53 protein-coding genes are annotated in these 56,585 nt (G+C 66.2%); 34 read left to right on the top strand and 19 right to left on the bottom strand.

Features of this window, described 5'->3' with window-relative positions:
• Window positions 1-76 precede the first annotated feature (76 nt).
• From MRBLST15_RS07015 to MRBLST15_RS06995, 5 genes are all read left to right on the top strand, one after another.
• A complete protein-coding gene (locus tag MRBLST15_RS07015) occupies window positions 77-526 on the top strand; it encodes a hypothetical protein (protein ID WP_367785561.1) in 450 nt (149 codons plus the stop codon).
• A 202-nt stretch (window positions 527-728) separates the two neighbouring features.
• Complete coding sequence (locus tag MRBLST15_RS07010) at window positions 729-1,295, top strand: TetR/AcrR family transcriptional regulator (protein ID WP_025879336.1); 567 nt, start codon at window positions 729-731, stop codon at window positions 1,293-1,295.
• On the top strand, window positions 1,295-2,968 hold the full coding sequence (locus tag MRBLST15_RS07005) for an MFS transporter (RefSeq protein WP_367785560.1): 1,674 nt from the start codon (window positions 1,295-1,297) through the stop codon (window positions 2,966-2,968). Before MRBLST15_RS07010 ends, MRBLST15_RS07005 begins: the two co-directional genes overlap by 1 nt.
• 10 nt (window positions 2,969-2,978) lie before the next feature.
• The gene (locus MRBLST15_RS07000; protein ID WP_205404816.1) at window positions 2,979-4,142 is read left to right on the top strand and encodes an HlyD family secretion protein; all 1,164 of its coding nucleotides are present in this window, start codon (window positions 2,979-2,981) and stop codon (window positions 4,140-4,142) included.
• A gap of 323 nt (window positions 4,143-4,465) precedes the next feature.
• On the top strand, window positions 4,466-5,131 hold the full coding sequence (locus MRBLST15_RS06995) for a hypothetical protein (protein WP_265953326.1): 666 nt from the start codon (window positions 4,466-4,468) through the stop codon (window positions 5,129-5,131).
• Window positions 5,132-5,216: 85 nt separating this feature from the next.
• Here the strand turns inward: MRBLST15_RS06995 and MRBLST15_RS06990 are convergent, their stop codons facing one another.
• The 7 genes from MRBLST15_RS06990 to creB all read right to left on the bottom strand — a co-directional run bounded on the left by MRBLST15_RS06990 (window position 5,217) and on the right by creB (window position 13,026).
• Window positions 5,217-5,702, bottom strand: a complete 486-nt coding sequence (locus tag MRBLST15_RS06990; protein ID WP_265953327.1) for a transcriptional repressor — start codon at window positions 5,700-5,702, stop codon at window positions 5,217-5,219.
• A gap of 34 nt (window positions 5,703-5,736) precedes the next feature.
• Window positions 5,737-7,140 (bottom strand): glutamate--tRNA ligase, encoded by a 1,404-nt coding sequence (gene gltX, locus MRBLST15_RS06985; RefSeq protein WP_265953328.1) that lies wholly within the window; start codon window positions 7,138-7,140, stop codon window positions 5,737-5,739.
• Between the two features lie 154 nt (window positions 7,141-7,294).
• Window positions 7,295-8,893: a M28 family metallopeptidase gene (locus MRBLST15_RS06980; protein ID WP_312705274.1), complete on the bottom strand. Its 1,599-nt coding sequence runs from the start codon at window positions 8,891-8,893 to the stop codon at window positions 7,295-7,297.
• 127 nt (window positions 8,894-9,020) lie between these two features.
• Window positions 9,021-9,431: a hypothetical protein gene (locus MRBLST15_RS06975; RefSeq protein WP_312705275.1), complete on the bottom strand. Its 411-nt coding sequence runs from the start codon at window positions 9,429-9,431 to the stop codon at window positions 9,021-9,023.
• A gap of 10 nt (window positions 9,432-9,441) precedes the next feature.
• Complete coding sequence (gene creD / locus MRBLST15_RS06970) at window positions 9,442-10,755, bottom strand: cell envelope integrity protein CreD (RefSeq protein WP_367785559.1); 1,314 nt, start codon at window positions 10,753-10,755, stop codon at window positions 9,442-9,444.
• Window positions 10,756-10,836: 81 nt separating this feature from the next.
• Window positions 10,837-12,297 (bottom strand): two-component system sensor histidine kinase CreC, encoded by a 1,461-nt coding sequence (creC, locus tag MRBLST15_RS06965; protein ID WP_312705277.1) that lies wholly within the window; start codon window positions 12,295-12,297, stop codon window positions 10,837-10,839.
• A 3-nt stretch (window positions 12,298-12,300) separates the two neighbouring features.
• Entirely contained in the window at window positions 12,301-13,026 is a 726-nt protein-coding gene (gene creB, locus MRBLST15_RS06960) for a two-component system response regulator CreB (protein ID WP_265953332.1), read from the bottom strand.
• A 35-nt stretch (window positions 13,027-13,061) separates the two neighbouring features.
• Here creB and MRBLST15_RS06955 point away from each other — a divergent pair, with 35 nt between their 5' ends.
• From MRBLST15_RS06955 to MRBLST15_RS06930, 6 genes are all read left to right on the top strand, one after another.
• A complete protein-coding gene (locus tag MRBLST15_RS06955; protein ID WP_265953333.1) occupies window positions 13,062-13,919 on the top strand; it encodes a 23S rRNA (adenine(2030)-N(6))-methyltransferase RlmJ in 858 nt (285 codons plus the stop codon).
• Between the two features lie 95 nt (window positions 13,920-14,014).
• Entirely contained in the window at window positions 14,015-14,560 is a 546-nt protein-coding gene (locus MRBLST15_RS06950; protein ID WP_025879325.1) for a GNAT family N-acetyltransferase, read from the top strand.
• A 126-nt stretch (window positions 14,561-14,686) separates the two neighbouring features.
• Complete coding sequence (gene mfd, locus MRBLST15_RS06945; RefSeq protein ID WP_312705278.1) at window positions 14,687-18,151, top strand: transcription-repair coupling factor; 3,465 nt, start codon at window positions 14,687-14,689, stop codon at window positions 18,149-18,151.
• An 82-nt stretch (window positions 18,152-18,233) separates the two neighbouring features.
• The gene (locus MRBLST15_RS06940) at window positions 18,234-18,749 is read left to right on the top strand and encodes a hypothetical protein (RefSeq protein WP_099821108.1); all 516 of its coding nucleotides are present in this window, start codon (window positions 18,234-18,236) and stop codon (window positions 18,747-18,749) included.
• A gap of 184 nt (window positions 18,750-18,933) precedes the next feature.
• The gene (locus MRBLST15_RS06935) at window positions 18,934-19,539 is read left to right on the top strand and encodes an HD-GYP domain-containing protein (protein ID WP_265951610.1); all 606 of its coding nucleotides are present in this window, start codon (window positions 18,934-18,936) and stop codon (window positions 19,537-19,539) included.
• Between the two features lie 101 nt (window positions 19,540-19,640).
• Window positions 19,641-20,201, top strand: a complete 561-nt coding sequence (locus tag MRBLST15_RS06930) for a hypothetical protein (RefSeq protein ID WP_265951611.1) — start codon at window positions 19,641-19,643, stop codon at window positions 20,199-20,201.
• Window positions 20,202-20,282: 81 nt separating this feature from the next.
• Here the strand turns inward: MRBLST15_RS06930 and MRBLST15_RS06925 are convergent, their stop codons facing one another.
• Together MRBLST15_RS06925 and gpmA are read right to left on the bottom strand one after the other, a co-directional pair.
• The gene (locus MRBLST15_RS06925) at window positions 20,283-22,373 is read right to left on the bottom strand and encodes a M13 family metallopeptidase (RefSeq protein ID WP_367785558.1); all 2,091 of its coding nucleotides are present in this window, start codon (window positions 22,371-22,373) and stop codon (window positions 20,283-20,285) included.
• A gap of 157 nt (window positions 22,374-22,530) precedes the next feature.
• On the bottom strand, window positions 22,531-23,280 hold the full coding sequence (gene gpmA, locus MRBLST15_RS06920) for a 2,3-diphosphoglycerate-dependent phosphoglycerate mutase (RefSeq protein ID WP_088100450.1): 750 nt from the start codon (window positions 23,278-23,280) through the stop codon (window positions 22,531-22,533).
• Between the two features lie 94 nt (window positions 23,281-23,374).
• On the opposite strand from gpmA, the gene nfi reads away from it, so the two are divergent.
• A complete protein-coding gene (nfi, locus tag MRBLST15_RS06915; protein WP_367785557.1) occupies window positions 23,375-24,049 on the top strand; it encodes a deoxyribonuclease V in 675 nt (224 codons plus the stop codon).
• 22 nt (window positions 24,050-24,071) lie between these two features.
• Here the strand turns inward: nfi and MRBLST15_RS06910 are convergent, their stop codons facing one another.
• Window positions 24,072-25,046, bottom strand: coding sequence for a cation diffusion facilitator family transporter (locus MRBLST15_RS06910; RefSeq protein ID WP_367785556.1), 975 nt, complete (start codon window positions 25,044-25,046; stop codon window positions 24,072-24,074).
• Window positions 25,047-25,264: 218 nt separating this feature from the next.
• On the opposite strand from MRBLST15_RS06910, the gene MRBLST15_RS06905 reads away from it, so the two are divergent.
• Window positions 25,265-26,191 carry a hypothetical protein gene (locus tag MRBLST15_RS06905; RefSeq protein ID WP_367785555.1) on the top strand — a complete coding sequence of 309 codons (927 nt, stop codon included), beginning with the start codon at window positions 25,265-25,267 and terminating at the stop codon, window positions 26,189-26,191.
• A gap of 46 nt (window positions 26,192-26,237) precedes the next feature.
• Here MRBLST15_RS06905 and MRBLST15_RS06900 read toward each other — a convergent pair whose 3' ends face one another.
• A complete protein-coding gene (locus tag MRBLST15_RS06900) occupies window positions 26,238-28,484 on the bottom strand; it encodes a TonB-dependent siderophore receptor (RefSeq protein WP_367785554.1) in 2,247 nt (748 codons plus the stop codon).
• A 287-nt stretch (window positions 28,485-28,771) separates the two neighbouring features.
• Here MRBLST15_RS06900 and MRBLST15_RS06895 point away from each other — a divergent pair, with 287 nt between their 5' ends.
• Window positions 28,772-30,187 (top strand): GGDEF domain-containing protein, encoded by a 1,416-nt coding sequence (locus MRBLST15_RS06895; protein WP_367785553.1) that lies wholly within the window; start codon window positions 28,772-28,774, stop codon window positions 30,185-30,187.
• Between the two features lie 40 nt (window positions 30,188-30,227).
• Here MRBLST15_RS06895 and MRBLST15_RS06890 read toward each other — a convergent pair whose 3' ends face one another.
• Window positions 30,228-31,409 carry an MFS transporter gene (locus MRBLST15_RS06890; protein ID WP_367785552.1) on the bottom strand — a complete coding sequence of 394 codons (1,182 nt, stop codon included), beginning with the start codon at window positions 31,407-31,409 and terminating at the stop codon, window positions 30,228-30,230.
• 78 nt (window positions 31,410-31,487) lie between these two features.
• On the opposite strand from MRBLST15_RS06890, the gene MRBLST15_RS06885 reads away from it, so the two are divergent.
• The 15 genes from MRBLST15_RS06885 (at window position 31,488) to map (ending at window position 44,000) form a co-directional block, all read left to right on the top strand.
• A complete protein-coding gene (locus MRBLST15_RS06885) occupies window positions 31,488-31,937 on the top strand; it encodes a winged helix-turn-helix transcriptional regulator (protein ID WP_265951618.1) in 450 nt (149 codons plus the stop codon).
• 65 nt (window positions 31,938-32,002) lie between these two features.
• Window positions 32,003-33,136 (top strand): metallophosphoesterase, encoded by a 1,134-nt coding sequence (locus MRBLST15_RS06880; protein WP_414716136.1) that lies wholly within the window; start codon window positions 32,003-32,005, stop codon window positions 33,134-33,136.
• Window positions 33,137-33,267: 131 nt separating this feature from the next.
• A complete protein-coding gene (locus tag MRBLST15_RS06875; protein ID WP_089239707.1) occupies window positions 33,268-33,939 on the top strand; it encodes a response regulator in 672 nt (223 codons plus the stop codon).
• A complete protein-coding gene (locus MRBLST15_RS06870; RefSeq protein WP_312705288.1) occupies window positions 33,936-35,315 on the top strand; it encodes a sensor histidine kinase in 1,380 nt (459 codons plus the stop codon). The genes MRBLST15_RS06875 and MRBLST15_RS06870 overlap by 4 nt, the downstream gene beginning before the upstream one ends.
• A gap of 79 nt (window positions 35,316-35,394) precedes the next feature.
• Window positions 35,395-36,231 carry an alpha/beta hydrolase gene (locus tag MRBLST15_RS06865; RefSeq protein WP_312705289.1) on the top strand — a complete coding sequence of 279 codons (837 nt, stop codon included), beginning with the start codon at window positions 35,395-35,397 and terminating at the stop codon, window positions 36,229-36,231.
• Between the two features lies 1 nt (window position 36,232).
• Window positions 36,233-36,592, top strand: a complete 360-nt coding sequence (locus MRBLST15_RS06860; protein ID WP_312705290.1) for an EamA family transporter — start codon at window positions 36,233-36,235, stop codon at window positions 36,590-36,592.
• A complete protein-coding gene (locus MRBLST15_RS06855; protein ID WP_265951622.1) occupies window positions 36,589-36,984 on the top strand; it encodes a DMT family transporter in 396 nt (131 codons plus the stop codon). The genes MRBLST15_RS06860 and MRBLST15_RS06855 overlap by 4 nt, the downstream gene beginning before the upstream one ends.
• The gene (locus MRBLST15_RS06850; protein WP_265951623.1) at window positions 36,981-38,183 is read left to right on the top strand and encodes a DegT/DnrJ/EryC1/StrS family aminotransferase; all 1,203 of its coding nucleotides are present in this window, start codon (window positions 36,981-36,983) and stop codon (window positions 38,181-38,183) included. Before MRBLST15_RS06855 ends, MRBLST15_RS06850 begins: the two co-directional genes overlap by 4 nt.
• 127 nt (window positions 38,184-38,310) lie before the next feature.
• Window positions 38,311-38,997 (top strand): MtnX-like HAD-IB family phosphatase, encoded by a 687-nt coding sequence (locus MRBLST15_RS06845; RefSeq protein WP_265951624.1) that lies wholly within the window; start codon window positions 38,311-38,313, stop codon window positions 38,995-38,997.
• A gap of 48 nt (window positions 38,998-39,045) precedes the next feature.
• Window positions 39,046-40,446 carry an aspartate aminotransferase family protein gene (locus tag MRBLST15_RS06840; protein WP_312705292.1) on the top strand — a complete coding sequence of 467 codons (1,401 nt, stop codon included), beginning with the start codon at window positions 39,046-39,048 and terminating at the stop codon, window positions 40,444-40,446.
• 32 nt (window positions 40,447-40,478) lie between these two features.
• Complete coding sequence (locus MRBLST15_RS06835; RefSeq protein ID WP_367785550.1) at window positions 40,479-41,543, top strand: GNAT family N-acetyltransferase; 1,065 nt, start codon at window positions 40,479-40,481, stop codon at window positions 41,541-41,543.
• A 3-nt stretch (window positions 41,544-41,546) separates the two neighbouring features.
• A complete protein-coding gene (locus MRBLST15_RS06830; protein ID WP_367785549.1) occupies window positions 41,547-42,431 on the top strand; it encodes an arginase family protein in 885 nt (294 codons plus the stop codon).
• A gap of 136 nt (window positions 42,432-42,567) precedes the next feature.
• Complete coding sequence (locus MRBLST15_RS06825; protein ID WP_367785548.1) at window positions 42,568-42,927, top strand: bleomycin resistance protein; 360 nt, start codon at window positions 42,568-42,570, stop codon at window positions 42,925-42,927.
• Window positions 42,928-42,994: 67 nt separating this feature from the next.
• Complete coding sequence (locus tag MRBLST15_RS06820) at window positions 42,995-43,207, top strand: ParD-like family protein (RefSeq protein WP_367785547.1); 213 nt, start codon at window positions 42,995-42,997, stop codon at window positions 43,205-43,207.
• A 10-nt stretch (window positions 43,208-43,217) separates the two neighbouring features.
• Complete coding sequence (map, locus tag MRBLST15_RS06815; RefSeq protein WP_367785546.1) at window positions 43,218-44,000, top strand: type I methionyl aminopeptidase; 783 nt, start codon at window positions 43,218-43,220, stop codon at window positions 43,998-44,000.
• Here the strand turns inward: map and MRBLST15_RS06810 are convergent.
• Window positions 43,997-44,611 (bottom strand): LysE/ArgO family amino acid transporter, encoded by a 615-nt coding sequence (locus tag MRBLST15_RS06810; RefSeq protein ID WP_367785545.1) that lies wholly within the window; start codon window positions 44,609-44,611, stop codon window positions 43,997-43,999. The two genes, map and MRBLST15_RS06810, sit on opposite strands and share 4 nt — an antisense overlap.
• 104 nt (window positions 44,612-44,715) lie before the next feature.
• Between MRBLST15_RS06810 and MRBLST15_RS06805 the strand changes: the two genes are divergently transcribed.
• From MRBLST15_RS06805 to MRBLST15_RS06785, 5 genes are all read left to right on the top strand, one after another.
• Window positions 44,716-45,609, top strand: a complete 894-nt coding sequence (locus tag MRBLST15_RS06805) for a LysR family transcriptional regulator ArgP (RefSeq protein ID WP_367785544.1) — start codon at window positions 44,716-44,718, stop codon at window positions 45,607-45,609.
• A 111-nt stretch (window positions 45,610-45,720) separates the two neighbouring features.
• A complete protein-coding gene (locus tag MRBLST15_RS06800) occupies window positions 45,721-47,097 on the top strand; it encodes a TolC family protein (RefSeq protein ID WP_367785543.1) in 1,377 nt (458 codons plus the stop codon).
• Window positions 47,090-48,103, top strand: a complete 1,014-nt coding sequence (locus tag MRBLST15_RS06795) for an HlyD family secretion protein (RefSeq protein WP_265951634.1) — start codon at window positions 47,090-47,092, stop codon at window positions 48,101-48,103. Before MRBLST15_RS06800 ends, MRBLST15_RS06795 begins: the two co-directional genes overlap by 8 nt.
• Window positions 48,088-49,275: an ABC transporter permease gene (locus tag MRBLST15_RS06790; RefSeq protein WP_367785542.1), complete on the top strand. Its 1,188-nt coding sequence runs from the start codon at window positions 48,088-48,090 to the stop codon at window positions 49,273-49,275. Before MRBLST15_RS06795 ends, MRBLST15_RS06790 begins: the two co-directional genes overlap by 16 nt.
• Window positions 49,272-50,402, top strand: coding sequence for an ABC transporter permease (locus MRBLST15_RS06785; protein WP_033830664.1), 1,131 nt, complete (start codon window positions 49,272-49,274; stop codon window positions 50,400-50,402). The genes MRBLST15_RS06790 and MRBLST15_RS06785 overlap by 4 nt, the downstream gene beginning before the upstream one ends.
• 13 nt (window positions 50,403-50,415) lie before the next feature.
• Here the strand turns inward: MRBLST15_RS06785 and MRBLST15_RS06780 are convergent, their stop codons facing one another.
• The 6 genes from MRBLST15_RS06780 to MRBLST15_RS06755 form a co-directional block, all read right to left on the bottom strand.
• A complete protein-coding gene (locus MRBLST15_RS06780) occupies window positions 50,416-51,705 on the bottom strand; it encodes a hypothetical protein (RefSeq protein WP_367785541.1) in 1,290 nt (429 codons plus the stop codon).
• Window positions 51,706-51,925: 220 nt separating this feature from the next.
• On the bottom strand, window positions 51,926-52,294 hold the full coding sequence (locus MRBLST15_RS06775; RefSeq protein ID WP_025873797.1) for a glycine zipper 2TM domain-containing protein: 369 nt from the start codon (window positions 52,292-52,294) through the stop codon (window positions 51,926-51,928).
• A 154-nt stretch (window positions 52,295-52,448) separates the two neighbouring features.
• Complete coding sequence (locus tag MRBLST15_RS06770; protein ID WP_367785540.1) at window positions 52,449-54,671, bottom strand: methyl-accepting chemotaxis protein; 2,223 nt, start codon at window positions 54,669-54,671, stop codon at window positions 52,449-52,451.
• Window positions 54,672-55,403: 732 nt separating this feature from the next.
• Window positions 55,404-55,616, bottom strand: a complete 213-nt coding sequence (locus tag MRBLST15_RS06765) for a hypothetical protein (RefSeq protein ID WP_367785539.1) — start codon at window positions 55,614-55,616, stop codon at window positions 55,404-55,406.
• Between the two features lie 124 nt (window positions 55,617-55,740).
• Entirely contained in the window at window positions 55,741-56,088 is a 348-nt protein-coding gene (locus tag MRBLST15_RS06760; RefSeq protein WP_312705302.1) for a hypothetical protein, read from the bottom strand.
• A gap of 10 nt (window positions 56,089-56,098) precedes the next feature.
• Window positions 56,099-56,338: a hypothetical protein gene (locus MRBLST15_RS06755; protein ID WP_312705303.1), complete on the bottom strand. Its 240-nt coding sequence runs from the start codon at window positions 56,336-56,338 to the stop codon at window positions 56,099-56,101.
• Window positions 56,339-56,585: the final 247 nt, after the last annotated feature.

Here is a 56,585-nt window from a genome sequence, read left to right as displayed (position 1 = left end):
GACGCATCACCATCTGCTACGCGGCTAGACTCAGCCCGGTGTCAATCCAATAGACAAACTGAGCGGAAACATTTGCATGGCCCTGAGTCTCGATGCCGAACTGGAAGAACGCTTCCTTGCAATCGCCAAACGCGGGAGAACCGCTTGGCTGGCCGGCGACATTGCGGAGGCAGAGCATCGCTTCCTTGAAAGCTGGGACATGATTCCTGAGCCGAAATCTGCTTATAACTACGGCCAGATTACATCGTATGGAATAGCTGTCTTCTATCGCGATACCGCTCAGTTTGAGAAGGCCAAAGCGTGGGCGATGGTCGCCAGACGCATCTATGGAGAGGGCGAAGGCGCGACCGAGTACATGGACGAACTCGCCGCCACCATCCAGTTCGAGTCCGGAGACCTGGATGGGGCCTACACACTATTTGAACCGCAGTACCGGAAGTACGGCCGTCGTGTCTTTGAGGGCCATAAGAAGGGGTTCATTGATTTCATCAAGAGCAGGAAAAAAACTGGAAAGGTGGATCAGTGAGCCGCTAGCCGGCTCCCATCCGCTCCAGATACTCATCCACGCATGGCGTGGATCTACTGCCCCCTCCGGGAGCCATGGGGTCCTGCATATCGATGCGACGCCATCACACATCCGTCACAAAGATGTGCGTACGACAACAAGCGGACAATCCCGTCGCCATTCGTCTCTCGCCATCCGGACATGTTTGTCCGAAAATGAAGCCATGACCACCCAACGTGCCGATGCTGCTGCCCGCCGAGCCCTCATCCTCGATGCCGCCGACCATGTGTTCGGCCAACATGGCGTGACCGCGCCGCTGGACCTGGTGGTCGAGCGTGCCGAAGTCGGCCGCGCCACCCTGTACCGCAATTTCCCCGACCGTACGGCGCTGATCCAGGCGCTGCTGCAGCGCACGGTCGACCGCATCCGCCGCCAGGTCGAGCAGCTTGGCGACCGCGACGATGCCCTGTTCGAGGTGTTCGAAGGCATGGCCCAGCGCATCGTCGATTCGCCCGCACTGGCCGACTACTGGCGCGCGGTGGATTCGGACGTGCCGGCCATGCGCACCGCGCGCGAGACCGTGCGCGACCTGCTGGAAGCGCCCATCGCCCGCGCCAAGGCCGCTGGCCTGTGCCGGCCGGACCTGGAGAAGACGGATATTTCACTGATCTCGGGCATGCTGGGTGCGGCCCTGCGCGGCAAGACCCGCGATGAGCGCGCCCAGCTGGCCGGGCGTGCCCTGCAGCTGCTGCGCGGGGGACTCCAGGGAGCAGCCAGCGGGGAACGCTGATGGTGCAGCCGTACCTCAAGCCGGTTCCGGATTGGGAGGAGCACGAGAAGCCGACCATGCCCGGTTCGGCGTCGATGCCGTGGCACCCGCCCTATCGGCGTGCAGCCTATGCGCTGGTGTCGCTGCTGGTGGCCATCACCGGCGGCCTTGGCAACGCGCTGGTAACGGCCAACCTGCCTTTCCTGCAGGGGCAACTGGCACTCACGCCCACCCAGGGCAGCTGGCTGGTCGCCGCCTACGCCATGGTCAACGTGACCGCCAACCTGCTGGCCTTCAAGTTCCGCCAGCAATACGGCATCCGCCTGTTTGCCGAGATCGGCCTGGGGCTGTACGCGGCGCTGGCCGTGCTGCACCTGTTCGTCGGCAGCTTCGAGACCACCATGTTGACCCGCGCCGCCAGCGGTTTCGCCGGCGCGGCATGTTCGACGCTGGGTACGCTGTACATGCTGCAGGCGCTGCCGCGGCGTTTCACCGGCAACCTGCTGGTGGTCGGCGTTGGCCTGTCGCAGCTGGCGGTGCCGATTGCCTGGATCGTCTCGCCCGGCCTGGTCGATACCGGGCAATGGCATCAGCTGTACTCGTTCGAAGCGGGGCTGGCGCTGTGCGCGTTTGCCGCCGTGGTGGTGCTGAAGCTGCCGCCAGGCGTGCAGGTGAAGGCGTTCGAGCCACTGGATTTCCTCACCTTCGCCCTGCTCGCGCCCGCCGTGGCCCTGCTGGTGGTGGTGCTGGCCCAGGGCTACACGCGCTGGTGGTTGAACACGCCGTGGCTGGGCTGGGCGCTGATCGCCTCCATCGTGCTGACCACCACCGCCCTGATCATCGAACACTACCGCCGCAACCCGCTGCTGCAGATCCGTTGGCTGTCGACGCTGCCGGTGATGCACTTCATCGTCGGCGCCTTCCTGATCCGCTTCCTGACCACCGAACAGTCCTACGGCGTGGTCAACTTGATGCGCACCCTGGGCATGGGACCGGACCAGATGCGGCCGCTGTTCGTGGTGATCCTGGCCGGCGTGGTGACCGGCATCGCCGGCGCGGCGATCACCTTCGGCCCGAAGCGGCTGATCGCGCAGCTGCTGATGGCGATCCTGCTGCTGGGCGCGGCCGCGTTCTTCGACCAGCACCGCACCAGCCTGGATCGACCACACGACTTCTACGTCAGCCAGTTCCTGGCCTCGGTGGGCGCCGGCATGTTCATGGGCCCGCTGATCATGCTCGGCATTTCCGCCGCGCTGAAACAGGGCGTGGACCACATGATCACCTTCCTGGTGACCTTGTCGATCACCCAGACGCTGGGCGGACTGGCCGGCTCGGCAGTGCTGGGAACGTTCCAGCTGCATCGCGAGCAGCTGTATTCCAGCGCCTTGACCAGCCAGCTCGATCCAGCCGACCCGGTGGTGGCGCAGCGCCTGCGCATACAGCAGCAGCTGTACGCAGCGCAGATCACCGACCCGGTGCTGCGCAGCGCACAGGGCAGCGCGCAGCTGGCGCAGACCACCCGCCGCGAAGCCAACGTGCGTGGCTTCAATGATGTGTTCACCCTGAGCGGCTGGCTGGCGATCGGTTTCCTGTGCTGGTTGCTGCTGCTGTCGCTGCGTACCGCCGTGCGCAAACAATGGCGCAAGCGCCATCCTTCCTCCCCCGCTGCGGCTGCGACCGCGGCACCGCGCTGAGTTCACTGCCATGCCTCCCGTCCCGCCCCGTCCAGACGACACCGACGCTGCAGAGAACGTCACCCCGCCACCGCCCACCGATGCGGCGCCTGCGGCGACGCCTGCCGCGCCCGCCGCCGCGCCGAAGTACCTCAAGCCGAGTTCGCGCAGCGTGGTGGTGATGGTGGTGGTGGCCCTGCTGGGCATCGCGCTGATCCTGCGCGCCTGGCACCTGTGGCCGTTCACCAGCAGCGTGATGGTGACCGACAACGCGTACGTGCGTGGTCAGATCACGGTGATGGCGCCACAGGTGAACGGCTACGTCACCGAGGTACTGGTGAAGGATTTCCAGCACGTGAAGCAGGGCGAGCCGCTGCTGCGCATCGACGACCGCATCTATGCGCAGCGTGTGGCGCAGGCACAGGCAACGCTGGACAGCGCGCGCGCGGCGCTGGCCAATTCGGACCAGTCGCAGGCGCAGAACCGCGCGCAGATCGCTTCGGCGCAGGCCACGCTGTCGGCGGGACAGGCTGAGCTGCAGCGCTCGCGCAATGAAGCCAAGCGCTACGAGGAACTGGCGGCGCAGCAGCTGGTATCGATCAACGACCGCGACAAGTTCCGCACCACCCAGGCCTCGGCACAGGCCAGCGTCCAGCAGTCACAGGCGCAGATCCGCATTGCCGAGGAGACCCTGGTCTCGACCCAGGTCTCGCGCAAGAGCCTGGAGGCGCAGGTGGAAAGTGCGCAGGCACAGCTGGAACTGGCGCGCATCGACCTGGCCAATACGGTGATCCATGCACCGCGCGATGGGCAGATCAGCGAGGCCAGCGTGCGCGTGGGCCAGTACGTGGCGGCCGGTTCGCAGCTGCTGTTCCTGGTGCCGGATGCATTGTGGGTGGTGGCCAACTACAAGGAAGGCCAGACCTGGAAGATGGCGATCGGGCAGCCGGCGTCGTTCTCGGTCGATGCGTTCCAGGGCCAGGTGCTGCGCGGGCGGGTGGAGGAGATCGCGCCGGCCACCGGCTCGGAGTTCAGCGTGCTGCGCCCGGACAATGCCAGCGGCAATTTCACCAAGGTGGTGCAGCGGTTGCCGGTGCGGATCTCGATCAACGGGGAACAGGAACTGGCGGCGCGGTTGCGGCCGGGCATGTCGGTGATCGTGCGGGTGGATACTGCGACGAAGCCGATGGACTAGGCGCTGGCCTGCTTGACTGCACGGCTTCGTCGAAGACAGCGAACGGCGGAGCCCCTCGTGGCTGATCGTTGCGGTTGGATTGCTGGGATTGGCCGGGTGGGTGAGGCAGGCGGGACACGCCGTGAACCCATCCCTGGGGGCTCGTAGGCGCCATCCATGGCGCCTGCGGTCCCGCCTACCCCACCCACCCGGCCACGGACAGGTTCCGTGCGCGTCAGCCACGTGAATCAAAGGATGAAAATCACAAGCAAAAGCGCGCGGCTCCGCTTTTTCCTAGTGTTGAGCCATGCTCGACTGCCTTGCTGCAGGAACAGACAACAACGATGAAATTCAACGCACTGGCCAAGAAGGCGGCCAAGGGTTCTGCGCCACTGGAGCATGGCGGTGCGGTCGAGGTGGAAGACCTGATATGCTTCGTGCTGGAGCATGGTGCCGAAGGTGCGGCCGAGATTGAACGTCTGTGCGCGCTGCATGGCTGGCGCGAGGAGTTCCAGTACAACGGCGATGGCACGCATTTCGCGCCGATGGCGCCGTGGGCAAAGGCCTGTGCTGCGTTCGGGTACGGCGGCGTGGCGGCGATGTTGCCGCTGCTGGATCAGCCGCGCATGGCGAACTACGCGATCGGGGTGCTGGAAGATGTTCGCAGCGAGGCTTCGGTTGCCGCCCTGCTGGCGTTCTGCGGACAGGCGGATTTCAGCCAGGACGAACCCACATCAGCGCCGTGGCGGGCGTTGGCTGCGTTGAACGTACTGCTGTCGTTCGACAAGGGTGTGGCGGTGCCTACGGATATCCAACAGACGTTGCTGCAGCGCGTGCAGCGCGCGTGGGGCCAAGCACCGACGGCGCAACGCCAGTGCCAGGCACTGTATGCCGTGCGCGGCGCACGCGTGGCCGAAGCGTTGGACTGGGTGCAGTCACTGGTGCTGGAGGATGCGGAGTTGATCGCCGCACGCAAGACCGTGCTGAAGCATCTCCGCAAGCAGCCGTGAAATGGGGTCAGATCCCTTTGCCACTGGCAAAGGGATCTGACCCCAATCGCGAGGATGCCGGCCAGCGGCCGGCACTATCCTTCCGTCAGCCGGCGCAGCGGGCGCAGAGCCCGTGCACTTCCAGCGTCTGTGCCTGCGGCTGGAACCCCAGTTCCTTGGCCCGCTTCTCCAGCTGGGTCACGATCTCGCGGTCTTCCAGTTCCACCGCGCTGTGGCAGCTGTTGCAGATCAGGAACGGCACCGAATGGGCCGCACTGCTGGGATGGTGGCAGGCGACGAAGGCATTGACCGATTCCAGCTTGTGCACGAAGCCATTGGCCATGAGGAAGTCGAGGGCGCGGTATACGGTGGGCGGGGCGTCGGCGCCCACACCCTTGCCGTTGCGCACCCACTCCAGCAGCTCGTAGGCCTTGACCGGCTTGCCGGCCTCGGCGATCAGCCTGAGCACGTTGGCGCGGATCGGGGTCAGGCGCAGCCCGCGCTCACGCGAGACACGCTCGACCACCGCCACGAAATCCGAAGCGTCGTGGACATGGTGGTGCGGGGCCGTACAGGCGGTTTTGGCGGACATGCGCGTTCTCCAGTTCGGGCGTGGGCCGGTGGGCTCAGGCCGTTGCTACCTTGGTGATGGCCACATCGATGCGTTTCAAGGCCTGCTCGCGGCCAGCCAGGTACACGGTATGGGAAATGTCAGGGCTGACCTGGGTGCCGGTGATGGCCACGCGCAGCGGCTGGGCGACCTTGCCCATGCCCATTTCCAGCGCCGCAGCTGCATCGTGCAGGGCCACGCCAACAGCCTCGGCGGTCCACTCCGGCAGGGCTGCCAGCAGCTCGCGGGCCTTGCCCAGCGGCAGTTCCGCACCGGCCTTGAAGTGCTTGACCACGGCCGCTTCATCGTACTCGTTCAGCGGCTGGTACCAGACCACGGCCTTCTCGGCCATTTCCTTCAGGGTCTGCACGCGCTCGCGCAGGGCGATCACCACGTCCACCGGCGCCGGGCCTGCGGCCACGTCCAGGCCCAGCTTCTGCAGCTGGTAGACCAGGTGCGGCGCGATCGCGGCCGGTTCCTCGGTTTTCAGGAAGTGCTGGTTGACCCAGCCCAGCTTGGCCATGTCCAGGCGCGAGGCCTTGGAATTGCAGTCCTTCACATCGAACAGGTCGATCAGCTCCTGGCGGCTGAACAGTTCCTGGTCGCCGTGTGACCAGCCCAGCCGGGCCAGGTAGCTCAGCAGCGCGTCGGGCAGGTAGCCGGCGTCCTTGTACTGCATCACGTCGGCCGCGCCGGTGCGCTTGGACAGCTTGGCGCCCTGCTCGTCCAGGATCATCGGCATGTGGCCGAACTTCGGCACCGGTGCGCCGATGCCTTCGTACAGGTTGATCTGGCGCGGGGTGTTGTTGATGTGGTCGTCGCCACGGATGACTTCGGAAATCTTCATGTCCCAGTCGTCCACCACCACCGCGAAGTTGTAGGTGGGGTAGCCGTCCGGACGGAAGATGACCATGTCATCCAGTTCGCTGTTGGCGATCTCGATGCGGCCCTTGATCAGGTCATCGAACACCACCGTGCCTTCAAGCGGGTTCTTGAAGCGGATGACGCGGTTCGGGTCGTCCCGGTACGGCAGGCCCTGCTCGCGCGCGGCGCCGTTGTAGCGCGGCTTTTCCTGCCTGGCCATCGCGGCCTCGCGCATGGCATCCAGCTCTTCACGGGTTTCATAGGCGTAGTACGCCTTGCCGTCGGCGATCAGCTGCTCGGCCACTTCCTTGTACCGGGCGACGCGCTCGGTCTGGTAGAACGGACCTTCGTCGTAGTCCAGGCCCAGCCACTCCATCGCCTCCAGGATGGCGTCGATCGCGCCCTGGGTGCTGCGTTCACGGTCGGTGTCCTCGATGCGCAGCACGAACTCGCCGCCACGATGGCGGGCCTCCAGCCAGCAGTACAGCGCGGTGCGGGCGCCACCGATATGCAGGTAGCCGGTGGGACTGGGGGCGAAGCGGGTGCGGCAGGTCATGGAGGGCTCGAGGAACGGGTATCCCCCGATTTTACCAGCCCTCCGCCCCCTGCGGAAAAAGGGAACGGAGGGGACTAAGTCGCGATTGCCCTGCTGCTGCGGGGACGCTCGGGCGACGGAGGGGAAGTACGACCCGCCCCCCTCCGTCCCCTTTTCAGGGTTGCGGCTCGGGCTTGCGCGGGAAGGGCTGCTCGCGCATGGCGGCGTGATAGGCGAAGGAGGCGACGATGGCAGCGGCCTGCTTCAGGTCTTCCGGTTCCGCGTGATCCCAGGTGTCCAGGTGGCTGTGGTGGACGTTGCTGAAATAGTCCAGCTTGTCCTGGATGAACTGGAAGCCCGGCAGGCCGATGCGGTCGAAGCTGATGTGGTCGGTGCTGCCGGTGTTGCGGGTAGCGACGGTGGTTGCACCCACGTCATGGAACGGGGCGAGCCACGCTTCGAAGATAGGCATGGCCGCCAGGTTTTCCTGTGCGTAGATGCCACGGAAGCGACCCGAGCCGTTGTCCATGTTGAAGTAGACCTGGAACTTGCCGTAGTCGCGGGTCTTCTGCAGGGCACCGGTCGGTTCGCGCAGCGAGGCCGGCAGCGCCTTCTGCGCCGGGTCGGTCGGTTCGGGGAATCGACCGAAGTGCCTGGCCACGTATGCCTGCGAGCCGATCAGCCCCTGTTCCTCGCCACTCCACAGCGCAACCCGGATGGTGCGCTTGGGCTTGGCGCCGCTGGCCTTGAGGATGCGCATGGCCTCCATCATCACCGCCACGCCGGCCGCGTTGTCGGCCGCACCGGTGCCGCTGTGCCAGGAATCCAGGTGCGCACCGATCATCACCACTTCGTCGGGCCTGCTGCTGCCGCGGATCTCGGCCAGCGTGTTGTAGCCGGGTTGGTCCGCTTCATCGGTGAAGCGAGCGGCCACATCCACGCGCAGGCGCACGCTCTGCTTGGCTTCCAGCGCGCGTACCAGCGGATTGAAGTGCTCGGCGATCATCGCCAGTTCGGGGATGCCGACCGATTCGCCGGCTTTGCGCGAGCCGCCACCGGCCACGCGGATGATGCCGTTGTCCCAGCTGCTGATGCTGATCGCGGCCAGCGCGCCTTCTTCGACGAAGAACGCGTTGACCTTGGCCGCCAGCGCCTGCTTTTCCTGGTATTCCTTGACCCGCTTGGCGCGGTCGGCGGCCACGTCCTTGTCCTTGGGCAGGGTGAACTCCTGCAGGCCTTCCAGCGAGGTGGCGTCGTGCCGGTGCGAATCGGCGTCGGTGCCACGCTTGTATTCGCGTGCTTCGCCCAGCAGCAGGATCTTGCCACGCAGCTTGCCGCGATACTTCTCGATGTCCTCGGGCTTCTTGATGTCCACCTGCAGCAACTCGCCCTCGACCGGGCCGTGGGTGCCCGGCGTCCACGCCTTGGGCAGGGCATGCAGTGGCTGCACACGATCCCCCAGCATTTCCACGCTTGCCGACGTGAATTCCCAGCCACGGCCGAATTCGTCGAACGCTTCGTCGTGGACATTGTCCAGCTTCCATTCGCTGAACTTGCCACGGGTCCACGCATTGGCGCGGCCCATCGCCGGCGAGTTGGTCAGGCGCGGCCCGATGCGTTCGGTGAGATAGCTGAAGGTGTCCATCACCTGCGATTTGTGGAATGCCTGCTGGCGGATCTTGCCGACCATGTCCAGGTCCACCGGCTCGCGCTGCTGCGCCACCGCATTGCCACCCATCGCCAGCGCTACTGCCAGCACGCCCCACTTCAGCACATCGCACCCCTGCCCTTCGGCTCGATCATCAACCGGTCGAGTCTAGCCAGCCTGGGCGCCTGGCCCCCGTCCCATCGGTCATGGGCATCTGGTAGATCCACGCCATGCGTGGATGGGCCTTCCACTGTCACCCCTTCCACCCCAGCCACAGTTGCGCGCGCTCCGGCAACAACAGCAGCCAGTGCCGCTGGTCGATGCTGCTGCAGCCGAACACGGCGGCGTGCTCCGGCCAGTCCGCAGGCAGCCCGTCGATGCCGATCTCCGACAATGCCGCCGCCCCGGTCTTCCATGGCCGGTAACGGGGCACCTTGCCGGCGAGCGCGCCGCGTCCATGCCGCGCCTCCCGCAACCAGTCCAGCCCACGCCGCTGCAATCCCTCGCAGGTGATGGCGGCCAGCTGGAAGCGGACCAGGCCGGGCGCGATCCGTGCCCCCGGCAAGGCTGCCAGTACCCCATGCGCCTGCAGCAGCGCATCCACTTCCAGCAGGGCGGGAATGCCCTGCCGTGCCCGTTGCTGCAATCCTTGGCGCCAACCCATGACGTGCTCCTTACTTCTGCTCGGCCAGGGCGTACCAGTCGACCCGGCGGGTCACCCACATCGCCAGCGCCAGGATCACGAACAGCAGCAGCGAGCCCATCAGCAGTGCATTGTTTTCCGACACCAGCAGCCCATACAGCGCGCCGTACAGCACCGTCAGCATCGCGGCGAAGCCCAGGCCCCGCTTCCAGTGACCCAACACGTTGGCCAGGTACACCGCCTGCAGGCTGATACAGGCCAGGGCGGAGACCAGGTAGGCCTGCCAGAAGGCAATGTGCTCGGACAGGCTGATCAGCAGCAGGAAGAAGATCGCCAGCGCCAGGCCGACCATCAGGTACTGCAGCGGGTGGATGCGCAGCGACTTGATCAGTTCGAACAGGATGAAACCAACGAACGTCAGCACCACGAACAGCACGCCGTACTTGGAAGCGCGGTCGGCCTGGGTATAGGTATCGACCGGATCCACCAGCGAGACCTGCACCGCCTGCGCGTCCAGGTCATCGCCCTCGCGCAGTCGCTGCTGTGCATCCGATGCCAGCGAGGACACGGCCCAACGTGCATCGAAGCCCTGCGCATCCACACGCCGCTCGTTGGGCAGGAACGCACCGGCAAACGAGGGATGCGGCCAGCTGGAACGCAGCGCGATCTGGTTGTCATCGCCTACCGGCACCACCGACAGGGAGCGGCTGCCATCGAGCTGCAGCTCCAGTTCCACGCTGCTGGCCGCCAAGGTGCCTCCGGTGGGGGCGATGCCGGTGATCGGTGCATGCAGCCCACGGCCCAGTGCGGATGCGCCGGCCACGCCCGGCAGCAGCTTGACCTGCTGTCCATCAACGCGCAGGTTCGGTGTACCGACCAGGCCGCGCGCATCGGACACGCCCAGCGCGATATAGGCTTTGCCATAGGTCGTGCCATCGTGCTCCGGGTAGTCCTCCTCGCTGAAGGTCGCCTTGAGCTGGCCATTCCAGCTGTACACCGGCACCTTGAACAGGCCGACCGAGCGCTGGCTCGGCAGCAGCTCGCCACTGATCTGCAGGGTGGCCGGCGGCTGCAGCCAGTAACCCTGCGTGGTCTGCAGCTCGGTCTTCTTGTTGCCCTGCGCATCGACCACGTCCACCAGTTCGCGCTTGGACCAGGGCACCACGCGCACCGGCCCGACCACGCGCTGGGTACCGGCACGGCTTTCGGCCACCCGCGAATAGGCCTCTTCGCGATAGGCGCTGCGTTCGGTGATGACGCCGCGGATCAGGAACAGCGGGATCAGCAGCAGCAGGATCAGGCCGCCGACAATGGCGAACCGCAGCAGCATCTTCAGGGATTTCATCGTCCGTCCTCGTTGGAGAGGACTGCAGGATGGACGCCTGCGGTGAGCAGGGTTTGTGGCGAATTTGAAGCGAGTGTGAAGTCAGCGCCGCGGGCGCTGCCCGGGTATCGCCAGCGGCAGCCACAGGCTGGCGACGGTGCCGCCTTCTTCGCGCGGCCGCAGGCTGGCGCGGCCGTCGTGCAGGCGCGCCACTTCCTGCACGAAGGGCAGGCCGAGGCCGGAACTGCGGCGGCCGGTGCCGGGTCGGGCCAGCGAATAGAAGCGTTCAAACACGCGCTCGCGTGCGTAATCGGGAATGCCCGCACCCCGGTCGGCAACCTGCAGGCGTATGCCCTGCCCGTCCGGCTGTGCATCCAGCCGCACCTGTGCCCCGGGCGGCGAGAACGCAATGGCGTTGTCGATCAGGTTGTGCAGCGCTTGCCGCAGCAGATAACCATCGCCCTGCACACGCAGATCAGGGACTTCGTCGATAAGCAGCTCGACACCGGCGGCCTGCGCGCGTACCTGCGCTGCCGTCGCGGCTTCCCGCAGCAGCGCGGGCAAGGCAATCGGATCACGGGTCTGCAACCAGCCGTGCTGCTCGACCTCGGCCAGCGCCAGCAGCTTGTCGATGGTTTCGGTCAGCCGTTCCTGCTGGTCGACGATGCTGCGCGCGAAATGCGCGCGGTCGGCGTCGGCCATCGGTTCCTGCAGCAGCTCGGCCGCACCGCGGATCGCCGCCAACGGGCTTTTCATCTCGTGGGTCAGCGATTGCACGTACTGCTCGACGTACGCTTTGCCTTCCAGCTTGCGCCGCATCGTCTCCAGTGCCTGGCCAAGCTCGCCGATCTCGTCGTTGCGCCGCTTCGGCGGTGGCACCGGCTCACCGGCACTGACCGCCCGCGCATAGCGGCTGAGCTGGCCCAGGCCGTTGGTCAGCCACATCGTCACCAGCACGCCCACCAGCGCTGAGAGCCCAATCAGCCACGCGCCGCGTTCGATGATGGCGCGCTGGCTGGCGGCGATGAACGGATCGATGCTGCGGTTGGGCTGGGCCAGGCTGAGCACGCCGATCAGGGTGCTGCCATCGACCGGGTCATACACCGGCGCGGCCACGTGCATCACCGTGTTGCTGTCATCGCCCGGCGTTTCCGGGCTGGAGCGCGCGCCGTACTCGCCGCGCAGGGTGCGATAGACATCGTTCCAGCGCGAATTGTCGCGCCCCACGTCGCGGCCCAGCGAATCGTAGATCACGATGCCCTTGGCGTCGGTGATCGTCACCCGGTAGTCCAGCGCGCGCTTGGGGAAGCGCCAGACCATCGCCTTCAGGTCGCGCTGCCGGGCCTTTGCCAGGTTGCGGGTGAAACTGCCGTTGCGGATGGTGCCGGCCTTGACGTCGGCGGCGGCCATCTCGGCCAGCACATTCGCCGCATCCACCAGGGTCGATTCCATCGCCTGGCGCACGCCCGGCTTCACTTCGTTGACGAACACGCGCATCACGAAGAACGCGGCGATGCCCACGATCAGGAAGAAGCCCAGGAACAGTTTCAGGACCAGGCGCACGCGTCAGACCTCCAGGGCGTAGCCGAGGCCGCGGTGGGTGCGGATCGGTTCACCGCTGGCACCGGCCGCCCGCAGCTTGGCGCGCAGCGTCTTGACGTGGGTGTCGACGGTGCGGTCAGCGCTGTCGGCGGCGCTGTCCCAGCCACGGTCCATCAACTGGGCGCGGCTGAGGATCGCGCCGGGGCGCTGCAGCAGCGCTTCCAGCAACGCATATTCATAACGGGTCAGATCCAGCGCGTTTCCCTGGAAGCGGATGCGGCGGCCTTCGCGGTCGATGGCGAAGGCACCGTGTTCCTGCCAGCCGGTCTCGGCGCCCGGGGCGGCCGGAACGGGCGTGGCACGCCGCAGCCGGGCACGCACCCGCGCCACCAGCTCGCGCGGCGAGAACGGCTTGGCCATGTAGTCGTCGGCCCCCAACTCCAGGCCCAGCACGCGGTCGAGTTCGTCGTTGCGGGCGGTCAGGAAGATCACCGGCACCTGCGCCACCGGCCCCGGCAGGGCGCGCAGCCGGCGACAGACCTCGAAACCACTGAGGTCCGGCAGGCCGACATCCAGCACCACCAGGTCGATATCGCCGTCCTGCAGCTGCTGCAGCGCCAGCCCGCCCAGCAGGCAATGGCTGGCGGCATAGCCTTCGCTGCGCAGCGCATAGAGCACGGTTTCGGCGATGGCCGCTTCGTCTTCGACCACCAGGACGTGGGTAACAGGCGCTGTCATGGCGCGCAGCATAGCCGCTGCGGCCCTTGCCCCGTACACTGCCGCCCATGAACTATCGCCACGCCTTCCACGCCGGCAACCATGCCGATGTCCTCAAGCACATCGTGCAGCTGGCCCTGATCGACAGCTTCAAGCGCAAGGACAGCCCATTCTTCGTGCTCGACACCCACGGCGGTGCCGGCCGCTACCTGCTGGCCAGCGAAGAAAGCCGCAAGACCCTTGAGGCCGAATCCGGGGTCATGCGGCTGATGGCCCAGCCCAAGCTGCCGGAGGTGGTCGAGCGCTACCTCAAGGCGGTGCAGGCCGACAATCCGGTCGGCGCGATGATCGCCTACCCCGGCTCGCCGCTGCTCAGCGCGCAGGCCATGCGCCCGCAGGACCGCATGGCGGTGTGCGAGCTGCAGGAGGACGAAGCCGCGTCGCTGAAGACCCTGTTCGCCCATGACAGCCGCGTCGGCGTACATCCCGGTGACGGCTACGCGCTGCTGCGCTCGCTGCTGCCGCCCAAGGCCAACGGCGCCAAGATCGGCCGCGGCCTGGTCCTGATCGACCCGCCCTACGAGGCCCAGGACGCCGAGTACCAGGCCATCCTGGCCGCGCTGGCCGAGACCCTGGCGCGCTGGCCGCAGGCCACCTGTGCGGTCTGGTTCCCGATCAAGCAGCGCCGCACCATCCTGCATTTCCTGCGCAAGGCCGCCGCACTGCCGGTGAAGTCGGCCGTGACCATCGAGTTCCTGGTGCGCCCGGACGACTCGCCGCTGCGCCTCAACGGCAGTGGCATGCTGGTGCTCAATGCGCCCTGGCAGTTCGACCGCGTGGTCGGCCCGGCCCTGCCGGCGCTGCGCCAGCATCTGGGCGAACCCGGTGCCAGCACCCGCCTGGACTGGCTGAAGACGGCCGAATAAGGGCCTTCACGAGGCTGTACGACCGTGAGCCTTTCGTTCACGGAATGCAGCCCCGGTGATGACACAATCGATGGACCACCAAGGAATCACCCGGTATGGCCACTCGCAACCGCATGCCGCCCTGGCATGAGATCTTCAAGGCTCCCAGCGGCCACGAGCTGCTGATCCGCCCCATCCGCCCGGAAGATGGCGCGCCGCTGCAGGCCGCCTTCAGCCTGTTCGGGCCGGAAGAAATCCGTGACCGTTTCCTGCAGTCGGTAACCGAACTGTCGCCGGAAACCACCCAGCGCCTGACCCACCCCAATCCGAAGACCGAGATCACCCTGGTCGCCGCCGAGTCGCTGCCGGCCGGTGAGGCCGTGGTCGGCGCGGTGGCCCGTGCCTCGATCATCCCCGGTACCCGCGAAGCCGAGTACGCGATCCTGATCAGCCGGTTCCTGATCGGCCAAGGCCTGGGCCGCCAGCTGATGCGCAAGCTGGTGAAATGGGGCCGCGGCAAGTACCTGGACCGCCTGTACGGCGATGTCGCCGCCGAGAACGAGCCGATGAAGCAGCTGGCTGCCTCGCTGGGCTTCAAACCGGTGCCGCACCCGAACGGGGCCGAGGGCCTGGTGCGGATGGTGCTGGAACTGGACAACTGACGGCAGCGCCGGGCCCTGCCCGGCGATGTTGATCCGACCGCTGCGCTCGCCGGGCATGGCCCGGCGCTACCCCGGTCACGTAACGATCATGGGCCCGGCGGGGGCTTCTGCTAAAATCCGCAGTTCATGTCGCGTACTCCCTACCCCGCCCCGCCGCTGCCCCGTGCCGGCCAGCTCCGCGCCTGGTGGCGCGCCCCCGCATCGCCCACTGCCCTGGCCTGGTATCTGGCCCAGGCAGCGCGCACGCATGACGCCCCGGTACTGGTGGTGGCCCGTGACAACCACGGTGCCAACCAGCTCGAGGCGGATCTGCATACCCTGCTGGGAGGCGACCCGAGCCTGCCGGTGGTGGCGTTCCCGGACTGGGAAACGCTGCCCTACGATCGCTTCAGCCCGCACCCGGACATCATTTCGCAGCGCCTGTCGGCCCTGCACCGCCTGCCTACGCTGAAGCGTGGCTTGGTGGTGGTGCCGGTGCAGACCCTGCTGCAGCAGCTGGCCCCCCGCAGCTATGTCATCGGCGGCAGCTTCAATCTTGAAGTTGGCCAGCGCCTGGACCTGGAAGCGGAGAAGCGTCGCCTCGAAAGCGCCGGTTACCGCAACGTGCCGCAGGTGATGGACCCGGGTGACTTCGCCGTGCGCGGCGGCCTGCTTGACGTCTACCCGATGGGCGCCGACGAGCCGCTGCGGGTGGAACTGCTGGACGATGACATCGATTCGATCCGTGCGTTCGATCCGGAAAGCCAACGCTCGCTGGACAAGGTCGAGGCGGTGCACATGCTGCCCGGCCGCGAAGTGCCGATGGACGACGCCAGCATCGCCCGGGTGCTGGCCACCCTGCGCGAGCGCTTCGACGTCGATACCCGCCGCAGTTCGCTGTACCAGGACCTGAAATCGGGCCTGGCCCCGGCCGGCATCGAGTACTACCTGCCGCTGTTCTTCGAGCGCACCGCCACCCTGTTCGACTATCTGCCTGCCGGCAGCCTGCCGGTGGTCTGCGTCGGCGCCGCTGAAGCGGCAGAGACCTTCTGGACGCAGACCGGCGAGCGCTACGAGCAACGCCGCCATGATGTTGAACGGCCGCTGCTGCCACCGTCGGCGCTGTACCTGTCGCCGGACCTGCTGCGCGAGCGTCTGAACGACGCACCGCGCATCGAGGTATGGGCTGCCGATCACGCGCGCATTGCCGAGGCGCATGCGCTGGGCGACCAGCCGTTGCCGCCGCTGCCGGTGGCCGCGCGCGAAGCACCGGCCGGTGACGCACTGAAATCCTTCCTTGGCCATTACCCCGGCCGGGTGCTGATTGCCGCCGATTCACCCGGCCGCCGCGAGGCCCTGCTGGAAGTGCTGCAGGCCGCCGAGCTGAAGCCGCCGGTGGTGGCCGACCTGCTGTCCTTCCTGGCCAGCGACGAGCGCTTCGCCATTGCCGTGGCGCCGCTGGAAGACGGTTTCGCATTGGACACACCGCACATCGCGGTGCTGACCGAACGCCAGCTGTTCCCCGAGCGCGCGGGCAGCACGCGCCGTACGCGCCGCGCCGGACGTGAGCCGGAAGCGATCATCCGCGATCTCGGCGAGCTGACCGAAGGCGCACCGATCGTGCACGAGGACCATGGTGTCGGCCGCTATCGCGGACTGATCGCGATGGACGTCGGTGGCATGCCCGGCGAGTTCCTGGAGATCGAATACGCCAAGGGCGACCGGCTGTACGTGCCGGTCGCGCAGCTGCACCTGATCAGCCGCTATTCCGGCGCCTCGGCCGAGACCGCACCGCTGCATTCGCTGGGTGGCGAGCAGTGGAGCAAGGCCAAGCGCAAGGCCGCCGAGAAGGTGCGCGATGTGGCCGCCGAACTGCTGGAAATCCAGGCCCGCCGCCAGGCGCGTGCCGGACTGGCACTGCAGGTGGACCGCGCGATGTACGAGCCGTTCGCCGCCGGTTTCCCGTTCGAGGAAACCCCGGACCAGCTGGCCGCCATCGACGCCACCCTGCGTGACCTGGCCAGCAGCCAGCCGATGGACCGCGTGGTCTGTGGCGATGTGGGCTTCGGCAAGACCGAAGTCGCAGTGCGTGCCGCATTCGCCGCGGCCAGCGCTGGCAAGCAGGTAGCGGTGCTGGTGCCGACCACGCTGCTGGCCGAACAGCATTACCGCAATTTCCGCGACCGCTTCGCCGACTATCCGATGAAGGTCGAAGTACTGTCGCGCTTCAAGAGCACCAAGGAGATCAAGGCCGAGCTGGAGAAGGTCGCCGCCGGCACCATCGACGTCATCGTCGGCACCCATCGCCTGCTGCAGCCGGACGTGAAGTTCAAGGATCTGGGCATGGTCGTCGTCGACGAGGAGCAGCGCTTCGGCGTGCGCCAGAAGGAGGCGCTGAAGGCACTGCGTGCCAACGTCCACCTGCTGACCCTGACCGCCACGCCGATCCCGCGCACGCTGAACATGGCCATGGCCGGCCTGCGCGATCTGTCGATCATCGCCACCCCGCCGCCGAACCGGCTGGCGGTGCAGACCTTCATCACCCAGTGGGACAACGCGCTGCTGCGCGAAGCCTTCCAGCGCGAGCTGGCACGCGGTGGCCAGCTGTATTTCCTGCACAACGACGTGGAAAGCATCGGCCGCATGCAGCGCGAGCTGTCCGAGCTGGTGCCCGAAGCGCGCATCGGCATCGCCCATGGGCAGATGCCCGAGCGCGAACTGGAAAAGGTGATGCTGGACTTCCAGAAGCAGCGCTTCAACGTGCTGCTGTCGACCACGATCATCGAATCGGGCATCGACATCCCCAACGCCAACACCATCATCATCAACCGTGCCGACCGCTTCGGCCTGGCCCAGCTGCACCAGCTGCGTGGCCGCGTGGGTCGTTCGCACCACCGCGCCTATGCCTACCTGGTTGTACCCGACCGTCGTTCGATCACGCCCGACGCGGAAAAACGCCTGGAAGCGATCGCCTCGATGGACGAACTGGGCGCCGGCTTCACCCTGGCCACGCACGATCTGGAAATCCGCGGTGCCGGTGAACTGCTCGGCGAAGACCAGAGCGGGCAGATGGCCGAAGTGGGCTTCAGCCTGTACACCGAGCTGCTGGAACGCGCCGTGCGCAGCATCAAGCAGGGCCATCTGCCCGACATCGATGCCGGTGAAGAAGCGCGTGGCGCCGAGGTCGAGCTGCATGTGCCGGCGCTGATTCCGGACGACTACCTGCCGGACGTGCACACCCGCCTGACGCTGTACAAGCGCATTTCCAGCGCCCGCGACAGCGATGCGCTGCGCGAGCTGCAGGTGGAGATGATCGACCGCTTCGGCCTGCTGCCGGATGCAGCCAAGAACCTGTTCGCCATCGCCGAGCTGAAGCTTCAGGCCAGCACGCTGGGCATCCGCAAGCTGGACCTGGGCGAGAACGGTGGTCGCATCGTGTTCGAATCCAAGCCGAACATCGACCCGATGGCGGTGATCCAGCTGATCCAGAAGCAACCGAACCTCTATGCCATGGACGGTCCGGACAAACTGCGCGTCAAGCATCCGCTGCCGCTGCCCGAAGACCGCTTCAATGCCGCACGCGCGCTGCTGTTGACCCTGGCCCTGCGCTGATCGATCTCCAAGTTACCGGTCCGCCGCGGGCGGCAGACCGGTACCCTTTCCGTTTACCGCGCCCGCGACAAGGAGTGTTGCCGTGAATCGTTTCGCCCCCCTTCTGCTCGCCACCAGCCTGGGCCTGCTGGCAGCCTGCCACAGCGGCATGAGCAACCGTGATTACCTGCTTGAGAATGTCGCCAGCTGGAATGGCACGGTCAGCATGGTCGAGCAATGGACCAACGGCCCGAACGGCGAGTCCTTCCATGCGTCGCTGCAGGATGGCAAGAGCATGCAGCAGCATCGCTTCGGCCTGAAGAACGCGCACAAGGAAATCGCCGACCGGCTGGTCTTCGTCCAGCAGTTCACCCATGGCAAGGACGCCGATGCACTGCACCAGAACCTGCTCGATTCCCTGAAGAGCACCGAACAGATGTTCGCGGTGATGGAACAGCTGGCGGCCCTGCCCGATGGCTACAGCGAAGAACAGGTCACCCCGCTGCTGCAGACGCTGGATGAGGCCGTGAGCAAAATGGACGAAGACATGCAGACCCTGAGCGACGCGCAGGACGCCTTCGCCAAAGCCCATCGCATCCACCTGCAGACCACCGGCTGATCCACGCCGCCCCGGTTGCCGATGCGGCCGGGGCGACGATACGCTGCACGACTGAACGCATGGCCCCACGCGATACCGTCGATGCGCCCCGTGCAACACCGATGCGGGTACCCTATGCGCCGCCCTGGCCCGCTCTCGCGGGCCTTTCCGTTTCCTGCGTGGCTTCGCCGCGCCGCCAGTTCCGATGCCCCTGCCCAGACCTCCCGACCTCCTGCACGCGCAGGCCTGCCTGATCGACGCCCTGTCGATGTCGCTGCAGATGCGTGATGCCTATACCCGCCACCACTGCGACCGCGTGGGCCTCCTTGCACAGCACCTCGCCCTGCACTGCGACCTGGATGAGGAGGCCTGTACGCAGGTCGGCCTGGCCGCGCGCTTCCACGATATCGGCAAGATCGGCATTCCCGACGACGTACTGCTGAGCCCGCGCCGGCACAACGATGAAGAGCGCGCGATCATGCGCGAACATCCGGTACGTGGCGAACACATCTTCCTGGCTACCGGTCGCAGCGATGCGGCGCCGGTCGCGCGCCTGATCCGCGCCCACCATGAAGCGTTCGACGGCAGCGGCTATCCCGATGGCCTGCAGGGCGAGAACATCCCGCTGGGCGCACGCATCGTCACCATCGTCGATGCTTACGATGCGATGACCAGTGCACGCCCCTATCGCGCAGCGATGGAGCATGAGACGGTGCTGCGGATACTCGATGAGCAGGCCGGTGGCACGATCGACCCCTACGTACTGCAACGTTTCCACGGCATGCTCAAGCACGAGCCGGCGCTGGCCTGAGCATTCACCGGCTGGGCTGCGCCTCGCTTGCGCAGCCGCGGCAATCCTCGCAAGCTGATCGTCGGCCAAAGACGGTCGCCTGCTTACGAGGAGTACCACCCATGAAAGGAAACACCCGCACCGCCGCACCGCTGGGACTGTTGCTGATGGCCCTGGCGCCGTTCGCACAGGCCCAGCAGGAGGGCAACGCCTCCGCTGCCACCTGCCTCTCGCGCAGCGAGGTCACCGCCGGCACCTCACCCGCCGCGCTGATGAACGCCCTGCCCCGCTGCGTGCAGGATGGGCGCATGCAGGACGCCATCGATCTCTACAACATCGCTGGCGTATTCGCCCATTTCGATCGCCAGCGGGTCGCTGACGAAACCGGACACAGTGCCTACAACGCGCTGAAGGCGATGGCGGGTTCGGCGATGGGCGAGGAGAATCTCGGCCGCTTCGACAGCGCCTTGAAGGCGCAGCTGTCCCCCGACAAGGCACCCGCCTATGTCGCTGGCATCTGCAGCTTCAGCAAGCGCGTGGGGCCGCCCTCGTACACCCCCACCTACATGCTGGCCCATGGCATGTCCAACTTCACCGGCACGGGGGGCGGGCTGGTGCCGGGCTTCGAGCCGGCCAGCGCATGGCAGGCGACGCTGTCGCAGTACCTGAAGTGCCCGGGCTGAGCCGTTGCCACTTGTAGGCGAACCCAATGAAAAGGCCCGGCTTGCGCCGGGCCTTCTGCTTCACGCAGTGCGGGCGATCGGTTACCAGATCACCACGCGCTTGTCGTCGGCACGCACCATCGCATCGCCAGCCTTGCACTGGAACGCAGCAGCATAGGACGGCATGTTCGACGGCGCACCGTTGGCACGGAAGTTCGCCGGTGCGTGCGGATCGGTGTTCAGGCGCACGCGCAGCTCACCGTCGGTGAAGTTGCGACGCCACACGGTGGCCCAGTTCATGAAGAAGCGCTGGTCCTGGCTGTGGCCGTCGACTTCGACGTTCGCCTTCGGGTTCTCCTTCAGCGCCATCTGCAATGCATCGTAGGCAACGGTCAGGCCACCCAGATCACCGATGTTCTCGCCCAGCGTCAGCTTGCCCTTCACGAACACGCCCGGCACCGACTCGTAGCCGTCGAACTGCGCGACCAGCTGATCGGTGCGTTCGGTGAAGGCCTTGCGGTCGCTGTCGGTCCACCAGTTGTCGAAGTTGCCGTTGGCGGCGAACTGGCTGCCCGAGTCATCGTAGCCGTGCATCATCTCGTGGCCGATGACCGCACCGATGCCGCCATAGTTCAGCGCCGGATCGGCCTTGGCGTCGAAGAACGGCGCCTGCAGGATCGCCGCCGGGAACACGATCTCGTTCTTGGTGGCGTTGTAGTAGGCGTTGACGGTCTGCGGGGTCATGCCCCACTCGGTCTTGTCCACCGGCTTGCCGACCTTGTCCAGCGTGTAACGGTAGTTGAACGCGCGCGCGGCCTGCATGTTGCCCAGGTAGCTGTCACCGTTGGTCTGCAGGCCCGTCCACTCGCGCCACTTGTCCGGGTAACCGATCTTCGGGGTGAAGCTGGCCCACTTCTCCAGCGCCTTCTTCCTGGTTTCTTCGCCCATCCACGGCAGCTGCTCCAGGCGCGCCTTCAGCGCCACCGACAGGTTCTGCACCAGGTGCTGCATGGCCTCCTTGGATTCGGCCGGGAACACCGCATCGACATACAGCTGGCCGAGCGCTTCGCCCATGCCGCCGTTGACCGACTCCAGCACGCGCTTCCAGCGCGGCTGCATTTCCTGCTGGCCGCGCAGGGTCTTGCCATAGAACTCGAAGTTGGCCTTCTCGAACTGGCTGCTCAGGTACGGCGAGGCATCGTCGATGGTGTGGAAGCGCAGGTACGACTGCCAGGTGGCGGCCGGCACGTCGGCCAGCATCTTGTCCATCTCGCTGAAGAAGCCCGGCTGGGCCAGCGAGAACTTCTGCGCGGCCGGTACCTTCAAGGTGTCAAACAGCGCGGTCCAGCTGAAGTTCGGGGTCAGCTTGTCCGCGTCGGCGGCGCTGAGCGGGTTGTAGCGCTTGGCCGGGTCACGCATCTCGATGCGCGACATCGAGGCCTTTGCCAGGCGGGTCTCGAACGCCATCACCGCCTTGGCCTGTTCGGCGGCCTGCGCCGCGTCGACGCCGGACAGGGTCAGCACCTGCGCGATATAGGCCACATAGGCGTCGCGGATCTTGGCCTGCGATTCGTCGAAGTAGTAGCCCTTCTCCGGCAGGCCGAGGCCGCCCTGGCCGACGTAGGCGATGACGTTGGCCGAATCCTTGTAGTCGGCGTTGGCGAACAGCGAGAACAGTACGCCCTGGCCCTGCGCCTGGCTGTCGCGCAGGTACTGGGTGATGGCGGCGGTATCGTTCAGCGCAGTGATCTTGTCCAGCGTCGGCTGCAGCGGCGCCAGGCCGGCGGCCTCGATCTTCGCTTCGTCGTTGCCGGTCTTCCAGATGTCGCCGATCTTGGCTTCCACCGAGCCGGCCTTGGCCTGGCTGGCGGCGGCCTGCTGCACCAGCGCGTGCTGCACTTCCAGCGAGCGCTCACGCAGGATCTCGAAGCTGCCCCAGGTGGTCTGGTCGCCCGGCACCGGGTTGGCCTTCAGCCACTTGCTGTTGACGAAGCCGTTGAGGTCCGCGCACGCAGCGATGGACGGATCCAGATCGGCGCTGTTGAGCGAGATCAGCGCGGTCTTGATCTGCGACTGGTCGAACGCCGGCTTGGCGGCGTCGGCAGCGGGCGCGGTCTCGTTCTTGCCACAGGCGGCGAGCGAGGCGGCGATGGCGATGGTCAGGCCCAGCGGGACCAGATTGCGGACGTTCATGGCGAGTCTCCAACGGCGAATCGCCCAGCGTAGCCGCTGCGGCGATGGCGGGGACCGGCCAAAGGTCACAGGGGGAACGCCCGTGGTCGCAATCGGGTAGGTGCGGACCGTTGGTCCGCACACACCCGGCAGAGGAATACCCACCAACGGTGGGTATTTACCGCGCCTTGCCCTGGTTGGCCACGGCTTCAGCGGCCTTGCGCGCCGCCTCCGGGTCACCCAGGTAGCGGAACGACTTCACGGTGAGGTCGTCATTCAACTCGAACAGCAGCGGGATGCCGGTCGGAATGTTCAGCTCGAGAATTTCCTCGCGCGAGACGTTGTTGAGGTACTTGTACAGCGCGCGCAGCGAGTTGCCATGGGCGGTGACCAGCACCGTCTTGCCGTCCTTCAGCTGCGGCGCGATGGCGTCGTGCCAGTACGGCAGCACGCGGTCCAGGGTGGTGGCCAGCGATTCGGTACCCGGCAGCGCGTTGCGGTCCAGGCCGGCGTAGCGACGGTCATGGATCGGGTGGCCCGGATCTTCCAGGTCCATCGCCGGCGGCGGGATGTCGTACGAACGGCGCCACACCTTGACTTGGTCTTCGCCGTGCTTGGCGGCGGTCTCGGCCTTGTCCAGGCCCTGCAGGCCACCGTAGTGGCGCTCGTTGAGGCGCCAGGACTTGCTCACCGGCAGCCAATCCTGATCAAGCTCGGCCAGCGCACCCTGCAGGGTGTGGATGGCGCGCTTGAGCACCGAGGTGTGGGCGACGTCGAACTGCAGGCCTTCCTCGCGCATCAGGCGGCCCGCGGCAGCGGCTTCACGGCGCCCCTGTTCGGTCAGGTCGACGTCGACCCAGCCGGTGAAGCGGTTGTCCAGGTTCCACTGGCTCTGGCCATGGCGCAACAGTACGAGTTTACGGGTCACTGCAGGGTCTCCAACGCGAGGAAAGGCAGGGGGCCATTGTAGCCCCGGCGCCCGCTCACCGCGCCGTGGCGGTGCGGATGTCATCCTGTGGCCGATGAATACCGTGATCGACCCCGGGCGCTGGGAAGGCAGCGTCAACGGCGCGCGCGAGCAGCAGAAGCAGCTGGCCTCCCGCGTGCAGCGCCAGGACCGCCTGCCCGCCACCGTGCGCTGGCTGGCCGGGCTGGATGTCGGCTTCGAGGAAGACGGCACGATCACCCGCGCGGCGGCGGTGCTGCTCGATGCGGACACCCTGCAGCCGGTGGCGCAGGAAATCGCCCGTATCCCTACTGTGATGCCCTACATCCCGGGCCTGCTCAGCTTCCGCGAACTGCCGGCGCTGCTGGCGGCGTTGGCACTGTTGCCGCGCACGCCGGACCTGGTGTTCGTCGATGGCCACGGCATCAGCCATCCGCGCCGCCTGGGCATTGCCGCACACCTGGGCGTGGTGACCGACCTGCCAAGCATCGGCGTGGCCAAATCGAAGCTGGTCGGCCGCTTCGTCGAGCCGGGCGCCGACGCTGGCGCGCATACGCCGTTGATGGATGGCAGCGAGCAGCTCGGCTGGGTGCTGCGCAGCAAGCTGCGCTGCAAGCCGCTGTTCGTCGCCGGCGGGCATCGGGTCAGTGCCGATACCGCGCTGGCCTGGGTGCAGCGCACGCTGCGCGGCTATCGCCTGCCCGAGCCGACCCGGTTGGCGGATCGGCTGGCCTCGCGGCGCGACAAATAGCGGTGCAGCTGGGCAATACCGCTCAGCGATGCACGTGACCGCGATGGCCCTGCGCATCGGTCGCTGCATGATCGTGCCCGGTGTGATCGTCATCCTTCGCTGCTGACGGCTGGCCACAGGCTTCGCCGCAGTGGTCGGCTTCGATCTGCAGGGTCACGTGCTCGATGCCGAAATCATCATGCAGGCGACCACCGAGTTCGCGACGAAGGCGGTCGGCATCGTCGCCTTCGCGCATCACGATGTGCGCGGTCAGTGCCGGCGTGCTGGACGCCAGCGCCCACACGTGCAGGTCATGCACGTCCAGCACTGCGTCGTGGTCGGACAGACGGTCGCGCACCTTGGCCACGTCCATGCCCTTGGGCACACCTTCCAGCAATACGTTGATGGCTTCGCGCATCAGCACATAGGTGCGTGGCAGCACCCATAGACCGATCAGCACGGCCAGGATCGGGTCGATCGGCTTCCAGCCGGTCCATTGGATCAGCAGCGCACCAGCAATCACCGCCACCGAGCCAAGCATGTCGGCCCACACTTCCAGGTAGGCCCCCTTCACGTTGAGGCTCTCGCCGCTGCCAGCCTGCAGCAGGCGCATGGAGATCATGTTGATCACCAGACCGACCGCAGCGATCACCAGCATGCCGGTGGAGGCGATCTCCTGCGGCTGGCGGAAGCGACCGATGGCTTCCCACAGGATGTAGCCGGCGACCACGAACAGCATGGCGCCATTGATCATCGCGCCGAGTGCTTCAAGCCGCGCATAGCCATAGGTGCGGCGTGCATCCGGCGGACGCCGGCTCAGCCGCACGGCCACCAGCGCGATCATCAGCGCCAGGGTGTCGGTGGCCATGTGCGCGGCATCGGACAGCAGCGCCAGGCTGTTGGTCCAGAACGCACCCACCACCTCCACCACGAGGAAGGTGGAGGTCAGGCCGAGCGCCCACCACAAGGGCTTCTCGTGGCGGATCTCGGATGGCAGGTGATCGTGGTCGTGACCCATGGCAACAGCTCCTTTGCGATGGAGGCAGGCTACGCCGACGGGCGTTGGGAAACTATCACGGTGTTTATAACATTGCGGAGTCCGCGAGGCAGGTTGCTGCAGCTTGCGCCCATGCCAGGCCACACTATGATGACCGCATCCCCCTGGACGGGGACGGGCAGACGGGTCGCCTCGGCTCTGTTGCCCCAATGGACATACCAACACAAGGAATCCGGAGCATGTGGACCACCAAAACACCTTGGATCGCCGTCGCCGCAGCCTGCGCACTTGGCATTGTCGCAAACGCCTCGGCCAAGACCTGCCAGCAGAATTTCCGTTCGGTAGGCGACCCCCGCAATGGGCAGTTCTTCACCTCCGAGGTCACCCTACCCGGGCTGAAGCCCCGAAGTGCGCTGGGCCAGCTGCGCAAGACGGCACTTGATGAGGGCAACAACTTCGTCAGTGGTGACGTCATAACCGAGACCGAAGGACAGATGTATGTCCTGCAGACCGACACGAAGATGCCCCTGGTCAGCATCATCACCGCCTCCAATGGAGGCACCGTGGTGGTCGGCACCAAGCTGTCACGCGGGCAGACCGCCAAGGAAGAGGACGCTCGCAGCGCACTGTGTGGTTGGCTGGACAAGCTCAAGACCGGCCCGGAGGGCGAAGCGATCGCCGAAGCCGTGCGTGTCTCCAGCGGTTTCGACAAGCCGATCCAGGCCACCGCGGTCGGCATGTCCACCGAAATGGGCAAGGACTCCAAACGGCTGCAGCGGGAGATCAACACCGCACCGCTCAGAGCGCTGTTTTCCGGCACCGGCACCGCACCGGACACCGAGGCGATGTACCAGCCATTACTCGTCAAGTATTTCGGTCGTCGCTTTGTCATCGATGGCCAGGTCTACACAGCCCAGCCCAACCGCTTCAGCAAAACCATTGAAGTGGGCTATCTGGTGACCAAGATGAAGGGCATCGGTGGCATCGGTGGGCGCCAGTCGAACGGCGACAACAACGCCAACTTCACCGTGCACTGCGCACTGGCCGCGGATCAGATGGCGCTGGGCGCCACCCTGCGCGAGAATGACTGGGTGAAGCTGGAAGGTGTAGTCGACAAGATGGATACCGGCGGCGTCCACCTGCGCGATTGCCGGCAGGTGAAGTGAACCACCAGGCCGCGCCGGGGATCGCCCGGCGCAGCCCCGCATCGGATCAGAACCCGAAACGCAGGCTCGCCCAGTACGCGCGGCCGGGTTCGTTGTACGTCGCCGCACCGGCATCGCTGCTGTTGGCCTCGCGGAACAGGCGCTTGTCGGCCAGGTTGTTGACGCCGAAGCCCACGCTGACCGTATCGGTCACCTTGTAGCGCGCGCTCACGCCCCAGACGTTGTACGCGCCGCGGGTCTGCAGCACGGTGGACGCATCGCAGTTGGCCGTGCAGCGCGGATCGTTGTTGATGTTGGCCGTAGCCGGTTCCTGCTTGCCGTAGAAGGTGCCGGTCAGCAGCAGCGACAGCTGCTCGGTAGCCTGCCAGTCCAGCATGGTGTTGACGGTGTACTTGGGAATCACCGACAACGGCTGGCCGGTGCTCTTGTTTTCGTTCTCCACCATGTAGGTGAAGTTGTTGCTCCACTTCAGGCGGTCGCCCTGCTCGCCCAGCAGCGGAATCACCAGGTTGCCCTCGAGCCCCTGCACGATGGCCTTGGGTGCATTCTCCCAGCGGAAGATGCGGCCCTTGCTGTCGGCCGTCAGGCCGATCTGGGTGTACCCGGCCTGGATCTTGTCCTTGTAGTCGTTGTGGAAGTAGGTCAGCGAGGCCTGCCAGCCGCTCTGCGGTGCCCACTCCACGCCCAGTTCCTTGTTCAGGCTGGTCTCTGCCTTGAGATCCGCATTGCCCTGCATGTAGCAGCCGGCGCCCAGGCTCGGCAATGCGTTCGGGCAGCCGTTGCCACGGGTGTAATACAGATAGTCCGGGTTGGACTGATACAGGTTCGGCGCCTTGAACGCACGCGCGATGCCGCCCTTCACCACCCAGTCGCTGTTGAGCCGGAACTGTGCGTTGAGGCTCGGGCTGGTGTTGTTGCCGAACTGGCTGTGATGGTCGAAGCGCAGGCCCGGGGTCACGATCCAGCGTTCACCCAGGTAGATGTTGTCTTCCACGTAGACGGCAGTGGTCTGCGCATCGGACTTGCCGCGTGCGCGATCGGCCGAAAGGCCCGGAATGCCGCCACCGCTGCTGCTGGACTGGCTCATCGAGTAGGGATCGGTCAGGCGGCTGTCGAGGTATTCGAAGCCCAGCGTCCACACGTTCCCGGCACCGCCGAGAGTGGTCGGGAAGCTGACCTCGCCGTCCAGCTGATAGTTGCGCAGGCGCGAGGTCGACCAGTCGGCACCATTGAAGCTGCCTTCCGGGCCACCGGCCAGGCCTTCGTTGATGCGCGAGTTGTTGACCCCTTCCACCGCTGCCGTCAGCCGCGAGCTGACATCTCCCCAGCGTCCGCGATGGGTGATCGCGCCGGTGGTGCGGTACATGCGATTGGTCTCGGCCTGCTGCTCGGCCAGCGCAGCCAGGTCGACGCCGGTGGAGGTTCCGGTGGTGCTGACCGCACGGTCGCCGGCATAGATGTTGCCCTGGCGGCTGGTGCCGGCCTCGAATTCGACGACCTGGTTGGCGGTCACGTCCCAACGCAGCAGTGCGTTGACATCGCGGTTCTTGACGCCTTCGCGGCCCGCCGGCGGTACCGCGTTGGCAGCGGTGGCGAAGTTGCGGTTGAGATCCAGCGAATCGGCATCGGTCTTGTTGAGGTTGCCGTACAGCCGGAACGACAGCGTGTCGGTCATCGGCCCGCTCAGCTGCAGGCCGACGCGCTCGCTGCCACCTTCGGCACTGTGTTCGGGCACCAGCCCGTACAGGTCAACCGCGCCGGTCAGGTCGCCGGTCGGGCGCTTGGTGATGATGTTGACCACGCCACCGGAGGCACCCGAGCCATAGCGCGCCGCCGCCGGGCCGCGCAGCACTTCGATGCGTTCGATCATTTCCGCCGGTACCCAGTTGGTGTCGCCGCGCGTGTTGCGTTCGCCACTGCGACCCATGCGCACCGCGTCGCGTGCACCCACACGCTTGCCGTCGATCAGGATCAGGGTATTTTCCGGCCCCATGCCGCGCAGATCGATCTGCCGGTTGTTGCCGTACTGGCCCGACGCGCTGTTGCCGGTCAGATTGACGCCGGGCATCGTCCGCAGCAGCTCGGCGATGTCGTTGACCGGCGGCCGCTTGGCGATGTCTTCAGCGGTGATGGTGGAGGTGCCCAGTGCCTGCCGCGCGATCTGCGAGGCGGTGACATGCACGGTATCGATATCGGTGGCATCGGTTTCCGCGTGCGCGGTAACCGTACCGGCAGCCAGCAGCGCGGCGACGGCGAGCGCCAGCGGGCGCGGTGAAAGAGTGGTTGCAGGCATGTTCTGGACCTTCTGGCAGGGCAACGAAAGCCTCTGGCATAGGGCACGAGGCGGCGACGGGGGAGGTGGAACGATCACTGCGGGATGCCCGCAGGTCGGTTCCTGCCGTCATTTTTTCACAAATGCGAGTGATTCTCAAATGCGTCAACGCATTGCGGCATCGGCCGGCATGTGCTCTGCCCGGGTTTTTCGGCCTGCATGGCGCTTAAACTGGCTGGCTTACCTGCCATCAACCGTCGACAGCTGCGGCCGATACCGTGGTCTGTTGTGCGCCGCTAGAGATCGACGTGGATACACCCCAACTGGACGAAGCCAGCCAACCGCTGGCCCAGGCCTGGCAGCACTGTCTGCTGCAGGCCGGCCCCGCTGCCGCCGCGCTGCTGCATGCCGTGGCCGCTGATGCACCGCCGACGCTGGCGCAGCGCTTCTACGAAGTGTTGCTGCAGGACACGCGTGCGCGCCGCTTCCTGTCGCATGAACAGGTCAAGCAGCGCCTGCAACCGGCGATGCAGCGTTGGCTGGCCCAGCTGCTGACCACCGATGCGGATGGAATTGCCGCTACGGTCGCCGCGCAGCGCGTAATCGGCGATGTGCATGCGCGGGTCGGCATTCCGGTTGACCTGGTGACTCGCGGAGCACGCGTGCTCAAGCACGAACTGTTCGTGCGCCTGCGCGCCGACGCCCATGACAACGACACCGCCTTCGCCGCCATCGATTGCCTGAGCGCGATCATGGACATCGCCATGGAGGGCATGACCCTGGCCTATACGCATGCACGTGAGCGCTCGTCGCGCACCGATGCAGCGTACCGGCTGTTCTCGCTGGTGCAGAACGTCAGCACCGAGCGCGAGCGCCAGCGCGCCCTGCTGCTGGATTGGGAAAACAACCTGCTGTACACCCTCGCCGGCCATGCAGCAGGTGCCGACAACGCGAGTCTGGCGACGTCGGAGTTCGGCCTGTGGTTCACCCACAAGGGCATTCCCAGCTTCGGCGAAAGCAGCGAGACACAGCAGGTCGGCGGGTTGATGGCGCGCATCGACAGCAGCCTGCGGCGCGCGACGGATGACGATCCAGCACGACGTCTGGTCGTCCTGCCGGCAATCCGCGAAGACCTGGCCACCATCCGCAACCTGATGACGCTGCTGTTCGAACGCATTGGCGAGCTGGATGCGGGCAGCGATGCGTTGACCAACCTGCTCAACCGGCGCTTCCTTCCGACCGTGCTGCGCCGTGAGATCGAATTGTCCACGCGCAACCACACGCCATTCTCGCTGTTGTTGCTGGACCTTGATCATTTCAAGGCGATCAACGATGGCCACGGTCACGACGCGGGCGACCGCGCCCTGCAGCACGTTGCCGCCCTGCTCGGCCAGCAGACCCGTGGCAGCGACTACCTGTTCCGCTACGGCGGCGAGGAGTTCGTGGTGGTGCTGGTGGCGGCAAGCGAATCGCAGGCGGAGGTGATTGCCGAAGGCCTGCGCCGGCAGATCGCACAATCGCCGATTACCCTGCCCAATGGACAGACGCTGGGGCTGACCGCCAGCATCGGTGTAGCCGGACACGATGGACATCCCGATTACGAACGGCTGATGGCGCGCGCCGACGCAGCGATGTACGCCGCCAAGCGACAGGGCCGCAACCGCGTGGTGGTGGCCGACGCTGCCTTGCCCGAGGCACCAGGGCGGCGCGCGCTGCAACGTTGAGCCAGCAGCGCGCGCGGCAGGGCGTCGAGCAGCTTCGACGCTACAGGGCGGCGTTGCGCGGAATACGCCACGTCGCCCACCACGCCAAGCCCAGCAGGGCGATTCCCGCTCCCAGCGCGCACACCGCCGGCCACCCGTAGCGCGCCTGCATCCAGGTGCCTGCGGCAGCGCCCATACCGCTGCCCACCGCATAGAACAGCATGTACAGCGCCACCAGGCGCCCATGCTGCTCGGCCGGAGCACGCAGCAGCAGGGCCTGGTTGGACACATGCAACGCCTGCCCGCCCAGGTCCAGCACTATTACGCCCAGCAGCAACAGCGCCAGCGAGTGCGGCAGGCCCAGCAGTGGCACCCAGGCGACCAGCATCAGCAGCAGCGCGCCCAGGCTCACCCGATGGGCAAAGCCACGATCCATCCAGTGCCCGACCCGCGCCGCCAGCAGCGCGCCGATGATGCCAGCCAGGCCCAGCGCGCCGATGCCCGCCGTGGACCAGCTAAAGGGCGGCGCCGACAACGGCAGCGGCACCGCGGCCCAGAACACATTGAGACCGGCAAACAACAGCAGTGCCAAGGGCCCACGTTCGCGCAGCGCACGATCCTGCTGAAGCATCTGGACCATGGAGCGCAGCAGCTCGCGCCAGGCCGGCGACATCGCAGGCGCCGGCACGTGCGGCAGACGCCGCCACAGCAGCAGTGCCAGCGCCGCCATCAGCACTGCCGACAGCAGGTACACCGCGCGCCATCCCGCTACGGCGGCGACCGCGCCGGACACCACGCGCGCCGACAGCAGGCCGATGAACACGCCGCCCTGGACCATGCCAACCACCCGCCCGCGCTGCTCCGGTGCAGCCAGGTTGGCGGCGTAGGCGATCAGTCCTTGGGTGAGCGCCGTACCGAGCAGCCCCGCCAGCAGCATGCCCGACAGCAACCATGCGGTGCTGCGGGCGGCGGCCAGCCATAGCAGTGCCACCACCAGTGCCAGCAATTGCACCCGCAGCAGTCGGCGACGGTCGCCACGATCAGCCAAGGGCAGCAGCCCGAGCAGGGCCAGCACGCTGCCGGCCTGGGTGGCAGCCAGCAGTGCACCGGCCACCGCGGCATCCAGGGCGAAATCGTGGGCCAGGCGCTCCAGCAGCGGCTGCGCGAAGTAGACATTGGCCACGCTGGCACCGGCAGCAATGGCGAGCAGGCCCAACAGCGGGCGGGACAGCGAAGGCATCATCAGCGTGGTTGCAATTTGAAACTGCGTGCACGGTAGCGCCACTGGTTTTAAACTGCAACCACAACCGAGGACTTCCCCATGCACGCCAACAGCCCCTGCCCCGTGGCCCGCAGCGCCGATCTGCTTGGCGACCGCTGGGCGTTGCTGATCATCCGCGACGCCTTCGATGGCGTCAGCCGCTTCGGCGATTTCCAGCGCAGCCTGGGCGCGGCGCGCAACATCCTCAGCGACCGCCTGCGGCGACTGGTCGAGGCGGGACTGCTGGTGCAGCAGCCTGCCGCCGATGGCAGCGCGTACCAGGACTACGTGCTCACCGCGGCCGGCCAGGACCTGTTCCCGCTGCTGGTCGCCCTGCGCCAATGGGGAGAACGGCATCGCTTCGCTGCAGGCGAGGCACACTCGCAGCTGATCGAATCCAGCAGCCGCCGGCCGCTGCCCTATATGCGGCCCCACGGACGCGACGGCCGGCCCCTGCACGCCGCCGATACCCGCGTACGCAAGCTCAAGGAACCAGGCGACCGGGCCTGATCCGCCCGTTCACGCACACCGGCGACCTTTGGGGACGGTTAGCATCGGTTGTCCTCCGTCGCTGAATGCCACCGATGCCGAACTACGCCCGAACCCTGTCGATCCTGCTGCCGCTGGCCTTGCTGCACGCTGCACCACTGGCCTTTGCCCGCGACGTGGCGGCACCCGCAGAACACGTGGACAGCGATGGTCCTTACCTGTTCCGTGAAGGTGCGCAGCTGAAAGCACAGTGGATCTGCCAGGACCAGGTGGAAACCCATACCGTGCACGCCGGCAGCGAGGGCACGGACGTTGCCGCGCACTGCGGCTACCCGCATGCAGTGCATGTGCTGCCGCCGAATGCGCCGTCGGTATCCGTGCTGCCGGCGGTGCCGCGTATCGTCGCCGTGTCCGACATCCACGGCCAGTACGACCTGCTGGTGCGCCTGCTGCGCGCCAACCGGGTGATCGACGCGCAGGACCGCTGGGCCCTGGGCACGGACACGCTGGTGATCGCGGGCGACGTGTTCGATCGTGGCCCGCGGGTGACCGAAGCGTTCTGGCTGCTGTACGGCCTGCAGCAGCAGGCGGCAGCGGCCGGTGGCGCGGTGCATTTCGTGCTCGGCAACCACGAGACCATGGTGCTCTATGACGACCTGCGCTACGTCAACCCGAAATACCTGCGCAGCGCGCAGTTGCTCGGCCGCAGCTACCCGCAGCTGTATGCTGCCGACTCGGTGATCGGCCAGTGGCTGCGTACGCGCCCGGTGCTGCTGCAGATCGGCGATACCCTGTTCCTGCACGGCGGCATCTCGCCCGATGCCGTGCAGATGGCATTGGACCCGGCCCACACCAACGCCGCCTACCAGGCCTCGCTGGGCATCCCCAAGGCCGAGGTGAAGGCAGACCCCGCCACTGCACCGCTGTATGACGGCAAGACCAGCCCGATCTGGTACCGCGGCTACTTCGACGGACGACTGGACACCCAGGGCGTGCAGGCCGTGCTCGACCGCCTCCAGCTCAAGCGCATCGTGGTCGGCCACACCTCCATGCCACATGTCAGCAGCTTCCACGACGGCCGCGTGATCGCCATCGACAGCAGCATCAAGAATGGCGAGAACGGCGAGCTGCTGTTCATCGAGGGCGGCAAGCTCACTCGGGGCCTGCTGGACGGTTCGCGGGTGCCACTGGCCAAGGGCGAGCCCGGCCTGCAGGACTGAACGAAGGGCCAGCGCCGGGCCGGTCCAGGTCCCCCACGGCCGCCACCTGCACCCGGTTTGCCGCTACCCTCGGCAGCCGAGAGGCCCGCCCTGTCCAGCGGGCGGCCCATCCGCCCCCAGGAGCCCCGCGCATGCGCGTTCTCATCGCAGAAGACGACCCCGACATCGCCTCCGGCCTGTGCGCCTCGATGCGCCGGCAGGGCCACGTGGTCGACCACGTGGACAACGGCGCGCATGCCGATGCCGCTCTGAATTCCACCCAATACGCACTGCTGGTGCTGGATCTTGGCCTGCCCCAGCTGGATGGCCGTGACGTACTGCAGCGGTTGCGCCAGCGTGGTGATGGCCTGGCCGTGCTGGTGGTGACTGCACGTGATGGCCTGGCCGAGCGCGTGCGCGTGCTCGACCTGGGAGCCGACGACTACCTGGTCAAACCGTTTGCACTGGATGAATTCGAAGCACGCGTGCGCGCGCAGCTGCGCCGGGTCACCAGCAACGGCAACCCCGACCTGCGCATCGGCCGGCTGCGCCTGGACCTGACCGGGCACCGAGTGTGGATAGACGAGCAGACGCTGGAGCTGACGGCGCGCGAATTCGGCCTGCTGTCCGCCCTGGCGGTGCGTGCCGAGCGCATCGTCTCCCGTGCGCAGCTGGTGGAGGCCCTGTGCGACTGGGGCCAGGACCTGACCGACAACGGCCTGGACATCGCCCTGCATCGCCTGCGCCGCAAGCTGCAGCCGGGCGGCATGGGCATCCGCACCGTACGCGGGCTGGGCTACATGCTGGAAGACGCCAGCCCGTGATCAGCGGACCGCCCAGCCTGCGCCGGCGCCTGCTCGCCTTCCTGGCGCTGCCGATGCTGGGCCTGCTGACCTTCAACACGCTGCTGGCGTACTACGTAGCGCTGGACTACTCCAACCGTATCCACGACCGCAACCTGACCGACGACACCGTATCGTTCGCGCAGATGCTCAGCACGATGCCGGTCAGCAGCGACCTGTCCCCGCAGGCACGTTTCCTCATCGAGTACGACCCGGACGGTCATCGTTACTTCAACGTCGACAGCAGCCGCCTGGGCACCATCGCCGGCAACGCCGATTTCAGCGCCTATGCACCGTCGCAGGACTGCAGCGGCACGCATCCGGCGCTGTACGAAGGTGAATTGAACGGCCAGCAGGTACGCATGTCGACGGTCTGCACCCAGGCGATGAACGATCCGCAGGACCAGTTGGCGGTGACCGTGGCCGAAAGCATGGCCGACCGTCGCCAGCGCGCACGCGAGATCCTGATGATCGTCATTCCCCTGATGGCCATGCTGGCCCTGGGAATGGCGGCGCTGGTCTGGTTCGGCGTGACCCACGGCCTGCGTATCCTGACTCCGCTGACCTCGCGATTGGCCCAGCGCCGCGGCGAGCTGGCACCGATTTCCGATGCCGACGTGCCCGAGGAGATCCAACCCCTGATCAGCACCATCGACGGCCTGTTCGCGCGGCAGGCGGAAATGATCACGCTGCAGAACCGCTTCATTGCCGATGCCGCCCACCAGTTGCGCTCGCCGCTGGCGGGCATGGCACTGCACGTGGACCAGGCACTGGCCCACGGCGATCCGGAGACCGTGCGCGAAGCGCTGCAGAACATCCGCCGGCTCAACCAGCGAACTGCCCGCGTCAGCACCCAGCTGCTGGCGTTGAGCCGTGCCCAGACCGTGCCGGAGACGGTGGAGGCATTGGACCTGTCCGAACTGGTGCCGCAATGGGTGGGCATGCGCGTGCCCGAAGCGATCCGCGATGGCACCGACCTGGGCTACCTGGGTCCGCAGCAGCCGGTGCGGATACTGGGCAACGGCGCCATGCTGCACGAGGCGCTGGACAATCTGATCGACAACGCCCTGCGCTACGCCGGCACGGATGCGACTGTCACGGTGGGCGTGCACGCTTTGGACGACAACGATGTCGAGCTGTACGTCGAAGACAACGGCCCGGGCGTACCCGAGGACGTGATGTCGCGGTTGGGGGAACGCTTCTTCCGCGCACCTGGCACTGCCGCCAGTGGTACCGGCCTGGGCCTGGCCATCGCTCATGAGGCCGTCGAGCATCTGGGCGGGCGCCTGGGCTACCTCAACCGCCCCGCTGGCGGCCTGAAGGTGTCCATCACCATACCGTTGCTGAAGGGCCCTTGATCCAGCCGGGCCGTTGAAAGGTTGCCGAAAATCGCGCTTGCGATGCTGACCTTCCCGACTGCCGCGCTGGAGCCGACTGGTGTCCGCATCCCATGAGTTCTTTCTTCCCGGTGGCCCGCAGGGCGTCCTGCTGATCCATGGCCTGACCGGCACGCCGGCCGAGATGCGCATGCTGGGCAAAGGCCTGAACAACGCCGGCTTCAGCGTGCACGGTGTGCAGTTGCCGGGCCACTGCGGCAGCGTCGAGGACCTGCTGCAGACCCGCTGGGAACAGTGGTACCAAGGCGTGGAAGATGCGGCCGCGAACCTGCGCGGCAAGGTCGACCAGCTGTTCGTCGGCGGGCTGTCGATGGGTGCGGTGCTGGCGCTGGCACTGGCCGCGCGCCGGCCGGACTGGGTCTCCGGCGTGGGCGTGTACGGCGCCACCTTCCGCTACGACGGTTGGAACATTCCGGCGGTCGCGCGCTTCTCGTTCCTGCTGCCGTGGTTCAAGCGCCTGGGCATCGGCCGCGACCGCATGTTCATGGAAGAGCCGCCGTATGGCCTGCGCGACGAGCGCCTGCGCGCGCAGGTCAGCGCCGCCATGCTGTCCGGTGACAGTGCCGCTGCCGGCCTGCCGGGCAATCCGTGGCATGCGTTGGCCGAAATGCGGGCACTGAGCACCTGGACGCGCCGTCACCTGCACCAGGTCACGGCACCGTGCCTGGTGATGCACGCCCGCGAGGACGACGTGGCCAGCATGGGCAATGCCGAACTGGTGATCTCGCGCGTCAGCGGACCGACCGAGCTGGTGGTGCTGGAAGACAGCTACCACATGATCACCATCGATCGCGAACGGCGCGAGGTGATCCGTCGCAGCGCGCGCTTCTTCAGCGACATCGGCGAACGTGCGAGCGTGCTGCAGGCGGTCGCCTGAGATGGGATCGCTTGCCACCCTGCTGTGGCTGGTCAACGTGGTGCTCGACACCGGCGGCCAGCTGGCCTTCAAGGCCGCCGCCAGCGACCCGCAGGACGCCGAAGGCCTGCAGCGCTGGAAACACATGTTCGGCCGTCCCTGGCTGTGGCTGGGCATCGCCTGCTACGTGCTTGAATTCGTCGCCTGGATCGCCTTCCTGTCGCTGGTACCGTTGTCGCAGGGCGTGCTGCTCGGCTCAATCAACATCGTCGCGCTGATGGTTGCCGGCCGCATCCTGTTCCGCGAGCGGCTGACGCCGTTGCGGGTGACCGGCATGCTGCTGGTCAGCGCCGGCGTTGCCGTGGTTGGAGCCGGAACATGAGGCGGCTGTACCTGATCGGCTTCCCGCTGCTGATGGCCTTCGACACCTTGGCCCAGCTGTGCTTCAAGTATGCCGGCGACGCCGCGCTGCCGGTCGAGGCCAACACCGCCTGGCTGCTGCGCGTGCTGTCGCAGCCGTGGGTGTACGGCGCGATGCTCGGTTACGTCGGCGCGTTCTTTACCTGGATGAGCCTGCTGCGGCACGCGCCGATCGGTCCTGCGTTCGCCGCCTCGCATCTGGAAGTGATCAGCGTACTGCTGCTGTCGGCGTGGCTGCTGCACGAACCATTGACGCTGCATCACCTGATCGGTGCGGTGCTGATCGTGGCCGGCATCATCTGCCTGGGCCGCGCCGAGGCGAATGATCCGCACGCTGCCGAAGCGGCCCCGTGAGCCTGTTGTCGCGGGAGTTGCCGCCCACCGCCGGTCTGCCCTTGCAGGCCGGCGATTTCCTTCCCGGCGGCGGTGACCTGTGCGCGATTCTCGCCGAGCAGCTGGGCACCCCGCCACTGCAGCTGACCTGCTCGGGCACCCACGCCCTGCTGATCGCCCTGCGCACCCTGCGCAGGCGCGCGCCGCAGCGCGATACGGTGATCCTGCCGGCCTATACCTGTCCGCTGGTGCCGATTGCCGTGCACAGCCTCGGCCTGCGCATACAGCTGTGCGATACCCGCCCCGACCATTTCGATTTCGACCCGGCGGCACTGCACGCCGCAGCCGATGCACGCACTCTGGCGATCATTCCCACGCACCTGGGCGGGCGCATCGCCGATGTAGATCGCGCATGTGCCATCGCGCACCGCGTCGGCGCATGGGTGATCGAGGACGCTGCGCAGGCACTGGGTGCGCGCGTGGCCGGCAACAGCGTCGGCCTGCGCGGTGACATCGGCTTCTTCAGCCTGGCCGCCGGCAAAGGGCTGAGCCTGCATGAGGGCGGCCTGCTGCTGACGCGTGACGAAGCACTGCGCGCGGCATTGATCGAGCAGGCCGCAGGAAGCACGCCCTTCAGCCTGCGCTGGGAGCTGACCCGCAGCCTGCAGCTGCTGGGCCTGGCGGCATGCTACCGCCCTTCCCTGCTGTCGTTGGTGTATGGAAACCCGCTGCGGCGTGCCCTGCGCGGTGGCGACCTGGAAGCTGCGGTGGGTGATGTGTTTCCGTTGGATGTTCCGCAGCATCGCGTCAGCCGCTGGCGGCAGAACGTCGGTGCACGCGCAGCACAGCGCCTGCCCGCCTTCCTGCAGGCGGCCCGCCTGCGTGCGCTGCAGCTGCGCGTGCAGCTGGAGTCGCTGCCTGCCATTGAAGTGGTGGACGGAATGCCTGGCACCCTTGGCACCTGGCCGATGCTGATGCTGCTGCTGCCCAGCGAACGTGCACGCGACAAGGCGCTGTCCGCGCTGTGGCAGCGCGGCCTGGGGGTCAGCCGAATGTTCATCCATGCCCTGCCGGACTACGCCTATCTGCGAGGCGTCGTTGCAGACGCGGATGTACCCCATGCCCGCGACTTCGCCGCCCGCTGCCTGACCGTGGGCAACAGCCCCTGGCTGACCCATGCCGACACCGGCGAGATCGTGAAGGTACTGGCGCGCCAGTAGTGGCTGAACGCTTCCCGAGTGCCTCCGCTCAAGCTTTCAGGCGGAAAGGAACGAGAAAGACGGCCTGCCTACATTGGCCCCGTCGCCGGCATCGTGCCAAGGCCTCTCTTCATCGACGGAGCTGCCCATGCAATGGAGCATCCTGTGTGACTTCGATGGCACCATCAGCCTCGAGGACGTCATCGATTCACTGTTGGAAAACTTCGGCCAGCCCGGGTGGCAGCAGCTGGAAGATCAGTGGCGTTCGGGTGAGATCGGCTCGCGTGAATGCATGCAGGGCCAGGTCCGCCTGCTGAAGCTGGATCCGGCCACCCTCGATGCACACCTGGACCAGGTACGGATCGATCCGGGCTTCGCCGCCTTCGTCAATCGCGCACACGCGTTGGGCCTGCCACTGCGCATCGTCAGCGACGGGCTGGACTACGCGATCCATCGCATCCTCGCCAACCATGGCCTGCCGCCGCTGCCTGTAGTGGCCAACCACCTGCGGTGGTGTGACGGCCATTGGCAGCTGGAATCCCCGTATCAGGCCGAAGGCTGCCGCAGCGGCACCTGCAAGTGCACCTGCGCAGCGCAGGCACGTGCCGACGAAGCGCCCCGCGTGCTGATGATCGGCGATGGCGCCTCGGATTTCTGCGTGTCCGAACACGCCGATTTCGTATTCGCCAAGCGTCGCCTGATTGCCCATTGCACCGACGCCGGCATTCCCCACGCCGCCATCGACACCTTCCACGACGCTACTGCGCTGCTGCCGCGCCTGCTCGACGGCAGCCTGCTTCAGCCCTCGCTTCCGCGGCTGCTCGCCACCGCCTGATCGCTCCGCCCGTTGCTTCCTTCGAATGCCCTCTCCGGAACCGAACCGATGAATATTTTTGACAAGAACGCCGATGCCGCCATCACCGATGCGCAGCTGCTGGCAGACGAATCCCGCTACAGCTCCTTCGGCGACACCGTGCACTACGTCGATCCGCCGAAGATCTTCCAGCGTTGCGAAGGCAGCTACATGTTCGACGCCGCCGGCACCCCGTACCTCGATCTGCAGATGTGGTACTCGGCGTGCAACTTCGGTTACGCCAACCAGCGCCTGAACAATGCGCTGAAGGATCAGATCGACACCCTGCCGCAGGTCGCCAGCCAGTATCTGCACCCGACGCGTGTGCAGCTGGCCAAGACCATCGCGGTGGACATGCACGAGAAGTTCGGCCTCGATGGTCGCGTGCACTTCAACGTCGGTGGTGCGCAGGCGGTCGAGGATTCGCTGAAGATCGTCCGCAACGCGCGCAACGGCAAGAGCCTGATGTTCGCGTTCGAAGGCGGCTACCACGGCCGCACCCTCGGCGCCTCGTCGATCACCTCCAGCTACCGCTACCGCCGTCGTTACGGCCACTTCGGCGAACGCGCGATGTTCATCCCGTTCCCGTATCCGTTCCGCCGCCCGAAGGGCATGACCCCGGACGAATACTCCGACCACTGCGTGCACCAGTTCGAGCGCCTGTTCGAAAGCGAGTACAACGGCGTGTGGGATCCCAAGGTCGGCCAGGCCGAGTACGCCGCGTTCTATGTCGAGCCGATCCAGGGCACCGGCGGCTATGTCATTCCGCCGCGCAACTTCTTCAAGGGTCTCAAGCGCGTGCTGGACAAGTACGGCATCCTGATGGTCGTCGATGAAATCCAGATGGGGTTCTGGCGCACCGGCAAGTTGTGGTCCATCGAGCACTTCGGTGTCACCCCGGACGTGCTGGTGTTCGGCAAGGCGCTGACCAACGGCCTCAACCCGTTGTCGGGCCTGTGGGCGCGCGAAGAGCTGATCAACCCGACCGTGTTCCCGCCGGGCTCCACCCACTCCACCTTCAACTCCAATCCGCTGGGTACGCGCCTGGGCCTGGAAGTGCTGAAGCTGGGCAAGGAGATGGACTACGAGCGTACCGTGCCGGAAAAGGGCGCCTACTTTCTCGACGGCCTGCGCGGCCTGCAGAAGCGCCATCCGGAAATCGGCGATGTCGATGGCCTCGGCCTGGCCCTGCGTGCGGAAATCTGCGCCGCCGATGGCTTCACCCCGAACCGTGAGCTGCTGGACCGCATGGTCGACATCGGCCTGGCCGGCGACCTGCTGCACGACGGCAAGCGCATGGGCCTCGTGCTCGATGTCGGTGGCTGGTACAAGAACGTGATCACCTTCGCGCCCTCGTTGAACATCACCTACGAAGAGATCGATCTGGCGATCACCCTGCTGGACCAGCTGCTGACCAAGGCCAAGGGCTGAGCGGCAATGCGCTGCCGGTTCCCGTGCCCCGCATGGACATGATCCCGCGTGTTTCCAGCACCGCGCTGGAACCGGCCGCGCTGCTGGAGGGCTTCCTGGCCCACCCGCCCCTCGGGTTCGATGCCAGCCGCCTGCCCAGCGGCCTGCCCAGCTTCCGTGCGCCGCTGGATCTGACCACCACCCTGGACGATACATTGCGCTCGCGCCTGTTGGGGCTGCCGCTGTCGCGCCTGTGGCGGCCGTGGCTGACCTGGCAGACGCGGTTCATCGGCGCCACCAGCACCGAGTACACACCGCTGCCGGCACATGTGTCGGCGGCTGCACTGGCCGACGACGTGCTGCGCCACGGCGTCAGTGACAGTCGACTGCTGGTGGTCAAGGATCTGGCAATCGATTCGCCCTTGCTGGACGATGCGGCCAACGCACACAGCCAGGCCTTCCTGCATGCGCTGCTGGAACGCGGCTTCATCCCGCTGGAAGGCATGCCGCTGGCATGGGTGGCGATCGATTTCGATGACATCGACGCCTACCTGGCGCGCCTGTCCACTGCCCGGCGCAAGAACATCCGGCGCAAACTGCGCTCGCGTGCCCACCTGCAGATCGACTGTATCGCTACCGGCGATCCCGCCCTTGCCGAGCCACGGCTGCAGGCCGAACTGCACGCGCTGTACCTGCAGGTGTATGCACAGAGCGCCGTGCATTTCGACCAGCTCGACCTGGCCTTCTTCCAACACCTGTTGGCAGACACGCAGGGCCAGGGGCGCTTGTTCCTCTATCGCCACAACGGCGAGCTGATCGGCTGGAACCTGTGTTACGTGCACGCCGGCAAGCTGGTGGACAAGTACATCGGTCTGTCCTATCCGCAGTCGCGCGACCACAACCTGTATTCGGTCAGCTGGATGCACAACCTGGAATACGCGTTGCAGCACGGCCTCAGCCACTACGTCGCGGGCTGGACCGATTCACGCATCAAGGCCGAACTGGGAGCCCGCTTCACCTCCACCGTGCACGCGGTGCACGCGCGCTCGCGCCTGCTGCGCGCCGCCCTGCGCAGGCTGGCCCCGCACCTGCAGGGTGAGCCGGATGGAGGCGGCTGACCGATGCAACAGCGTCCCCCGCTGATCCTCGACCTCGATGCTGGCGTACTGCCCCTGCCGCAGTCACGCACACTCGCACTGCAGCACTGGCATGACCCGCTGCGCTTCGCCTGCCGCAACACCACGCTGTCACGCTTCGCCAATGACGTTCTGTTGCCGCTGCCGGCACAGCTCGGCACTGTGATGCTCGGCAGCGGCGACTTCCACCATCTCAGCCTGCCACTGCTGCAGCGCCTGCACACGCGCGCCCCGTTCCAGCTGGTGGTGCTGGACAACCACCCGGACAACATGCGCTTTCCCTTCGGCATGCACTGCGGTTCCTGGGTGAATGCCGCCGCTGCGTTGCCGCAGGTATCGCATGTGCACGTGCTGGGCATCACCTCCACCGATATCGGCCTGGGCCACGCGTGGGAGAACCACTGGCGGCCCTTGCTGGGGCGACGGCTGACCTACTGGTGCATGGACGTGGATGTGGGCTGGGCCAGCCGCATGGGCATGGCAGGCGCCTTCCGTCGCTTCGAACATCCCGAGGCACTGGTTGCCGCGTTCGCCGCCGAACAGGCGCAGGCGCCGCGGCCCACCTATCTGTCGATCGACAAGGACGTGTTCGCCGAAGAGGTAGCGCGCAGCAACTGGGATCAGGGCCGCTTCCAGCTTGAACACGCGCTGATGGTGATCGAGGCGCTGCGCACGGGTGGACTGGTGGGCAGCGATATCACCGGCGAAGTATCACTGCCCAACTACCAGAGCCGTTTCAAGCGCTGGTTGTCGTCCCTGGATGGGCAACCGGACATCACTGCAAGCGATCTGCCGGCTTGGCAACAGCAGCACCAGCAGGTGAACCGCGAACTGCTGGCGGCGATGGCCGCAGTGCCGACTGCCTGCTGAGCGCTTTTTTTGTAGAGCCGAGCCATGCTCGGCTGCTGTTCGCGGTCCCCTGAGTCGAGCATGGCTCGACTCTACAAATGGCGATAGCCGAGCATGGCTCGGCACTACACTGGACTCCCGCCCCGGAGCCGCCGCCATGCCCCAGACCGTCATCCCGCAGCTGCGCATGCGCCATGCCGATACCAGCCTGCCGTTCTACGTGCAGGGCCTGGGCTTCGTCGTCGACTGGGAGCACCGCTTCGAACCTGGCTTGCCGCTGTTCGCCCAGCTCACCCGCGAGGGCCAGACGATCTTCCTGACCGAACACAGCGGTGATTGCGAAGTGGGCGGCGCGGTGTATTTCATCGTCGCCGACGTCGATGCCCTGCACCGCGCGTTCAGCGCTGCGGGGGTGCCCATCGAGCAGCCGCCACACGATACCGATTGGGGAAGCCGCGAAATGCTGATCGTCGATCCGGACGGCAACCGCCTGCGCTTCGCCACGCACGCAGGCTGAATGCCACGCGCTTGAGCGGGAATATACGTTTCGCATACGATCCATATATCCCCTACCGAGAACGCTCATGGGCATCGTCAACATCGATGACACCCTGCACGACCAGCTGCGCCGTGCCTGCACCGTCTCCAACCGCTCGATCAATGCCCAGGCCACGTTCTGGATCCGGGTCGGCATGCTGTGCGAGATGAACCCGACCCTGAGCTTCCAGGACGTTGTCGCCAGCGAACTGCGCGCCGCCGGCGTGCAGCCGCAGCTGCTTGCGCCCGTGCGGGCCTGAGCCGATGGCCATGATCAAGCGCCCCGATGAGATCGATCGCCTGGCCGAGTCCGGGCGACTGCTGGCGCAGGTCTTCGCGATGCTCGACGCACTACCTCTGCAGGGCCGCAGCACGCTGGAGATCAACGACATCGTCGAACGCATGATCGTCGACGACCTGCAGGCACGGCCCGCCAGCAAAGGGCAGTACGGGTTCCCGTACGTGCTCAATGCCTCGATCGACAACGTCATCTGCCACGGCATGCCGTCGGCCGATGACGTGCTGCGCAAGGGCCAGATCGTCAACCTCGACATCACGCTGGAGAAGAACGGCTACATCGCCGATTCCAGCACCACGTATCTGGTGGGTGAAGTCGACTACGCCGCACGCAAGCTGGTGCAGGTGACCTACCAGGCCATGTGGAAGGGCATCGCCGCTGTGCGGCCCGGCGCGCGCCTGGGCGATATCGGCCACGCCATCGCCCGCCATGCCCGCAGCCACGGCTACAGCGTGGTCAAGGAGTACTGCGGCCACGGTATCGGGCAGGAGATGCACGAGGAGCCACAGATCCTGCACTACGGTCATGCCGGCACCGGCATGGAACTGCAGGAAGGCATGGTGTTCACCATCGAGCCGATGCTCAACCAGGGCAAGCCGGCGATCCGCCAGCAGCCCGACGAATGGCCGGTGTACACCCGTGACGGCAAGCTGTCGGCGCAGTTCGAGCACACCGTAGCCGTGACCCGCAGCGGTGTGCGCGTGCTGACCCTGCGCCCCGGTGAAACACCGTTGTGCGCGGTGGATGCGGCCTAGAGCGGACGCAACAGCAACAGCAGCGCAAGGCACAGCATGAAGGCCGCCACGCCTGCATCCAGCAACCGCCATGCGGCCGCGTTGCGGAACACCGGCTGCAGCAACCGGGCGCCGAATCCCAGCCCGCAGAACCAGAGCACGCTGGCCACGCAGGCGCCCGCCGCGAACGCCCAGCGCAGGTCGCCCGGATAGCGCGTGGACAGGCTGCCCAGCAGCACCATCGTATCCAGGTAGACGTGCGGGTTGAGCAGGGTGAAGGCCAGGCAGGCCAGCAGCACCTGCCGCCGGCTGCCACCACTGGCATCGGCCGCGGCCAGCGCGCTGCCACCGCGCCATGCGCGCAGCCCGGCCTGCAGGCCATAGCACAGCAGGAAGGCGGCCCCGCCGAAGCGCAGCACCTGCAACAGCAACGGCCATTGCAGCACCAGTGCTCCCATGCCGCCCACGCCGGCCAGGATCAGCGCAATGTCGGCGCCCATGCAGGCCAGCACCACCATGCCCACGTAGCGACGCTGCAGGCCCTGCCGCAGCACGAAGGCGTTCTGCGCACCAATGGCGATGATCAGGCCGGCGCCCGCAAACAGGCCGGCCATGGCCGCAGCAATCCACATCCGACGCTCTCCACCGTGAAAGGAGGCGCAGGGTGCAGCCAACGGACCCGTTAAGGCCAGCTGATTTTTCTTTATGCTGTACAGAAAAACTGAAGAGGCATCGTGTGGACCTGGTACATCCGCAGTTGAGCGCCTTCGCGGCGGTGCTTGAAGAAGGCAGCTTCGAGGCCGCCGCACGCCGCCTGTCGATCAGTCCGTCGGCGTTGTCGCAACGGATCAAGGCGCTCGAGGACCGGCTGGGCCAGGTGCTGGTGGTGCGGCAAGCGCCCTGCCGGCCTACCGCTGCCGGCGAAGTGCTGCTGCGGCGGGTGCGGCCGATGCAGGTTCTGCAGGCCGAAGCGCTGGCCGAACTGCTGCCGGACCGCGGCAGCGATGCCACCCGCACGCCGATTCCGTTGGCGGTCAACGACGATTCGCTGGACACTTGGTTCGTCGCCGCCATCGCCGAGCTGCACCAGCGCCACGGCTACCTGTTCGACCTGCGCATGGACGACCAGGACCATACCCTGGACCTGCTGCGCAACGGCAGCGTGCTGGGCGCGGTCACCGCCGAACGCAAGCCCCTGAAGGGCTGCAACGTGCATCCGCTGGGCGCGATGCGCTATCACGCAATCGCCTCACCGGCCTTTGCGCGGCGCCACTTCAGCAAGGGCATGCAGGCCGACGCGTTGGCGTCGGCGCCGATGATCGTGTTCAACCGCAAGGATGAACTGCAATGGCGCTTCCTGCGCAGGTTGACCCGCGCACGCCTGCAACCGCCCGTACACTACCTGCCCTCCTCCACCGGCTTCGTCGATGCTGCCGCACGAGGACTCGGCTGGTGCCTGGCGCCAGAGGCACTGGTCACGCCAGCGGTACAGGCCGGGCAGGTAGTGGTGCTGGAACCTCGTCGCTGGCTCGACGTACCCTTGTTCTGGCAGCATGCCGCCGTGCGTTCGAGCACGCTGCAGCACATCACCCAGGCGCTGCGCACCGCCGCTGGCAACACCTTACGTTGAAAAGAGCATGATCCTGACCACCGCAGACCCCGGCTTCACGCCCGGACCACTACCGTTTGCCCACTTCTTCACTACAGGAACGGCATGCGCCTGAGCTGCCCACGGACAAGGATGCACCGCGCACTCAGCGCTGCCGGTTTGGCCCTGCTGGCGAGCCTGCCGCTGGCTGCAGCGGCGCAGACCAGCGCGCCTCCCGCACTGGAATGGGAACAGGCGCGACAGCGGCTGGAACAGGTCTCCGACGCACTGGCCGCTGCTGATGCCGGCGTGCGCAACAAGGAAGAACTGCAGGAAGCCACCCGCCTGCTGCGCCTGCCGGAGATCACCGGCGAAGTGCGCCGGCTGCAGTTCCAGAAGACACTGACCCTGCCGCTGGGCTCACTGGCACCGGTGGCCGAGGCCTTTGGCATCGACTCGCCGCTGTCGTTCACCGAACGCGATTGGCGCACGCGGCCGGTGGTCACTGCAGTGCTGCCGCTGTACACCGGCGGCCTGATTCCCGCCGCGCAGCGTGCTGCCGGTGCGGCCAGCGAACAGGCCAGCGCCGAGCGCGAAGCGCAGCGGCAGTCGTTGACCGTGCAGCTGGCCCAGGCCTACTTCGGCCAGCGCCTGGCCGAACAGGCAGTGGTCGTGCGCCGCGATGTGCGCGATGGTTTGAACCGCCACCTGTCCGATGCCGAAAAGCTGGAACGCGAAGGCTTCGCCACGCGCGCGCAGCGCCTGCAGGCTACCGTCGCCCGCGACAAGGCCGAGCGCGAGTACCAGAAGACGCTCAATGACCTGGCCACGCTGAAGGCTGCGCTGGCCACCCTGCTGCGCAGCGGTGGCGATGTGCAGCCATTGTCGCCGCTGTTCGTGCAGCGTACCCCGCTGGAACCGGTCACCAGCTTCGAGCGCACCGCGCAGGCGCGGCAGCCGCAGATCGCGCGCCTGCGGGCGATCGTCGCGCAGGCCGAACAGGGCGTGCGCGTGCAGCAGGCCAAGCTCAAGCCGACGGTGTTCCTGTTTGGCCAGTACGATTTCCGTCGCCGCGACGAAATGCTGACCGATCCGGACTGGGCGTTCGGCATCGGCCTGAAGTACACCTTCCTGTCGCCGAACTCGCGGCCGGCACAGATCAGCGCGGCACGCGCGCAGCAGGAACAGGCCGAGGCCGGCCTGCGCGAGGCCGAGAACCAGGTGGCACTGGGTGTGCGCAAGGCCTGGAACGAGCTGGAAACCGCGCGCCAGCAGTTCGTGCTGCTGGACAGCAGCATCGCCCAGGCCGACGAGAACCTGCGCCTGCAGGAGCTGGCCTTCCGCGAAGGCCAGGCCACCTCACTGGACGTGATCGATGCGCGGCTCGGCCTCGGCGGCGCCCGCGTCGAACGTGCGCAGGCGGCCTACCAATACGATATCGCCTTGGCGCAGTTGCTTGAGGTGAGTGGACAGATGGACCGCTTCGAAGACTATCGGCGGCGTGCAGACGAGGTGATCGATCATGAGTGATGTGTTGCACGACGAAGCAACGACGCCCCCGGGCAAGCGCCGGTTGGGGCCGATTCTGCTGGTGGTGCTGCTGGTGGCGGTGGTGCTGGGCCTGTGGCTGGCCTGGCGCAGCCCCGCCGACCAGATCCAGGGCATGGCCGACGCCGATACCCTCAACGTGTCGGCCAAGATCACTGCGCGCGTGGCCGAACTGAAGGTGCGCGAGGGTGATCGCGTGCAGGCCGGACAAGTACTGTTCCTGCTCGACAGCCCCGAAGTAGCGGCCAAGGAGCAGCAGGCGCACGGTGCTCTGGCCGCGGCGCAGGCGGTGGCCGACAAGGCCAACGACGGCGCACGCAGCGAAGACATCCGCGCGGCCGAAGCCAACTGGAAGCGCGCCGAAGCCGGTGCCACCCTCGCCGACGCCACCTATCAGCGCGTGCAGAACCTGTTCAACGAAGGGGTGATGACACGCCAGAAGCGCGACGAAGCCGCTGCCCAGGCCACCAGCTCACGCGAGCTGGCACGCGCCGCCCGCGCCCAGTACGACATGGCATTGGCCGGTGCGCGCGAACAGGACAAGCGTGCCGCGCAGGGCCAGGTGCAGCAGGCGCAGGGCGCGGTGGCGGAAGTCAACGCCGCACGCGTTGAAGTGGAAGGGCGCGCGCCGGTGGCCGGAGAGATCAACAAGCGCATGGCCGACCCGGGTGAACTGGTACCGGCCGGGTACCCGGTGTTCACTTTGGTGGACATCGACCGCATGTGGGTGTCGATGAACCTGCGCGAATCGCAGATGCAGGGCCTGAAGGTCGGCAGCAAGCTGCGTGGCAGCGTGCCGGCGCTCGGCAAGGACGACGAATTCGAGGTCTACTTCATCAATCCTGCGGGCGACTACGCGACCTGGCGCACCACGCGTCAGTCCTCGGGCTATGACGTGCGCAGCTTCGAAGTGCGGGTGCGCCCGGTACGCCGCATCGAGGGCTTCCGCCCCGGCATGAGCGTGCTGTTCGCATGGCCGCAGCACTGAACACCAGCCGCAGCAGCTTCGACAACTCATGGCAGCGCGAACTGCGCCGGTTGCGCAGCAACCGCGCAGACCTCGCACTGGTGACCGTGCTGCCGCTGTTGATGCTGGTGGTGATGGCATGGATGTTCTCCGCATCGGTGATGCGTGATGTGCCGATTGCCGTGGTCGACCTTGACCACAGCAGCGACAGCCGCCTGCTGCTGCGCATGCTGGATGCCAGCCCTGGCGTGCGCATCGCCAGCCAACCGGCAGGCATGGAGGAGGCACGCGCGCAGCTGCGCCGGCTGGAGGTATTCGCGGTGGTGCTGGTGCCGCGCGATGTGACCCGCCAGGCGTTGCGCGGCCGGCAGGGCACGGTGTTTTCCTATTACAACGCCACCTACATGACCACCGGCCAGTCCGCCGCGCGTGATATCGGCGATGCGGTGTCTGCATGGAACGCGCGCCTGCTGCGCGAACGCATCGGCCTGCAGGTCGGGCCGGGCAAGCTGCGCGCCGCGCCCATCGCGGTGCAGTCGGACATCCTGTTCAATCCGGCACGCAGCTACGAGCTGTTCCTGCTGCCGCTGATTTTCCCGGCGGTACTGTCGCTGGTGCTGGCGCTGGCAGTGGCCGGCAGCCTCGGCCGTGAGATCCGCGACGGCACCCTCCCCGCTTGGTTGGGCCAGACGCCGTGGTCGGCCATTGCCGGCAAGGTGCTGCCCTACGTGCTGCTGTTCTCGTTGTACGGCGCGCTGGGCGCGGCCTACCTGGCCTGGCTGCGCGGCGACGGCATCGCCGGCAGCGTGGTTCTGCTGCTGCTCGCACAGCCGCTGTTCTACCTGGCCACCGCGGCCTATGCCCTGTTCTTCGTCGGCGTCACCCGCGACATGGGCACTGCGCTGTCCGCCGTGGGTCTGAGCATCGGCACCGCGCTGGCCTTTTCCAGCGCCACGTTCCCGGTGATCGACGCGCCGTTGTTCACCCGCGTCTGGCACCTGCTGCTGCCACTCAGCGCCTACATCAAGCTGCAGACCCAGCAGCAGTTCATCGGCTCGCCGTTGGTGGTGTCGCTGTGGCCGCTGGCCACGCTGCTGCTGATGATCCTGGTCGCCGGCGGCATCGGTGGCTGGCGCCTGCTGGCGTTCGCGCGTACACCGCAGGCCGCGCAACCCGCCGGGGCCGGCGCATGAGCAGGATCTGGCACAGCCTGCGGCAGACCCTGCTGGCCGTGCTCTGCGACCGCTATGCGATCGTGGTGATGGTCGGCGCAGTGATTCTGTACTCGTTCTTCTACCCCGCCGCCTATCGCCATCAGGTAGCCGGCAACCTGCCCGTGCTGGTGGTCGATGAAGACCACAGCGCGACCAGCCGCGAACTGCTGCGCAAGCTCGATTCGCTACGCGTGGCCCATGTGGTCGGGCAACCAGCCGATCTGCAGGAAGCGCGTGCACAGCTGGAAGCAGGTCATGCCGAAGGCATCGTGCTGATCCCGGCCAACCTGGAACGCGACATCCTGCGTGGCCATCCGGCCAAGCTGGTGCTGCTCGGCAACGGCGCCTATCTCGGCCGCGCCAGCTGGGTGCTGGGCAGCGTGGCGGATGCACTGGGCGCGTTCGGCCGCGAAGCCGCGGTCACCCAGGCCGCGTTCATGGGCGCGCCACAGGCGCCACCGGTCACCCTCGTGCAGCGGCCGTTGTTCAACACGCAGGAAGGCTATGGCAGCGCGATCGTGCCCGGCGTGGCCGAACTGATCGTGCACCAGACGCTGCTGATGGGCATCGGCGTGCTGCTCGGCGGTCGCCGGCTGGTGCTGGGCCGGCGCCTGCGCTTCGACCTGCCCACCCTGACCGGCATGGCCCTCGGCTTCGGCCTGATCGGGCTGTTCGGGCTGTTCTGGTACGCCGGCTTCACCGCGTGGGTGCAGGACTATCCGCGTGGCGGCAACCCGCTCGGCCAGCTGCTGGGCGGTACGCTGTTCATCGCTGCCACAGTGGCGTTCGGCCTGTTCATTGGCAGCTTTTTCCGCACCCGCGAACGCGCCTTCCAGTACATCATCGCCACCTCCATCCCGCTGTTCTTCCTGGCCAGCCTGTCCTGGCCGGCGGTGATGACGCCGCGCCCGCTGGTGTGGCTGGCGCAACTGCTGCCCACCACTTCCGGCATCAACCTGATGGTGCGACTCAACCAGATGGACGCCAGCCTGGCCGAGGTCAGCCACGAACTGATCACCCTGGCCGTGCTGCTGGTGCTGTACAGCGCCCTCGCCCTCTGGCGCCTGCACAGCAAAAAAGGGACGGAGGGGAAGAGAGCGACGTAATCCCCTCCGTCCCTTATTTCGGCTCTGGTGCGTACCAGAACGGGATGCTGTATTCGCGGCGGCGGCTGGGCCCACGTTCGCCGCCCTCGGGGTTCCAGACCAGTCGCAGGTCGTGCCGGCCCGGTTTCAGATCCGCCATCGGCAGGTAGCCCACCAGCCCGCGCATGTCGAGGTCGCGGCGCTCCATCGGCACGAACTCATGCAGGTCGACCCTGCCGCCATCGAGCTGCACCGTCCACAGCAGCGCCATGCAGTTCACCGCCGCTGTGGCCGCCAGTGCGCCTTGCGCTTCGTTGCGGGCACCACCGGCACAGCGCTGCCGTGCTACTGGATTGTCACGCTGCGGACGGTGCGGAATGAACAGCCGCAACCGCGATGCACTTATGGTATCGGCCGGAATCATCGGATAGGGCAGCAGCTGGTCGTGCGCCGAGCGCAGCGATTCGTAGTGCGCGCCCAGCATGCCGTGGTCCACCGCTTCTTCGGTCATCACGCTGTAGCGGTTGAACAGCGAGAACTTCATCGAGCCGTACACCTGCAGAGCAGCGAGCACCATCGCCAGCATTACCGCCGATATATAGATCACCGTGAACGAACGACCGCGCAGGTTGCTCTGCAGGGTCCACTGCATGGTCTGCAGCAGGCGCAGCATCGGCACCCGCTGCAGCCCCGCCAGCACCGACTGCAGCTGCTTCTCCTGCCGTGCGGTGTCCAGGCCCCGCGCGTGGCGCCGCGCAATCGACTTCTCCAGCAGCATCGGCACCATCGCCAGCCCGAGCAGGCAGACCATCAGCATCGCAACGATCGCCAGCGTGATGCGATCGACATCGCCGAAGGCGGCACCGATGGCCATCGCCACGCCGAGCGAGACAATCGCCACCACCAGCGTGCCGGCCAGGGTCTGCACGCACAGCAGCGTGCTCGAGAACAGCATGGTGGCAAGCCGGTCCGCGCGTTCGATGGTGCCGTCGAGCCCGCCGTCGCGCTGCTTCAGGAACGCGCGCGAGAGCGGCCCCAGCATCGTCAGTCGATCCCAGTCGATGCCGTTGGGGAAGTGCGATTTCAGGCCGATCAGGCCGATCCAGTAGCCGCGCACCGCCAGGTGGATGATCAAGGCCACCGCCAGCACGTAGCACATGCCGACGCCGATGCTGAAGGCAAACCACAGCGCCTGGAAATAGACCCCTTCGGTATGCAGGCTGCTGCGCGCCCACGCGTCGAACAGATAGCCCGGCACGGCCAGCAGTGCGAAGGCGAGCAGACCGGAAATGAACAGCTCCAGCTCGTCGGTGCGATCGCGCACACGGGAGTAGCTGGCTGTCGTGCGAGGTATTGCGTCGGCAACATCCGACGGTTCCCGACGGTCTACAGCAGTCGACTCGTTCACTGGTCATTCATCCCTGGAGGTCGGCGCAGTATAGGCATGCGCCCTGCTCCGCGGAACGGGACCGGAGACGAAGAACGCCGGCACAGGGCCGGCGTTCGGGGTACAGCAGTGTGGAAGGGGTTATCGCATGGAGGGATCAGCGGTAGACGCGCTCACAACGGCGCTCGACCACACGGTCGCCGGTCTTCTGCTGATGGTTGCCCTGGATCTGCCGTCCGGCTGCGCCGCCCGCCACGGCACCTGCAACCGTCGCCAGTTTCTTGCCGTTGCCGCCGCCCACCTGGTTGCCCAGCAGGCCACCGACCACGGCGCCCGTAGCGGTGCCGGTGATGCGGTTGGGATCGCGGGTATTGCGCTGCACTTCAACGTTCTTGCAGACCACGCGGCTGCCATCGTTGAACTTGCGCCCTTCATCACGCGGGCCGTAATTCTGTGCGCCAGCAACGGACGACGCCGCCAGCAGGGTGCCCAGCACCATCAATCGGGTCGAGGTCTTCATGGCCATCTCCTGTGCTCCGGTATGGCGCAAGTGTCTGCCTGCGGGTGGCAAATGCAGGTGAAATCCGCGTCTGCGGGGGTTGAGCGGCCACCATCGGTTCAGGAAACAAAAATGCGCCCATCGCGACCAGCATCGCGATGGGCGCCGTCTCCCACCCGGCTTAGAACTCTTCCCACCCACCCGTGTTGGCCGCGAGCGACGGCGCGATCCGCGGCGGCACGCCGGTCACGCGACGCACCGGCGGCACGCTCGCGGCCACCGCTGCCAACATCGGCCGGACGGCTGCGGCCGCCACCGACGCCCCGGTGCGGAACACCGACACCGCCTCGGCCAACAGGTTGGCCTGCTCCTCCATCGACCGCGCAGCCGCGCTGGCCTCTTCCACCAGCGCGGCGTTCTGCTGGGTGGCTTCATCCATCTGCATCACGGTCTGGTTGACCTGCTCGATGCCAGAGCTCTGCTCCTGCGAGGCCGCCGAGATCTCGGCCATGATGTCGGTCACCCGCTGCACCGAGGCGACGATCTCGCCCATCGTGGTGCCGGCCTGACGCACCAGCGCCGAGCCGTCGGAGACCTTGCCCACGGACTCTTCGATCAGGCCCTTGATCTCCTTGGCGGCGCCCGCCGAGCGCTGCGCCAGCGTCCGCACCTCGCTGGCCACCACGGCAAAGCCCCTGCCCTGCTCGCCCGCGCGCGCCGCTTCCACCGCAGCGTTGAGCGCCAGGATGTTGGTCTGGAAGGCAATGCCATCGATCACGCTGATGATTTCGGCGATCTTCTTCGACGACGCTTCGATGGCCGTCATGGTGGTCACCACCTGGCCAACCACCTCGCCGCCTTGCGAGGCCACCCCATGTGCACCGATGGCCAACTGGTTGGCTTGGCGCGCATGTTCGGCGTTCTGCTTCACCGTGGAGGTCAGCTCCTCCATCGACGCTGCCGTTTCTTCCAGATTGGCCGCCTGCTGCTCGGTACGCCGCGACAGATCGGTATTGCCGGAAGCAATCTCCCCCGCCGCCAGATTGATGCTGGATGCACTGGCCTGGATACGGCCGACGATCTGGGTGAGCTGCTCGACGGTGGCATTGCAGTCGTCGCGCATGCGGGCGAACACACCGTGGAAATCGCCCTGCATGCGTACGGTCAGATCGCCGCGCGAGATCGCCTGCAGCAGGCTTGATACCTGCACCAGGTTCTCATCGGTGGTCTGCATCAACCGGTTCAAGCCGGTCACCATCTCGCCGAAATCGTGCTCGAAGCGTGTTTCGTCGCCACGCAGGCTGAAGTCACCGGCGGCCGCAGCTGTGGCCAGGCGGCGGATCTCGCCATTGATGGCCGACAGGCTGGACTTGGTCTCGTCCATGGCCTGGGTGATTGCTGCTTTTTCGCCAGGCAGACGATCCATGTCCACCGACAGGTCGCCGCGCGCGTAGTGCTTCATCACCTCGATCAGGCGGTTCTGCACGTGCACGTGGGAACCCACCAGCGCGTTGGTGTCATGCACCATCCGCCCGTAATCGCCGGGGAACGCGCTCTCGTCCATGCGATAGCCCAGGCTGCCGTCATCATGCTGCCGCGCCATCTCGCCCTGCGCCGCCATCACCGCCTGCAGCTGCCCCTGCATGCGCTGCATGGACTTCAGCAACTGGGTCACCTCGTCATTGCCCGAGGCATCGATGACGTTGTCCAGGCGACCGTTGGCGATGCCATCGGCCAGCTTCACCGCACCCGCCAAGGGGCGGGTCAGGCTGCGGGTGATCGCCCACGCAGCCAGTGCACCGAGGATCAGGCTGAGCACACCGAAGGCGATGGACAGGGTTCCCGTCCACGCTTCCGTGGCGCGGTATTCCTCACGGCTGCGTTCGGTCAGGGTCTCCTGGTGCCGCAGCAGGCTGGAGATTGCTCCATTCCAGGCCGTGGCCAGACCGTGCTCGGCCAGCAGCTCGGTGGTTGCACCGTCGTAGTCGCCCGCCTTCATCCGCTCGTGCAATTGTCGAGTGGAGACGTCGGTGGCCCTGCGTGCCGCCGCGATCTGCGCCACCAGCGTATCGCCGGTGGCATCGCGGGGAATCTTGACGTACTTGCCCCAGATTCCATCGTAGGTGCGGCTCAGTTCCTGCGCCCGCTGGTAATCCTTGTCGAACTCCTCGCCGCGCTTGATCACCATCAGGCGGCGATGCATCAGCACCGCGTTGTTGGTATCGAGCATGTCGTTCAACAACCGCATCTTGACCATGTTCACGCCCACCACTTTCTCGAACTGGGCGGACTTCAGATGGTTTCCGTACAACACCAGGCCGACGATGGCCATGATGAACAGCAACAGCAGACCGAAGCCGGCAGAAAGCCGGAATCCCACACGGAGGTTGCGTAAGGCGAGCATCTCAATTCCCTTGATCGTGGCCCTATATCGGTGGCGGCACGGGCAAGGGAAACTTTATGGGCCGATTTTATTATATCGATCCAAAACTCTGAAACTGTGCAGAAAGGTGTGAAATCAGGCTCTCCACAGAGGCGTTATATCCGAAGGACATGTCGACAAATGGCGCCGTCACAGGATGGGTTTGGCTGGCCATGTCAGTTGCGCGATACTAAGGGGCGGCAGCCCCGGCAAGATCAGATCCCGCCCGAGCTCTCGAACTGGAAGGAGAGCACAAACCGGAATTCACACGCCGTGGCGTTGTTCTTGATGAATCGGCAGATCTCCTCCCAAGCGCGTCACACCCACTGGCGCGGAAATGGAACGTTCCTAGCAGTCCAACCCGCCAGTCGGCTTCAATCCCTTCAGCGACGACAGCCTCCGGCGGGTCGACAATGCCGAAGCCGAAGCCTGTGTTGGATGCTGGAAGATACCCATTCAGACCGTCCGGACCGCCGGAATATTCAGCCTGGATAAAATCCAAGGCGTGCAACAGGGCCTCCAGGTTGGCACCGGCCTCAGCCTCAAGGAACAGCGAAAAACTCGACGTCGGGCCTTCATAGTTAGGCAATAATCATTGCCCTGGCGGCTCGGCAGAGCGCTCTCATTCCCGGTTTCATGCATCCACCGAAGTCACTTTGAATCACATGGATTTGCGATACCCCAACTCAACCACGGACACTCGCGACAATCCGACTATCGCTTCAGGTCAGCGTAGGTAGCGCTCATGTCCTTCACGACTTCCGAGCTGTTGTTCAAGAACGTTCTCACCGCGCCCAGCCAGTCGTGCCAAGCACCAGCGTCCGTCCGGCTTCGATCCTCCGCAAGATTCCATCCAAGCGAGCCCAGCAGGCCGCCAATTTCATCGACTGGGCCGCGGGAATAGTCGATCCGGAGGAAGTAGAACATTGCAAAGACCCTATCGAGCGCTTTGCGGACAATGCTCGCCCAGTACGTCGCGCAACTGGCGAGGAACAGAGATAACATTAGTACTGGATTTTAGTCTCAGCCACTACTCAGGGCCGGGACGTCGCTACATATCTCTCAACGTCCACCATCGACAACCGATCTCAGGCTCAAAAACCACCATTGCCTCCGAAATTGAATCGGAGAATTCGAATACGACACGAACTCCGGCCTCCGCAGCACCTCGAATCAACTCAATAGACTTCACATTCTCAGACGAAATAACTGCCAACTCTTGGGTAGAAAAACTCAATACAACTTGGAACGACTTCATCACAGCACTAAAAGAGACATCAATCTCAAGATCGCTATTCTCTGACTTCTTTCTATAGCGACAAAGCGCCAAGCTCGAATCAACCTCAACGGGCTCGATACCAAACTCCTCAAAGAACTCGGTTGTGCTCGGAAATTTCACTTCCACCTCCTTAGTGACGCGGTATGACTGTACTGAGTATACGAGTTCCATCATCAAGCACTTGAAATGTACTCTGAAAATTTGCCGCCTTGCCCGATGGCCCCATGAACAACGACTCTCTGACTTCGAATTTTCCGTACTGATTGGCGAAAGTACTGGTCACGTTGCCTTCAGCCTTGGCGGAAGCGGCCAAATGGTCGATGAGCATCTGACGACCAAAAGCATCGTCTGGAACACCAAGCCTCTTCATCTCAAGCGCCAACTGATTTGAACGAGCCGCATTGTGTGAATTACTAGTCACACGACCAAACAAATAGTCGAACTTTCCTGGCGAAACCTCCAACCCCTTCGCACCAATTTCTGCCGCTCGGCCGACGTCCCCCCGGCTTGAGTAGTGGGCGGGTTTAGAGTCCGGTGCTGATGTTATCTTTCTTCGTCGCCAACTGCGCGGCGTACTGGGCGGGCGTTAGTCCGCCAAGCGCTCTTTTGGGCCTTTC

The sequence above is a fragment of the Stenotrophomonas sp. LST15-1-1.1 genome (genome assembly GCF_040815575.1).
GTDB classification, from domain to species: Bacteria; Pseudomonadota; Gammaproteobacteria; order Xanthomonadales; family Xanthomonadaceae; genus Stenotrophomonas; species Stenotrophomonas lactitubi_B.
This window is presented reverse-complemented; position numbering and strand designations above follow the sequence as displayed.

Coding starts and splice junctions, on each gene's coding strand:
- MRBLST15_RS06935 (WP_265951610.1), top strand. CDS start 18,934: ATGCCCCTGCCCAGACCTCCCGACCTCCTGCACGCGCAGGCCTGCCTG.
- MRBLST15_RS06910 (WP_367785556.1), bottom strand. CDS start 25,046: ATGGGTCACGACCACGATCACCTGCCATCCGAGATCCGCCACGAGAAG.
- MRBLST15_RS06900 (WP_367785554.1), bottom strand. CDS start 28,484: ATGCCTGCAACCACTCTTTCACCGCGCCCGCTGGCGCTCGCCGTCGCC.
- MRBLST15_RS06825 (WP_367785548.1), top strand. CDS start 42,568: ATGCCCCAGACCGTCATCCCGCAGCTGCGCATGCGCCATGCCGATACC.
- MRBLST15_RS06800 (WP_367785543.1), top strand. CDS start 45,721: ATGCACCGCGCACTCAGCGCTGCCGGTTTGGCCCTGCTGGCGAGCCTG.
- MRBLST15_RS06840 (WP_312705292.1), top strand. CDS start 39,046: ATGAATATTTTTGACAAGAACGCCGATGCCGCCATCACCGATGCGCAG.
- MRBLST15_RS06765 (WP_367785539.1), bottom strand. CDS start 55,616: ATGTTCTACTTCCTCCGGATCGACTATTCCCGCGGCCCAGTCGATGAA.
- MRBLST15_RS06880 (WP_414716136.1), top strand. CDS start 32,003: ATGCCACCGATGCCGAACTACGCCCGAACCCTGTCGATCCTGCTGCCG.
- creD (WP_367785559.1), bottom strand. CDS start 10,755: ATGAAATCCCTGAAGATGCTGCTGCGGTTCGCCATTGTCGGCGGCCTG.
- gltX (WP_265953328.1), bottom strand. CDS start 7,140: ATGACCTGCCGCACCCGCTTCGCCCCCAGTCCCACCGGCTACCTGCAT.
- MRBLST15_RS06775 (WP_025873797.1), bottom strand. CDS start 52,294: ATGGCCATGAAGACCTCGACCCGATTGATGGTGCTGGGCACCCTGCTG.
- MRBLST15_RS06950 (WP_025879325.1), top strand. CDS start 14,015: ATGGCCACTCGCAACCGCATGCCGCCCTGGCATGAGATCTTCAAGGCT.
- MRBLST15_RS06860 (WP_312705290.1), top strand. CDS start 36,233: ATGGGATCGCTTGCCACCCTGCTGTGGCTGGTCAACGTGGTGCTCGAC.
- nfi (WP_367785557.1), top strand. CDS start 23,375: ATGAATACCGTGATCGACCCCGGGCGCTGGGAAGGCAGCGTCAACGGC.
- MRBLST15_RS06875 (WP_089239707.1), top strand. CDS start 33,268: ATGCGCGTTCTCATCGCAGAAGACGACCCCGACATCGCCTCCGGCCTG.
- MRBLST15_RS06885 (WP_265951618.1), top strand. CDS start 31,488: ATGCACGCCAACAGCCCCTGCCCCGTGGCCCGCAGCGCCGATCTGCTT.
- MRBLST15_RS06995 (WP_265953326.1), top strand. CDS start 4,466: ATGAAATTCAACGCACTGGCCAAGAAGGCGGCCAAGGGTTCTGCGCCA.
- MRBLST15_RS07015 (WP_367785561.1), top strand. CDS start 77: ATGGCCCTGAGTCTCGATGCCGAACTGGAAGAACGCTTCCTTGCAATC.
- creB (WP_265953332.1), bottom strand. CDS start 13,026: ATGCTGCGCGCCATGACAGCGCCTGTTACCCACGTCCTGGTGGTCGAA.
- MRBLST15_RS06785 (WP_033830664.1), top strand. CDS start 49,272: ATGAGCAGGATCTGGCACAGCCTGCGGCAGACCCTGCTGGCCGTGCTC.
- MRBLST15_RS06845 (WP_265951624.1), top strand. CDS start 38,311: ATGCAATGGAGCATCCTGTGTGACTTCGATGGCACCATCAGCCTCGAG.
- MRBLST15_RS06975 (WP_312705275.1), bottom strand. CDS start 9,431: ATGGGTTGGCGCCAAGGATTGCAGCAACGGGCACGGCAGGGCATTCCC.
- MRBLST15_RS07010 (WP_025879336.1), top strand. CDS start 729: ATGACCACCCAACGTGCCGATGCTGCTGCCCGCCGAGCCCTCATCCTC.
- MRBLST15_RS06755 (WP_312705303.1), bottom strand. CDS start 56,338: ATGAAGAGGCTTGGTGTTCCAGACGATGCTTTTGGTCGTCAGATGCTC.
- MRBLST15_RS06835 (WP_367785550.1), top strand. CDS start 40,479: ATGGACATGATCCCGCGTGTTTCCAGCACCGCGCTGGAACCGGCCGCG.
- MRBLST15_RS06855 (WP_265951622.1), top strand. CDS start 36,589: ATGAGGCGGCTGTACCTGATCGGCTTCCCGCTGCTGATGGCCTTCGAC.
- MRBLST15_RS06930 (WP_265951611.1), top strand. CDS start 19,641: ATGAAAGGAAACACCCGCACCGCCGCACCGCTGGGACTGTTGCTGATG.
- MRBLST15_RS06820 (WP_367785547.1), top strand. CDS start 42,995: ATGGGCATCGTCAACATCGATGACACCCTGCACGACCAGCTGCGCCGT.
- MRBLST15_RS07005 (WP_367785560.1), top strand. CDS start 1,295: ATGGTGCAGCCGTACCTCAAGCCGGTTCCGGATTGGGAGGAGCACGAG.
- MRBLST15_RS06810 (WP_367785545.1), bottom strand. CDS start 44,611: ATGTGGATTGCTGCGGCCATGGCCGGCCTGTTTGCGGGCGCCGGCCTG.
- MRBLST15_RS06955 (WP_265953333.1), top strand. CDS start 13,062: ATGAACTATCGCCACGCCTTCCACGCCGGCAACCATGCCGATGTCCTC.
- MRBLST15_RS06790 (WP_367785542.1), top strand. CDS start 48,088: ATGGCCGCAGCACTGAACACCAGCCGCAGCAGCTTCGACAACTCATGG.
- MRBLST15_RS06890 (WP_367785552.1), bottom strand. CDS start 31,409: ATGATGCCTTCGCTGTCCCGCCCGCTGTTGGGCCTGCTCGCCATTGCT.
- mfd (WP_312705278.1), top strand. CDS start 14,687: ATGTCGCGTACTCCCTACCCCGCCCCGCCGCTGCCCCGTGCCGGCCAG.
- MRBLST15_RS06925 (WP_367785558.1), bottom strand. CDS start 22,373: ATGAACGTCCGCAATCTGGTCCCGCTGGGCCTGACCATCGCCATCGCC.
- MRBLST15_RS06830 (WP_367785549.1), top strand. CDS start 41,547: ATGCAACAGCGTCCCCCGCTGATCCTCGACCTCGATGCTGGCGTACTG.
- MRBLST15_RS07000 (WP_205404816.1), top strand. CDS start 2,979: ATGCCTCCCGTCCCGCCCCGTCCAGACGACACCGACGCTGCAGAGAAC.
- MRBLST15_RS06795 (WP_265951634.1), top strand. CDS start 47,090: ATGAGTGATGTGTTGCACGACGAAGCAACGACGCCCCCGGGCAAGCGC.
- MRBLST15_RS06905 (WP_367785555.1), top strand. CDS start 25,265: ATGTGGACCACCAAAACACCTTGGATCGCCGTCGCCGCAGCCTGCGCA.
- MRBLST15_RS06770 (WP_367785540.1), bottom strand. CDS start 54,671: ATGCTCGCCTTACGCAACCTCCGTGTGGGATTCCGGCTTTCTGCCGGC.
- map (WP_367785546.1), top strand. CDS start 43,218: ATGATCAAGCGCCCCGATGAGATCGATCGCCTGGCCGAGTCCGGGCGA.
- MRBLST15_RS06990 (WP_265953327.1), bottom strand. CDS start 5,702: ATGTCCGCCAAAACCGCCTGTACGGCCCCGCACCACCATGTCCACGAC.